Source organism: Paenibacillus sp. 1182 (assembly GCF_017833915.1).
Lineage (GTDB): Bacteria > Bacillota > Bacilli > Paenibacillales > Paenibacillaceae > Paenibacillus > Paenibacillus polymyxa_D.
In genome coordinates, this window is the sequence record NZ_JAFICR010000011.1 from 1 (window position 1) to 57,671 (window position 57,671).

The window sequence follows — 57,671 nt, forward strand, 5'->3', positions numbered from 1 at the left end:
CAATAGTTACCTATATTATACAACATTAACGCGGTGTCGTCTTAAACAAAATTAACATAAAATAGGCTGTCGAGACTTTCTCGACAGCCTGAAGATCCCGATGATATATCGGGATCTTTTTAGCTTAGGAGGGCAATTATGTCTACAATAGGCCAACGAATTCGAACTATTAGAAAAACAACAACTTAAATCAAATAAAGTTTGCAAATATAATTGGCATTTCTCAAAGAACGTTGAGTGAGCTGGAGCAAGATAAATACAGACCCTCTCTTGATATAATTATAGCAATTAAAGAAAACTTCAATTCCCATATAGAGTGGTTAATCTTTGGAGATACGCCTGTATCAAAAAACGCTATTTTTAATTTAGCCATTGAAGCTCAGGAATTAGAACTTATTTCTTTGTTTCGAGAACTTACTAAGGAAGATAGAGATAAAATTATTGATTTTATAAAACTGAAGATTGTTCGGTACTAATCTTTCACGAGAGCTCCTTAATGATATGTCTTAGAAATACTCATTTTAATTTTGGTACATACAAGTCACAAACGAGCTCTCTTACTTTGGAGTACAAATCCCTATTGTAATAACGGTCAATTGACAAAAAGCACGACGCGCAAGATCAGGCGTTACAAATGGAATTATTTTGAAGTAACCATTATAGGATACAGATAGAAGTACTATTCAAACGTTGATCTATACCTTATTGAGTTAACTGGTGAAATCCACTAATGGAGTAGTTTCCAACTTTCTTTGTATGGCGATTTTTGGTGGTTCCAGACTTTTTTTCTCGTGTTTATCAAGTGTCGGAGCTAATTCAATAAAATGAACAAAAGAGACGTCATTCTCAAACGTCTGTCTCCAAAGGGGGATTCCTAGTGCGGCTAGCTGGAGACTCGAAGTTATTCAGTGACAGGGAAAGGGAAGCCTGTCACTACACCCGCAGAATCTGTTTCTTTGCCTCTTGGAAGAGGTTTGACTCCCGTTGCTCTACCTGCTCATCCTGCTCTCTGAGCAGGTTTTTGCTTTTTATTGAGTAGAGTATAGAAATGAGATTATTAAGTCTTAAAGGTTCACTATGATTTGTAAACATCATATGAAACGAGGAAAGATGGGGGGAATTAATTATATTTACTCACTCTCCTAAGATATACGATTTGATAGATTAGTTGTATAGCAAGTCTTTATTGTTTACATTGAAAATAACACTTATTATGGTTCTTTCTGTAAACAAAATCACTAATCTGTCCGATACATACATAAGGATGTTTTATTGTTAAATATACCCTTGAAAATTATGATTTCACATATCATTTATATTAGATTTCGGTTTAAGATAACCAGCTATTTTAATATGTACGGTAGTATATAAATGCAGCAACCAGAAAGGAGATGGAACGTGAATCGTGAGGAAATTCTTCAACATTTTGCAAATGAGGTCCACGAACCGTTAAAGCATCAAATGTTATTTACGTTGGAAGCCTCTTTTCAAAATCGTAAGCATGCTTTGGTGAAGACATTTCGTAATTCACTGGAGCAACTACTCGGGAAAGTCAAGCAGATGCAGCGAGAAGGTACCAAGCAGGCGTTGGGATATATATCTTACTCCATGCTTCGTACCGAATTAGCAAACGGAAGGGCGACCTATTTGGTGGAGGCCATGGACAAGACGTGGTTTATGGATCGCCATCCTTGCCGAAATACTTATGATGCAGAATGGGCCTTTCGCTATTTGGACGAGTGGGAGACGGAATTAAGTAAGCATGCTAAGAAATATGGTGGAAGAATCGGCTTGGATGATATTCAAAGGATGAAATTGCGCGCGGCAATACATATTCACCAATATATCATTGCTTTGGCGCGTTTTAGTATCACAGAAGAATGGTTGGATGAAATACAGTTTGCTCATGAAATACAGTTGGAAGATGTGTTCGAGCTGAGAGTCGGAGAATATTGGGACCAAAGTGAAGTCGTTTATAAACGGGATGTGCGTGTCAAAGATTCGACGGTGACGAAAGATTGGCTTGAGGAAAAGAAGCCATATGACTACATACATGAAGTTTTTCGGGGAATTGACGGATCTCGAGGAGATTATGAGGGAATACGTCTGCAATATGCCGATTTGAGTGAAAGTTCTTTTAACAATAGTGTTTTTACAGGAGGAAATCTGATCGGTTCCCGTTGGAATAAAGCCTGTTTACAAGAAGCGGATTTTAGCGGTTGTTTGATTCAGGAAGCCCGTTTTGAACAAGCCAACTTAAAGGGAGCATCTTTCCGGGATGCAATAGCTGTACCTGGAATTTACCAGTCTAAACGATGGGAAAGACCCGGTTTTCAACCCGTAAGTTTTGCAGGAGCGGATCTTACAGGAGCTCAATTTCAGGGAGCCTACTTGAAGGATGCAGATTTCACCGGGGCCATATTGCAGGGGGCTGACTTTATGGGTGCAGCGTTTGAGGGAGCCTGCTTCAAAGGAGCGGTGCTGGATGGAAGCCGGTTTAGTTTAGGTATGCATCCAGCCGTTCAGAGTCTAACTTAATTTGGATAACACAATGTGGGACAAACGGAAAGGGAATGGAGGGAGCGTGGCATAGTGGAGTATTTCCTTTGTCAGCAGGATGATCGGATGTTGAATGCTGCTGTACCCGTGTGGGATGAAGAGGCAAATGCAGAGATGATGGACCTAAATGGCTGGACGAATTGGCCTCTATCTTATGCTGCACAGTTTAAGGTTAATGGTCACGATTATACAATTTACCCTGATATTCTAATGGGTTCCAGGATGATGGTATCTGATGCTGTGCATAAATTGTTACAGGTCTTTGTGCCGGGCTTGTTTAGCCGCATGGCTTTGCTTCGGGATATGGAACGTTCGCAGCAAAAGTTGTATTGGATGACTCAACCCCCGTTAGTGGATTGTTTGGGTGAGCAAAGTCAATTTCATCCTGGAGGAACATTGATGAAGCTAGTCGTAGATCGAAAACGTACCGAGGGGAAATCCCTATTGCAAGTTCAAGGGTTGCGTGAAACCTGCACGTTGGTCAATCTGACCTTGGCGGAAAGTCTGCTGCGGAGGGGGACAAGTGGCATCACCTTTCAGGAAGTCGTCATGCAGTAATAAAGATGGGAGTGGATAATGTATGGAACATCTGGATCAGAAAATAGTCTCGATGCTACACACAGTAGCTGTAGAAAATATCGAAAATGATCAATCTTTAATTGAGCATGAAGGGTTGAATCACGCTCACGGGAAGGAGCCGTTTGGACAGCCGCTACAAACACTTATGCAAATTGGCGGAGAAAGACTGGTCTTTGCTCAGCGACATTTGTTGGATGAACGCATTTGTATTACGATGCCAAATAGCTTTCGGGATATGCCCATGCACGAGCAACGATTAAAATATCCTTCTCATCATCGTCCGGATTTTATTTTTACCAATAACACAGGCACGATTAACTTAACCTTCAAGCATACCGAGAGTCCATTACAAACCGAAGAGTTGGAGTACTTTACGGATGAGATGGCTCAGGTGGTAAAGCAAACCCAGAAGTTGACTGAATGGTTTGGCCATGAAGTGCTGGAGAACGAAGAGTGTCGGATTGGATACTGCGAATTTATGACACCAGTATGGAACGCACGTGTATATAATTTATCCTTCTTTACGGTGCTGGAAGGACGTGCGCTAATGTGTACTTTTAACTGTACGGATGAAGAGATGGCAACCTGGCAGCCAATAGCCCGCAGTATGCTGCTAACGTTGAAAATAGAGTCTGAGCGAAAGGAAAATCAACTCTTATGACATTAACCCACATTACATATGATCGGTTGCAAATTACACCATTTGAATTGGTTAGCATTCAGGAACTCCATATGACCAAGCGGCTGAATGAGCACACCCGGCTCTCTTTTACCGCTATTTTACCTGAAGAATTACAGGACAGCTATGTCCAGTTGATCGAAGCCGATTCCCCGGTTTGTGTGTCGCAACTAGATGAAGCAGGCACTCCAACACCGCTATTTAACGGAACGGTGCTCCATATGGAAGTCAAAGTGGTCAGAGATGTGTATTACCTGGAGGTTGAGGCGATATCACACACGTATAAACTGGATATTCATAAAAAGAACAGGTCGTTTCAGGACAAAAATATGAAGGTTGAGGAATTGCTGCGGGCTGTAGGAGCAGATTATCCCGGTTTTGATATCATTGATTCCGCTACAGGGGGAGCGGCTTTAGGCCGTATAGCAGTCCAATATCGTGAAACCGATTGGGAGTTCCTCAAGCGGATCGCTTCGCGTTACCATACTTCACTCACACCTGCGTCGGTATTTGATGTGCCAAAGTGCTATTTTGGAGTCGAGGAAACCCAGTCTGGACTGGACTTAACCAATTATCATTATACCGTCAGCAAGCGAGTTGGAGATTATCGTTATTTTAACGGCAATGATACAGCACATGTAAACGAGCATGATTTTATTGATTACCGGGTTGAGGCGGAGCAGGTATTAGAGCTCGGCAGCACCGTTACCTTTAAGGGTAAAAATCTGTATGTGTACAAGGTAGACACTCATATGCAAAAAGGAATGATGCAGCACGTGTATACCCTGACTTCCCACAAGGGATTGAGACACCAAGAGGTGTTAAACGAGCAGCTTATCGGTCTGTCTTTACCTGGTAAAGTCATTCAGGTAGAGCGAGATCGTATCAAACTACATTTACATATCGATGCTGCGCAGGACCCTACAAAGGCCCACTGGTTTACCTATGTTTCTCCTTATACTGCAGAAGGACATAGCGGATGGTACGTAATGCCTGAGCTCGGGGATACCGTTCTGCTCTATTTCCCTACCCATCGAGAAGAAGAGGGCATGGCAAGTACATCTTTGCGCGAAAAGAATCGGAGTGCGGGGCAACACGCTCTTGCACATCCTGACATCAAATTGTTTCGTACCGCGCACGGCAAGGAAATCAAATTAACCCCTGATGAAATTATCATCACCAGTAAAGAGGGGACGATGTATATCCAGTTAAATGAGAAAAATGGAATTCACATTGTAAGCGATAAACAGATTCAATTTTCAGCAGGAGGGAATATCTCCCTTCATTCCGGCAGTAAAGTGAAAATCACGGCCGGGGATGAAATTCAAATGACGAGCAAAGGCAGTACCGTATCGTTGGGTGGAATAACCAATGTTCTGGGTAGCGAAGTGAAAACAAACTAAGAAAGGACATGGGGAAGGGGAAGAGAAGAATGGCAAAAAAATCTCATTCGGAAGAGGGAACTATTCAGGCTGGACGGGGAAGCAAGCAGGGCTACGTAGTTGCCGGGGCCATCTTGAGCTGCAGCTTTGGTACGCAGCCGACACGGCTCAAACGACCGTTCAGTCACGGCGTATATGTGAAGGAGAAAGCCCAAATGAATGTTGGAGATTACTTGCCCGGCACCAATATCAGCAATTTTGGCCGTTGCTCCTGCCCAGCCAATCCAGCGGTCAAAAGCAGTGACATGGTCGATATTTATGGGGTCAAAAAAGCGAACTGTGTTCCGGTGATCACCGGACCCTGGATCGGGGGCAAAAGCGATGTGCTTGTGGAAGGAGAACCGGCCTTGCTGGACCAATGTTCGAATGCGTGCCTATACGGGGGAATGATTCGGATTACAGACGATGGCCAGACGCTGGAGTAAGGAGGTACAAGTTGGATCACATACAAACGATGTTAACGTATAAGGAACTGGAATGTACAGGTCCATATCCTCTTCAAACGATAAACGAACTGCGTATCGAACGAAAACTAAATGACCACGTCCGGTTAAAGATCAGTGGATGGATAGATGAGGAACAGAGAGATCATTACATAGAACAGGATCAGGATAACGAACCGGTCATTATCCGTACCAAAACAGAAAATGATCAGCCTGAACGCATTTTGTTCCATGGTTTACTGGTCCATGCAGAAACACGGATGGTGCGTGGCATCTATTATGTGGAGCTTGAAGCCGTATCTCATACAATTCAGTTGGATATCACACCTGTAACTCGTTCTTATCAGGATACTTTAATGCCCTACGGAAATTTGATCAAGCAAATCATACAGAAGTACAGCCAGGCCGATGTTATTGATAACGTAACAAATGGTGCTACCCTGCATGCATTTACTTTACAGTATCAGGAGACGGATTGGGCCTTTCTCAAACGGGTCGCTTCCCGATTTGGAGCTATGCTGGTCCCGGAAATTTCACTAAACGGGCCCAAATTCTGGTTGGGTATGCCGGAGGGACAATACGTTGAAATGAAGCATCCCGTTTACCGTACTCGGCGCAGTTTTGATCCCAACAGCAAAACAAAATTTAGCTACTTGCTGCAGAGTGAAAAGCTTGCCCGGCCCGGGGATCTGACGGATTGGAATGGCGAGCAATGGATGGTAGCGGAAGTCACTTCTGAATTGCAAAAAGGAGTACTGCTACACGAGTATGAACTGGTTCACGAACAGGGGATTCAGCAAACAGAGATTTTGTACTCGAACCTCACCGGAGCCTCACTGGAAGGGCATGTATTAGAGGTCCAGTCAGGCCGAATACGTGTTCATCTTACAGTGGATGAAAAGCAGGATCGGGAAACGGCATGGTGGTTTCCATATGCTAGCAGTTATACAGCCGAAGGGAATAGCGGTTTGTACGTCATGCCGGAACGAGGAGATAGGGTATCCGTCCGGTTCCCTACAGAGCAGGAGGCGGATGGATATGCGGCAAGCTCCATACGACAAGGGAGAAACTCGCCAAAGCTCGCTGACCCAGCCACCAAGTATTGGGGGACACCTCATGACAAGGATATCAAGCTAAGTGCCAGTGAGTTGAAGATGACGGCCAAGTCGGAGCAGGTTTACATTCAATTGAATGCATCGGGTGTTCAGGTCGTCAGTGAGCATGAATTGTCATTGTCGGCGGGCAATACACTTTCATTGCATGCAGATGGGGAACTAAATATTCAAGCTGCCGAGGCCATCTATTTCAAAGCAGGCAGCAGCAGTTTGATGCTGGACGGTGAAACGGATATCCGATCCGCTAAAGTTCAACTGGAAGGGACGGTTAAAAAACCGGTTTTTGTAGCCGAACTGGCTCCGGTCTGGGAACCGCCATTAATGTCTGTAAAAGCCTATGCAGAGGCGCAGGCGGCGAAAAGTACAGCAAGCAGCAGTACAGGAGGAAGCTCCAATTCAGGCGCTACATCGAAAGATGAGGGAGCCGTTAAGTCAGCCGTAAACACTCCCAGCTCACCGAAGGCCAGTCTACTGGATGGTGTATTGGGACTAGCCCAGAAAGTATGTGATGTGGCTGGGTCTATTCCTGTCTTGGGAGCCATTCCAAAAGCAGCAAGTCAAAAAATAGCTTCGATTCGTTCCGAGGTCGCTTCCTCCGGACCGTCATCCATAGTTAAATATGCGGCAGCAGGCTTGTCCATGATCGCCAGTGTACCTTCCCATGGTTGGGGAGTGGTGTTGGGGAAGACCGCCAAGGTTGCTGCCCAAACCTTACAGGCGCATGCGGAGGAACAGAGGGCGCGTGAACAACATGCGATGATGGATTTCCTGGGCAAGGTGTGGACGAGTGCCAGAGGATATGGAGGAGTACAATCCATATCGGATTTCATCAACTATGTAAAAGGAGTCAATCAGGCTTCCGTCCAAGCCTATAGTGATATTCCTTCTGATATACGGGAACGCTGGTATCAAAGAAATGTGGATCAACAGTTTGAGGATGCGCTGGATGCTTATTATAATAATCAGGATCTCTCCACAGATATAATTGCATTAATGGAGCATCAGCGGCAGACAGACAACCATTTTCGATATAGTGACAGAGCTTTGATGAGTTCCAAGTATCGGGACGATATGAAAGGATACACGACGGAACAGAAAAAATATTTGATTGATTTTCTGAATTCAATTGACGATTATAGAAAAGAGTATGGGCCGTTTAGGGAAAGTCCTTTTATGAAAGATCTGGATAAGACTGAGCGGATTGTGTTGAGTGAAATCAAAAACTCCTCTCATGAATATCTAGAGGCAACATGGGAGCGAATACGTAACTTTCCTAATCTAGATATTAGCCAAATGGTAGTCGATAACTTTAAAGGAAAACAAGACGTAGCAGATAAAATTGTTAAAGTCATAACGCAACCAGAGGCTGTTTATGAAAAAGCAAAAAATAGCTCCAAACAAGAAAATGCCCATCTGTTAGTAGAAGCAGCATTTGCGTTTGTAGTTGGAAGGAAAGGAAAGAAAGGAAAGGAAGGAAAGAAACATTCCAAAGATGACGGTGCTTCACCAGGAGGATCGCATAAGAAGGATGATCATCTCTCTGAGGGGCCAGAATCTATACCACCTGAGAAATTATTAGGAATTGAACATGCAAATATACTAAATCCAAGAGATTCCTTAAATCAAAAAATTCCAGTAAGAGGCGGTATATCAGGAAAAACAGAAAGTCGTCATTTAACTAAACATGAGAGAAATTTAGCTAATCAAATTCTTGATGATATTTCAGCGCAAGCTCGGGGTGACAAAAGCGCTAAAGCGCGTTTAGAGGCATTAAACGATCATGTTCTTGATAATAGGCGTAATGGGCAGAATTACGCAGGGTGGAATTCTGTATATATACGAGATGAACATGGAAACAATGGTGTAATGCGAATTATTTATAAGCAAACTCCTAAAGGGATTGAGTGGCATGTAGTACAATGGCACTAGGCTTTCTATGGTAGAATTGCTTTTATTGCCATTAATCTGATATAAAGTCGTGTAAAAAGTTAAATTAAGTAACACTAACAATAGAAAGGGAGAAAGTCTAGTGGACGAGAAAGTTAAATATATTAATGAGCTATTCAAATATCTAACACAAAATAATGATACAAAAGAATATCAAACGTTTTTTGCTCTACTAGAAAAAGTAAAATATAATCCTAGCTTGCTAGAATATTACGGAGAAGAATTTGTTGAACATTTGATAGACCTTCTCCCGCGTATAGAAGATAAGTATGATCAAGCTTCAGTAATAGAAACAATCATTGAATGTTTAGACATTTACACATTTAGTGAAAACTACCTTAAGGAAATCTTTGATAAATATATGTTATGTGTAGCTGAAAAAGCTGTTAATGTGAAAGGAATGTCAGCTTGTTTAATAGGGTTTATACAAGCGGGAATTAGTGAAAAAGAAATAATTAAGAAGTTGGAAGAGAATTTAGAGAAAGAACACTTAATAAACGTACTCTCAAAAATGTACATCAATTTTCTTGCTAATTCTGTAGAAGCCAAATCTTACTTGATGAAGGAAGTACAAGAGGCTTATTATTTAATCCAGCGTTCTGGAATTATCGCTCAATTTTTATTATTAGTGCATCCACACGTTCGGAAATATGCGGGAATAAGTCAGATCACATTCTTATACGATTCATACAGAGGTGTGTATGAGGATTGCTGGCCAAGAGGGTTACTTCCCAATATGAAAGACACGCTTATTAAGTCAAAGGTGCTGTCATCAAAGGAAGTAAGTATTTTAGAAGAGTTGGATAGGTTAATCAATAAGCAGGAAAAAGAATTAGATTCGATGGAAGTTAGAAAATTGTATGAAGATTTTTTCGAAGGTAAAGATCCACTTGAGGTAATTTTTACTTTGCCAGTGTAGAAAATTACGTAAAGAGTTCTACCTAACCACTTGATGATATGTTCCTTGGATTAAGCAGGCGTTAGATAACGAAGCCAAGCAAATTCGATTATTCTTACTCCTGCTAAGATTGAATTGATATATTATTCCGATGGACATATTCAAAATTAAATAATCGCCCTATGCTTCTGTGTGTGATTCCTACCTATAGAGTGTCTACCATATAAGGGGAAATATCTCGAAAGGAGAAATCGTTTATATCATCCTGTAAAAGACTGCATTCAAAAGTTTGGGCTAACACATCGGGCGTTTGTCGTTCTGTATGATATCTCTTGAGAGGTTTCGTAGTTGCTTGTTTATTGCTACACTAATTCCCTCACCCGCTTCGGCTACGATGAACAGGAAGCATATATCTTATGATGGAAGTGAAGAGCAGCAAGAACCTACCGCCGCAGCGGTAGGCAGGGTGAATCAATGAAGCATCTCCTTTAGATACGACATAGTCCTTATACGGCGGGAGGATGTGCTTGAATATGATTCTGAAAATATGGACGAGCTTGCTAATTTCGTCAAGCATATCAAAAACCAGTCGGCAATCTTCTACAACAAATTTATGAAGAAGATTTAATAATGCCAATTACACGATATCAAAATAATCAAAAAAACTTGTTTTGATGCAGAAACGACACTCCTTTTCTTTATCACGATATAAAATATTCTTCTCCTCACAACTTAATAAGGGAGAGCATTACTTAAATTGGGTAAGACAGTTTGTGGGTTTAAACTTTATAATGATGTAAGCGAACCAGCGGATTATGGAATAAACTAAGCGGAAGACCGCATTTGGGAGTCGGTTTCCAACTTTCTTTTCATGGTAATTTGTGGTGGTTCCAGACTTTTTATTTCTCGTGTTTATCACGTGCCGCGGCAAACCCAATAAAACCAACAAAATTGGTTCCGTACTTTTTTATCACCCGACATTAATTGTCTGGTGATAAAAAAGTGTGGAACCAGTAAAAAAAGTCTGGAACTGGTCATTTTACAAACATCAAGAAAGATCCCGATGATATATCGGGATCTTTTTAGCTTAGGAGGGCAATTATGTCTACAATAGGCCAACGAATTCGAACTATTAGAAAAACAAACAACTTAAATTAAATAAAGTTTGCAAGTATAATTGGAATTTCTCAAGGAACGTTGAGTGAGCTGGAGCAAGATAAATATAGACCCTCTCTTGATTTAATTATAGCAATTAAGGAAAGCTTCAATTCCCATATAGAATGGTTAATCTTTGGAGATACACCTGTATCAATTGAGCCCACACAGTAGGGAACGTCATTCGATTAGCAATACAAAGTAAATAATCAGTTGTAACGTCAAAAACCTTTGCTAAAGATATTAAATGATTAATTTTAGGCCGTGCTACGTTTCGCTCCCAATTAGAAACAACCTGTTTAGTTACCCCGATTTTATTAGAAATTTCCTTTTGTATCCATTCATGGAGTAGTCTCGAATTTTTACATCGCTGTTCCAAAGTATTCATGAATTCATCTCTATTGAGAAAATCAAATAGCTTTTACCCGACCCATCTGCTTACTAATTATACTTACTTATAGCCCATATTATAGCTTATTCATACCCTACTGTACCCTACGAGTAGCCTATGAATAGGCTACGAAGTAAAATATAGCTAAAAAATATTACTTTGCTATTGTATAAAGCTGTGAGTTGTTATATTCTACATTTGTATTTTGAAGTAAAACTAAAATATATCTTAGGAGTAGAAAAAGATAACTGAACTTTACTCTGATTTAGTAGTTCTAAAAAGAAGGTGAATAATGAGCAAAATTCGATCAAGTAACTCTATAGCATCTATTCAACGGAAAATCAAAGAAGGAAGAGGTCAAGGCCACTTTTCGGAATATAAACCTTGGTTGACGGTACATGATGTACCTTCAATAGGGATAGTTACTCGAATTCTTGGTTGGAAAAGTGGTCGACTTCACCATTATCTGTCTGAACACTTTGAATTGGCACATCATTGCCAAATGGAAGTGGTCAGAGCAAGTGATTGATATTCGCGAACAATTTCCTTTATTACCCCTAGATAAAACCCTCTATATTGCATAAAAGTTAAACATCCAACTGACCCCAAGAATAAGCTTCCCATCATTATGACTACAGATATGTTACTTACAGTAAAACAAGAAAAAAGTATAAAATTTATTGCACATTCTATCAAACCTTCTAACAAGTTGACAAAACGAGTTGTAGAGAAATTACAGATTGAAAAAGAGTTCTTTAAAGACCAAAAGATAGAGTGGGCACTTATTACGGAAAGGCAGATAAACTACAATTTATTCAGGAATGTCGAATGGCTTCATAATGCTAAAAACAACGATAAGTTGTCAAATCACCATATAAATAGTCTCGAAGATAATCTCTATTATGCTATTCAACAAAGTGAAAAACCATTTGCGAAAGTTACAAGAGAACAAGATGAATTATTTGGTTTACCAAGTGGGTACTGGATATGACTCATCTAATACAGCCTACTCTACAATCCATGATTATTTTAGAAAATAGACGCAAGCGCAAGGATTCGGAGCACCAGCAGAGAATGTATACAGGGAAGATCTCCCAAATTGGCCGGCACCCCGCCTCAGTGTCGACACGCGTCGAATTCCCCGATTGATGGCAAGCCATTCCCAGTGTTTCTTCTCCATTCGCTCTTTTTAGGCAAAATATTAACACTTTATGTTGGGAAGACCCAATTTAACTAAAGTTTTACTATACATTATTGGAAATTTTGATATAATTCTACCTAGGTCAACCTTCCAATTATGATAGAAAATAGAATTGGATGGTTTTTATACCTGTCCAAGCTGTGCCGCGAGAGACCAGTCCACTGGCAACCCAGCAAGCTGGCATGCGGAGACCGACAATTGTGGAAAATGACAGTCGAGAATATGTTGCTCCATGACGTCAGAAGGTCCAGAAAGGATGAAGCCAACCTTATCCCAATTCCGATGGAAGATGAAGCGCGTGAGCATTTTTGAAAAGCTGGAATTCACCGCCAATCCAAGGGCTGTCCCGTTCATGCCATACGGAGCATTCTTTGAGCCTCATGCAGCACCATCGTCACATCTAATCGTCAGGAAAGGCTCACTACCCCGCAGCCGGATCTTTACTTATCCACACCAGGCGGGGGAATACACAAATCGTACATAGAGTGTATCAATATCCTTAAACATAAGCTTCGACAAAGGCAGCTCCGGTGCCGAATCCGGAGGTACGGCCGACTTTGTGCTGGCCGGCCGGAACCCTACAGCAAGTCTTACATCGATGGGAGGAACATCCCTTGTCCACCCCCAAATCCAATTCCGAACCCAATGTTAAACCAAAGCCCGTCTTCGGGCGGCTCGTCCGCAGCAAGCATATTGAAGCAGAGGAGCCGGTAGCAGCCGCATCTCTTGCATAGAACGATGCTCTTTGTTGTCTTTCACGCATGGGAGCCGAGCGGGACAGCTGCTAGGCAGAGGATTGCCGCATGCGATCAACCGGGCAAGCGAAGCGGTGACTTGGCGAGAGCCATTGACATTGTTGTCACATGTTTGAAAAGGCGGGGAGCGAGGCTGGAGCGTTGCTGCGGCATATGCTCCGCCGGATTGCTTTTGCCGATGAAGAAAGGGGAACGATCCAGATGGCTTTTGAAAAAGAAACGTTGTTTTGGAACGAAAAATTCGGTAGCGACGATTATACCTTGACGCGTCTGCCTTACAGCAAGGCTCCAAGCTCCCTGGCGCCCATTATGACAACCGTCGGCGGTTCGCTTTCAGAGGAAGTGGCGCAGCGCGTCCTTCAAATGAGCAAGGGCGCTCCGCTGGCCACTTTTATGATTTTGCTCGCCGGTGTTCAGTCGCTCTTGCATAAATATACAGGCGCTTCTGACATTCTGGTCGGCATGCCGGTTGTACGGAAACCGACGGAGACGCGCCGATCCGTTAATCATACGGTCATTTTGAAAAACTCGCTTTCGGTGGGTGCGACTTTTAAAACGCTTCTGAGCGAGCTGAGGACTTCCTTGCCTGAAGCGATTCAGCACCAACATATTCCGTTCTTGAAAATGGCGGAGAAGCTGGACCTGCAATATGCAGACGGGATACCCGTCATCCATACGCTAGTATCTCTTAAGGAGCTGCATCTGGACGAAATCGGGCAAAACGTGGTCACGGATTGTTCCTTTGAATTCAGCTTAACCGGCGGGACGATACAGCTAGCGCTGTCATATAACGAGCACTTATATGACTCCGAGTTCATGACTCGGGTCGTCGGCCATCTGAATCGCCTGCTGGCCGTGGGGCTTCACGAGTTGGAGCTGGACATCGTGCGGGCGGACATGCTGTCGGAGGACGAGAAATTTCAATTGCTGCAAAGCTTTAACGATACCGAGAAGGACTATCCCCGTGATCGGACGATTCATCAGCTCGTGGAGGAGCAGGCGAAGCGGGTGCCCGAAGCGACGGCGGTTGTCTTTGAGGGGCGGCGGCTTTCGTACGCGGAGCTGAATGAACGGGCGAACCGGCTGGCGCGGACGCTGCGATCGGTCGGGGTGCTGCCCAATCAGCTGGTAGGCTTGATGGCCAGGAGATCGCTGGAGACGGTCGTTGGCATTCTGGCGGTTCTGAAAGCTGGCGGTGCCTACGTGCCGATCGACCCGGAATACCCGGAAGAACGCATCCGCTACATTCTGGAGAACTCGAACGCGCAGTTGCTGCTGACTCAAAGGGAGCTGCTGCTGCAGGTGCCGTTCGAAGGGACCGTGGTGGCGCTGGATGACGAGCAGGCCTACAGCGACGATGGCTCGAACCTGGAGCCGGCCAGCGGTCCGAACGATCTGGCTTATGTCATCTATACATCAGGTACGACGGGCAAACCCAAAGGGGTCATGCTGGAGCATCGCGGGCTGGTCAGCTTGAAACTGACGTTTGCCCATACGCTTCACACGACCGAACAGGATCGAGTGCTGCAATTCGCCAGCCTATCGTTCGATGCGTCGTGCTGGGAGATGTTCAACGCCCTGTATTTCGGGGCGACCTTATATATACCGTCAACCGAGACGGTTTTGGATGATCAGCTGTTCGAACGTTTCATGAACGAGCATGCAATTACGATCGCCACTTTGCCGCCAACTTATGCGGCTTATTTGAATTCAGACCGCCTGCCGAGTCTGAGCAGGCTCATCACGGCGGGCTCCGCCGTTTCAGCCGAATTCGTGCAGCAGTGGAAAGACAAGGTACAGTACTATAACGCGTACGGTCCGACGGAAGCCTCGATCGCCACATCCGTGTGGGCGGCGTCTACGTATGACACCGAACGCAGAGCGATACCGATCGGACGTCCGATCTGGAACCATCGCTTGTATATACTGGGCGCACAGAATCAGCTAGCGCCTATCGGAGTGGAGGGAGAATTATGCATCGCAGGCGTCGGCCTCGCCCGGGGATATTGGAACCGGCCGGATCTGACGGCGGAGAAATTCATCGAACACCCGTTTGAGCCCGGAGAGAGACTGTACCGGACGGGCGACTTGGCCCGCTGGCTGCCGGACGGAAATATTGAGTACTTGGGCCGGATTGACCATCAGGTGAAAATCCGTGGATTCCGGATCGAGATCGGCGAGATTGAAGAGCAGCTTCTGAAGATCGACTCCGTGCAGGAGACGATCGTAATCGCACGGGAAGGCAAAAGCGGGCAAGAACTGTGCGCTTACCTGGTCGCGGGCCGCCCGCTTACGCTCGGCGAGCTGAGAAGCGAGCTGGCGCAAAAATTGCCGAATTACATGATTCCGGCGCATTTTGTTCAGCTTCCGCGGATGCCGCTCACGCCGAACGACAAAATCGACCGCAAGGCTTTGCCCGCCCCGGAAGGAAACGCACTGACCGGCGGCGCGTACGTAGCTCCCCGCAATGAAGCGGAGCGGACGCTTGCCGATGTGTGGCAGGCGGTATTGAACGCCGATCGCGTTGGGGTAACGGATCATTTCTTCGAGCTGGGCGGAGACTCGATCAAGTCCATTCAAGTATCTTCGCGGCTTCATCAAGCCGGGTACAAGCTGGAAATCCGGGATTTGTTCAAATATCCGACTATCTCACAGCTCAGCCTGCATGTGAAACCGATCGGACGTACCATCGATCAAGGCGAAATAACGGGTGAAATGGCGCTGACGCCGATTCAGCATTGGTTTTTCGAGAGCTCCTTTGCGGACCCGCATCATTTCAACCAGTCGGTGATGCTGTACCGGAAGGAACGCTTCGACGAAGAGACGGTGCGTCAGGTGCTGCAAAAGCTGGCCGAGCATCATGACGCCTTGCGGATGGTGTTCCGCAAGACGGAACAAGGGTTTAGCGCGCGGACCCGCGCGATTCAGGAAGGCGGGCTGTTCACGCTGGACGTGTTCGACTTCAAGGATGCGGAGAATACCGCGCAGGCTGTGGAAGCGAAGGCAACGGACATTCAAGCGGGCATCGATCTGGAGAACGGGCCCCTCGTGAAGGCGGGACTGTTCCGGTGCGCGGACGACGATCATTTGCTGCTTGCGGTTCATCATGCCGTGGTGGACGGCGTGTCTTGGCGCATTTTGATGGAGGATTTCGCTCTGGGTTACGAGCAGGCCGGCAAAAGCGAGGAAATTCGTTTCCCGGCCAAAACGGATGCGTACCGCACTTGGTCCGAGCAGCTGGCCGCTTACGCGCAAAGCGCGGAGATGGCGAAGGAACGGGCCTATTGGCAGGCCGTGGAACAAATTGCGGTTCCGGCCGTGCCGAAGGATCTGGAGGCGGACGTTACGACGCAGCAGGACAGCGAATCGCTGTTCGTGCGTTTGACTCCCGAAGAAACGGAGCTGCTGCTGAAGCGGGTTCACCGGGCCTACAACACCGAAATGAACGATATTTTGGTAACGGCGCTCGGCATAGCCGTTCGCAAGTGGACGGGACACGAACGGGTGCGGATCAATCTCGAAGGACACGGACGCGAATCGATCGGAACGGATATCGACATCACGCGCACAGTCGGCTGGTTTACGACCAAGTTTCCGGTCGTCCTAGAGCCGGAAACCGACCGGGATTTGGCCTATCAGATTAAACAGGTCAAGGAAAGTTTGCGCCGCATTCCGAACAAAGGACTTGGGTACGGCATATGCCGCTATCTCTCCAAATCGGAGGATGGCTTTGTTTGGGGCGCAGAGCCGGAAATTAATTTTAATTACCTCGGCCAGTTCGACGATGATGTCAACCAGGACGAGATCGGTATATCTTCTTATTCCAGCGGCAGCCCGGCCAGCGACCGGCAGGCCCGCAGCTTTGTGCTGGATATCAACGGCATGGTGCTGGACGGCACTTTATCGCTTGATCTTAGCTACAGCCGGAAGCAGTATCACAAGGTAACGATGGAAGCCTTCGCTCAGCGGCTTGAGCAAAGTCTACGAGAGCTCATTATCCACTGCGCAGGCAAAGAAAATACCGAATTGACGCCTAGCGACGTGCAATTTAAAGGCTTGACCATCGCCGAACTAAAGCAAATCGCCCAGCGCTCGGGCCATCTCGGGGAAATCGAAAATATTTACTCGCTTACGCCGATGCAGAAGGGCATGTGGTTCCACAGCGCGCTTGACCGGCAAACGGCCGCTTACTTCGAGCAGACGCGATTTACGATGAGGGGAGTACTCGACGTCCAGCTTTTCGAGAGGAGCTGGACGGAACTTGCGAAACGTCATTTGGTGCTGCGGGCGAATTTTGTGCAAGGACCGGCGGGCGAGCCGCTGCAAATCATATACCGCGACAAGCCGGTCGGCTTTGAATATGAAGAGCTGCTTCATTTGCAGGCGGACGAGAAACAAGCGTATTTGGATAAAAAGGCCGAGGATGACAAACTTCGCGGCTTCGACATGGAACATGACGCGCTCGTTCGGGTTACGATCCTGCGCACCGAAGAGCAAAGCTATCATGTGCTGTGGAGTTTCCAGCATATTTTGATGGACGGCTGGTGCCTGCCGCAGCTGACGCAGGAGCTGTTTGAGACGTACTCGGCCTTGGCATCCGGCAAGCAGCCAGCGGGAGATAAGGGATCGGATTATGGCGCTTACATCGAATGGTTGGAGAAACAGGACGATCAGGCGGCATCCGGCTATTGGACGGCATTCCTGGCAGGTTATGAAGGGCAAACCGTACTCCCGGGACAAAAGGAACCGGCGCCGAACGGCAGATTTACGGCTGATCACGTCACCGCCGAGCTGGGCAAGGACTTGAGCGAGCGGATGGACCGGGTGGCGAAACAGCGCCTGGTTACGGTCAATACGCTGCTGCAAGCCGCTTGGGGCGTTATGCTGCAAAAATATAACGGAACAAACGATGCCGTATTCGGCAGCGTCGTGGCCGGAAGACCGGCGGAAATCCCGGGTATCGAGTCCATGATCGGGCTATTCATCAATACGGTGCCGGTCCGCGTCACGAGCGAAGCGGACACCGTGTTCGCCAACCTGATGGCGAAGCTCCAAGAGTGGGCGCTGGAGTCCGGGCGTTATGATTACTATCCGTTGTATGAAATTCAAGCCCGCAGCGTGCAAAAGCAGAACCTGATCAACCATATCATCGCTTTCGAGAACTATCCGGTGGACGAGCAGATGGAGCAGGCGGGCGACCAGCAGCACGGCGACCTGACGATCGCTGACGTTCAGATGGAGGAGCAGACGAACTATAACTTCAACGTGACCGTGGTGCCGGGAGTCGAGATCGAAATTCGGTTCGACTTTAACGCCGAAGTGTTCGATAAAGACAGCATCGAGCGGCTCAAGGGGCATCTCGTCCATCTGCTGGAGCAGGTGACGGATAACCCGGAAATTACAGTGGGCGAGCTGGAACTTGTGACGGAGGCGGAAAAGGCCGACCTTCTCGGACGTTTTAACGACACCACCACGGAATTTCCGCGCGAGAAGACGCTCGTTCAATTGTTCGAAGAACAGGCGGAGCTTTACCCGGACAACGTGGCCGCCGTCATGAACGAGCGACAGCTGGCTTACCGCGAGCTGAACGAGCGATCCAACCGCCTTGCGCGGAAGCTGCGGGAGACGGGAGTAGAAGCGGACCAACTGGTAGCGATTCTGGCCGAACGCTCGCTCGATATGGTCGTCGGCATTCTGGCGATTCTCAAAGCGGGCGGAGCCTACGTGCCTGTCGATCCGGACTACCCGGAGGAGCGCATCCGCTTCATGATCGAGGATTCGGGCGCGCCGTTATTGCTGATTCAAAAGCATCTGCACGAGAAAACCGACTTCGCAGGAACGCGCCTCGAATTGGACGATTTCGTTTGGGGCGACAGAGGGGCGGACTCCGAAGGTGCGTTGGACGCTTCGAACCTGGAGCCAATTTCCGGGCCGGGCAACCTGGCATATGTCATCTACACGTCAGGAACGACCGGCAGACCGAAAGGAACGCTGATCGAGCATAAGAACGTCGTGCGGCTCCTGTTCAACGACAAGAACCTGTTCGACTTCGGGCCGTCCGACACGTGGACGCTGTTCCACTCGTTCTGCTTCGATTTCTCCGTCTGGGAAATGTACGGAGCGCTGCTGTACGGAGGCAAGCTGGTCATCGTACCGCCGCTGACGGCGAAAAGTCCAGCCGATTTCCTGGCGCTGCTGGGCCGCGAACAGGTCACGATTTTGAACCAGACGCCAACGTACTTCTACCAGCTACTGCGTGAGGTCTTGGCGGACCATCCGTACGATCTGCGGATTCGCAACGTCATCTTCGGGGGCGAAGCGCTGAGTCCGCTGCAGCTCAAGGGCTTCAAGACGAAGTACCCGGAGACGAAGCTGATCAATATGTACGGCATTACCGAGACGACTGTTCACGTTACATATAAGGAAATAACGTGGGTCGAAATGGAGGCGGCGAAGAGTAATATCGGCAAGCCGATCCCGACGCTGAAGGTGTACGTCCTGGATGAAAACCGCCGCCCTGTGCCGATCGGCGTAGCGGGCGAAATGTACGTGGCCGGGGAAGGCCTTGCGAGAGGATACCTGAACCGTCCGGATCTGACGGCGGAGAAGTTCGTCGATTCCCCGTTTGCGGAGGGGGAGAAACTGTACCGCTCGGGTGACTTGGCGGCTTGGCTACCGGACGGCAACATCGAATACCTGGGCCGGATCGATCATCAGGTGAAGATCCGCGGGTACCGGATCGAGCTGGACGAAATCGAGACGCAGCTGCTGAACGTCGAGGGCGTGGAAGAAGCGGTGGTGCTCGCCCGTCAGGACGGCGAGGGCGAGAAGGCGCTTGTCGCCTACTTTGTGGCGGACCGAACGCTGACGGTCAGCGAAATGAGAACCTCGCTGGCCCAGGTAATGCCGGGGTACATGATCCCGTCGTACTTCGTGCAGCTGGAGCGCATGCCGCTGACGACCAACGGCAAAGTGGACCGCAAAGCGCTACCGGAGCCGCAAGGCGGCATACAAACGGGCGTCGAATACGTAGCGCCGCGTAACCGGACGGAGTCCCAGCTTGTGAAGATCTGGGAGGAAGTACTGGGCTACTCCGGCATTGGAGTCCTGGACAATTTCTTCGAGCTTGGAGGCCACTCCTTGCGGGTGACGAACCTTGTCAGCAAGATTCAGAAGGAAATGAACGTCGAACTTCCGTTGCGCGACGTATTCCGCTACTCGACAATCGAAGAGATGACTCTTGCCATCTCCCGGATCGGAAAGCAATTGTTCTCGTCGATTCCGCGGGCAGGCGCAAGAGCATATTATCCGCTTTCCTCGGCTCAGAAGCGGCTGTTTATCCTGAATCAGCTGGAAGGGGCCGATCAGAGCTACAACATGCCGGGCGTGCTGCTGCTGGAAGGATCGATTGACCGGAGCCTGCTGGAGAAGGCTTTCCGGGGACTGATCGCACGGCACGAAACGCTGCGAACCGGCTTTGAGATCGTACAAGGCGAAGCAATACAGCGCATTTACGAGAGCGTCGACTTTGCTGTCGAGTACCGTCATGCGAGCGAGGAAGAAGCGCCTGAAGTCGTGCAGGCCTTCATCCGGCCTTTCGACTTGGCGAAGCCTCCGTTGCTGCGGGCGGAGCTTGTAGAGCTGGCAGCCGAACGTTATTTGCTGATGTTCGACATGCACCATATCGTCTCCGACGGGGTTTCGATGGACGTGTTAGTCGAGGAACTCGTTCGTCTGTACGGTGGCGAGTCATTAGAGCCTTTGCGCATTCAATACAAGGACTATGCGGTATGGCAGCAGTCGGACGAGCAAAAAGTGCAGTTGAAACGCGAGGAAGCTTACTGGCTGGACCGTTACCGGGGCGAGCTGCCGGTTCTGGAAATGCCGACGGACTATCCGCGTCCTGCCGTGCAGAGCTTTGAGGGACAAACGCTGACGTCCTTCGTGGACGAGGCAACGAACGAAGGCTTAAAGCAACTGGCGGCTCAAAGAGGAACGACGCTGTATATGGTGCTGCTTGCGGCATATACCGTGCTTTTGCATAAATACACAGGTCAGGACGATTTGATCGTCGGAACGTCGATTGCGGGCAGAACGCACGGAGACACGCAACCTTTGATCGGAATGTTCGTTAATACGCTGGCGCTCCGCAATTATCCGGCTTCGGAGAAGACCTTCCTGTCGTATCTGGAAGAAGTGAAAGAAACGACCTTAGGCGCTTACGAGCATCAGAATTATCCGTTCGAAGAGCTCGTCGATAAAGTGCAGGTCAGCCGGGATTTGAGCCGCAACCCGCTGTTTGACACGATGTTCTCCCTGCAAAACTTGGAGGACAAAGAGTTTGGGCTGGAAGGGCTGAAATTGTCCCCGTACCCTAGCGAATACGGCACGGCCAAGTTCGACCTGAGTGTGGATGTTACGGAAGAAAACGGCGGCCTGGAGTGCAGCTTTGAATTCGCAACGGCTCTTTATAAAGAAAGCACGATCCGGCGGCTGTCGACTCATTTCGGACATTTGCTTGCGGCGATCGTAAGCCGTCCGGATGCGAAGATTGCCGAGCTGAACTTGTTGACGGCAGAGGAAAAAGAGCAAATTCTCGGCGCGTTCAACCCGGCGCAGCCGGAAGCGGCTCCTGTGGCGGCGTTCCATCGGCTGTTCGAGGAACAGGCGGAGCGCACACCGGAAGCGGCGGCCGTCGTGTACGAGAACGACCGGCTGACGTATGCGGAGCTGAACGAGCGGGCGAATCGCTTGGCGGCTACGCTGCGCGCAAACGGCATCGGCCGGGAGACGATCGTCGGCATTCTGGCCGAGCGTTCGGTGGACTTGCTGGTGGCCGTGCTGGCCGTCTGGAAAGCGGGCGGGGCGTATGTGCCACTCGACCCGGATTATCCGGCGGAGCGCGTGCGGTTCATGCTTGAAGACAGCGGAGCGAAGGTGCTGCTGACGCAAACGCCGCTGCGAGAGCGTGCTGAAGCTTGGCTCGGCGAAGAGGAGCTGGCGCTGGCGGCGGTGCTGTACCTGGACGACGAAGCGTCGTACAGCGAGGAGCGGACGAATGCCGACAGCTTCCATGAAGCCCGTCCGGAGGATCTGGCGTACGTGATCTATACGTCGGGAACGACGGGCAAGCCGAAGGGCGTGATGATCGAGCACCGCAGCCTGGTGAACACGGCGGCGGGCTACCAGCGGGAATACCGGTTGGATCAGTTCCCGGTGCGGCTGCTGCAGTTCGCAAGCTTCTCGTTCGACGTGTTCGTGGGAGATATCGCGCGGACGCTGTACAACGGAGGCACGATGGTGATTGTGCCGAAGGACGACCGGATCGATCCGTCTCGTCTGCACCACTGGATGGAGCGGGAACGGGTCACCATCTTCGAATCGACGCCGGCGCTGATCGTGCCGTTCCTGGAGTACGTGCACGAGCAGCGGCTGGATATGAGCTGGATGGAGCTGTTGATCACGAGCTCGGACAGCTGCAGCGTGGCGGATTACCGGACCTTGCAGGAACGCTTCGGCTCGTTGTTCCGGATCATCAACGCATACGGCGTGACGGAAGCGGCGATCGACTCAAGTTTCTACGACGAGCCGCTGACGAAGCTGCCGCAGACAGGCCATGTGCCGATCGGCAGAGCGTGGCTGAATGCGAAATTCTACATCGTGGATGCGCACCTGAATCCGGTGCCGGTCGGGGTGCTGGGCGAGCTGGTTATCGGCGGAGTCGGAGTGGCGCGCGGGTACTTGAACCGTCCGGGGCTGACAGAAGAGAAGTTCGTAGACAGCCCGTTCGCCGCGGGCGAGCGGTTGTACCGCACGGGAGACTTGGCGCGGTGGATGGAGGACGGCAACGTGGACTTCATCGGCCGGATCGACAACCAGGCGAAAATTCGGGGGTACCGGATCGAGACGGGCGAGATCGAGTCGCAGCTGCTGCGGGTGGAAGGCGTGCGCGAAGCGGTGGTGCTGGTTCGAAGTGACGCGAACGGGCAGAAGGCGCTATGCGCGTATTACACACCGGATACCGGAGCGGAGCTGGCAGTGAACGATCTGCGCGGCGCGCTGGCGCAGGAGCTGCCGGGCTACATGATCCCGTCGTACTTCGTGGAGATGGAGCGCCTGCCTCTGACGCCGAACGGAAAAATTGACCGGAAGGCGCTGCCGGCGCCGGAAGGGGAAGCGGGAAGCGGAACGGAGTACGTCGCACCGCGCAATGAGCTGGAAACAAAGCTGGCGGCGATTTGGCAGGAGGTGCTGGGGCTTGCGAAGGAGATTGGCGTTCACGACAACTTCTTCGACATCGGTGGTCACTCCCTGCGGGCGACGACGTTGGTCAGCAAGATTCATAAAGAATTGAGCGTGGATCTGCCGCTGCGCGACGTGTTCCGCCATTCCACCATTGAGAGCATGGCCGCCGCCATTTCCCGGCTGGATGAGCAGACATTCGTTGCCATTCCGGTGGCGGATGACCGAGAGGTGTACCCGCAATCTTTTGCTCAAAAACGTCTCTTTATCCTGAATCAACTGGAAGGCGCGGAGCTTAGCTACAACATGCCGGAAGCGATGCTGCTGGAGGGGGCTTTGGACCGGGCAAGGTTCGAAGAAGCGTTCCGTAAGCTCGTGGCGCGGCATGAAACGCTGCGCACCGGGTTCGAAATGGTGGATGGCGAAGCATCGCAGCGGATTTACCAGGACGTGAATTTTGCCGTGGAGTTCTATCGAGTGGATGAGCAAGAGGCCGAAGAGATGGTTCGCCGTTTCGTCCGTCCGTTTGACTTGGCGAAGCCTCCGCTGCTGAGGGTAGGCCTTGTCGAGCTGGCTCCGGAACGTCATATTCTAATGTACGACATGCATCATATTATTTCCGATGGCGTCTCGATGGAAATCTTTGTTGAAGAATTCGTCCGCTTGTACGGCGGCGAGCAATTGGAGCCTCTGCGCATTCAGTACAAAGACTACACCGTTTGGCAGCATTCGCAGGAGCAGAAAGAACGGCTTCAGCGTCAGGAGGCGTACTGGCTGGACATGTTCCAAGGCGAGCTGCCGGTGCTGGAAATGCCGGCCGACTATCCGCGTCCGGCCGTGCAGAGCTACGAAGGCCAAACGCTGGAGTTTTCCTTCGACGCTTCGAAAACCGACGGCCTGAAGCAGCTGGCCTCGGAAACGGGCACGACGCTGTTTATGGTGCTGCTTGCGGCGTATAACGTCCTTCTGCATAAATATTCAGGTCAGGAAGACGTGATCGTCGGTACGCCGATTGCCGGAAGGAATCATGGAGATGTGCAGCCGTTGATCGGGATTTTCTTAAACACGCTGGCTATCCGCAGTTATCCGGCTTCGGAAAAGACATTCCTGTCATACCTGAACGAAGTCAAAGAAACGACCCTCCATGCCTTCGAGCATCAAAACTATCCGTTCGAAGAATTGGTGGACAAGGTGCAAGTCACCCGTGATTTAAGCCGCAATCCGCTCTTCGACACGCTGTTTACGATGCAGAATACGGAAAACGAGGAATTTGAGCTGGAAGGGCTTCGCCTGATTCCTTATCCGAGCGTATTAGATACCGCGAAGTTTGATATCAGCTTGGATGTGGGCGAGGAGAACGGCGGCTTGGATTACAGCTTCGAATATGCGACGGCTCTCTACAAAAGGGAGACGATCGAACGGCTGGCGAAACATTACGAGCAGCTGCTCGAAACGATCGTAAGCCGTCCAGATGCGAAGATTGCCGAGCTGGACTTGCTGACGGCAGAGGAAAAAGAACAAATTATCGGCGCGTTCAACCCGGCGCAGCCGGAAGCGGCTCCTGCGGCCGCGTTCCACCGGCTGTTTGAGGAACAGGCGGAGCGCACGCCGGAAGAGGCGGCCGTCGTGTACGAGAACGACCGGCTGACGTATGCGGAGCTGAACGAGCGGGCGAACCGCTTGGCGGCTACGCTGCGCGCAAGCGGCATCGGCCGGGAGACGATCGTCGGCATTCTCGCCGAGCGTTCGGTGGACTTGCTGGTGGCCGTGCTGGCCGTCTGGAAAGCGGGCGGGGCGTATGTGCCGCTCGACCCGGATTATCCGGCGGAGCGCGTACGGTTCATGCTCGAAGACAGCGGAGCGAAGGTGCTGCTGACGCAAACGGCGCTGCGAGAGCGTGCTGAAGCCTGGCTTGACGAAGAGGAGCTGGCGCTGGCGGCGGTGCTGTACCTGGACGACGAAGCGTCGTACAGCGAGGAGCGGGCGAATGCGCCGATTGGCTCGGGCATAGTCTCCGGCAAGCTGACGGATACTGTGGACGACGGCGATGAGAGCCATCAGAATGTTGGCACCGACAGCTTCCATGAAGCCCGTCCGGAGGATCTGGCGTACGTGATCTATACGTCGGGAACGACGGGCAAGCCGAAGGGCGTGATGATCGAGCACCGCAGCCTGGTGAACACGGCGGCGGGCTACCGGCGGGAATACCGGTTGGATCAGTTCCCGGTGCGGCTGCTGCAGCTCGCAAGCTTCTCGTTCGACGTGTTCGTGGGAGATATCGCGCGGACGCTGTACAACGGAGGCACGATGGTGATTGTGCCGAAGGACGACCGGATCGATCCGTCTCGTCTGCACCACTGGATGGAGCGGGAACGGGTCACCATCTTCGAATCGACGCCGGCGCTGATCGTGCCGTTCCTGGAGTACGTGCACGAGCAGCAACTGGATATGAGCTGGATGGAGCTGTTGATCACGAGCTCGGACAGCTGCAGTGTGGCGGATTACCGGATCTTGCAGGAACGCTTCGGCTCGTTGTTCCGGATCATCAATGCTTACGGAGTGACGGAAGCGGCGATCGACTCCAGCTTCTACGACGAGGAATTGGCGAAGCTGCCGCAGACAGGCCATGTGCCGATCGGCAGAGCGTGGCTGAATGCGAAATTCTACATCGTGGATGCGCACCTGAATCCGGTGCCGGTCGGGGTGCTGGGCGAGCTGGTCATCGGCGGAGTCGGAGTGGCGCGCGGGTACTTGAACCGTTCGGAGCTGACAGAAGAGAAGTTCGTAGACAGCCCGTTCGCCGCGGGCGAGCGGCTGTACCGAACGGGAGACTTGGCGCGGTGGATGGAAGACGGCAACGTGGACTTCATCGGCCGGATCGACAACCAGGCGAAAATTCGGGGGTACCGGATCGAGACGGGCGAGATCGAGTCGCAGCTGCTGCGGGTGGAAGGCGTGCGCGAAGCGGTGGTGCTGGTTCGAAGTGACGCGAACGGGCAGAAGGCGCTATGCGCGTATTACACACCGGATACCGGAGCGGAGCTGGCAGTGAACGATCTGCGCGGCGCGCTGGCGCAGGAGCTGCCGGGGTACATGATCCCGTCGTACTTCGTGGAGATGGAGCGCCTGCCTCTGACGCCGAACGGAAAGATTGACCGGAAGGCGCTACCGGCGCCGGAAGGGGAAGCGGGAAGCGGAACGGAGTACATCGCACCGCGCAATGAGCTGGAAACGAAGCTGGCGGCGATTTGGCAGGAGGTGCTGGGGCTTGCGAAGGAGATTGGCGTTCACGACAACTTCTTCGACATCGGCGGCCACTCCCTGCGGGCGACGACGCTGGCGGGCAAGGTATTTAAGGAATTAAACGTCAACCTGCCGCTGCGCGACGTATTCCGTCACTCGACGATTGCGGCGATGGCCGAGGCGATCGCCCGGATGGAACGGCGGGAGCATGAGGCCATTCCTCAAGCGGAGGAGAGAGAGTACTACCCTCTGTCCTCCGCGCAGAAACGGCTGTTCATTCAGCACACGCTGGATGGAGCGGATCAGCTTTACAACATGCCGGAGCTGGTGCAGGTGGAAGGCGAGTTTGATTTAGACCAGTTGGAAGCCGCCTTGCGGAAATTGATAACACGGCATGAATCGCTGCGCACCGGTTTTGAAATCGTGAAGGCCGAAGCGGTTCAGCGGATTTACCCGCAGGTCGAGTTTGCTATCGAGCATCATCAAGCGGATAAAGAGGATGCGGCTCAAATCGAGCAGATCGTCCGCAGCTTCGTTCGTCCGTTTGATCTCGGCAAGCCGCCGCTACTGCGCGCCGGGGTCATCGAGCTGGAGCCGAACCTGCATATTCTCCTTTTCGACATGCACCATATGGTGTCCGACGGCGTATCGATGGCGATTGTGATCGATGAGTTCTCGAGTTTCTACGCCGGGGAAGAACTGCCGCCACTGCGCATCCAATACAAGGATTATGCCGTTTGGCAGCAGTCGAAGGCCCACCGAGAGCGGATCGGGCGGCAGGAAGCGTACTGGCTGCAAACCTTCGAAGGCGAGCTGCCGACGGCGGACCTGCCGATGGACTACGAACGGTCTGCGGCTCGCAGCTACGAAGGCGCGCATCTGGAGTTCGACGTCGAAGCTTCTCTCTCTGCGCGGTTGCGCGAATTGGCGGCCGAGCGTGAAAGCACGCTGTTCATGGTGCTGCTTGCGGCTTATACCGTGCTGCTGTCCAAGTACAGCGGGCAGGAGGACTTGGTCGTGGGCACACCGGTGGCGGGAAGAACGAACGCCGATTTGGAACCGGTCATCGGGATGTTTGTCAATACGCTGGCGATCCGCAATCGTCCGTCGGGCGACAAAACGTTCTTGTCTTACCTGGAAGAAGTGAAGGAAACGGCTTTGGGTGCTTTCGAGAACCAGGATTATCCATTCGAGGAGCTCGTGGAGCGTTTGAATGTGAAGCGGGAGCCGGGCCGCTTTCCGCTGTTCGATGCCGTTTTCGACTTGCAAAATATCGAAGAACGAGACGCCGAGCTGGAAGGGGTCAGCCTGAAGACTTACGAGCTTGACCATTTGGAAGAAGCGAAGTTCGATCTGACGCTGTTTATGTATGAAAACAACGGGGCGCTGAGCGGGGGCTTCTTCTACGCCACCAAGCTGTTCAAAGAAGCGATGATCCGCACCTTGACCGAGGATTACCTGCGGGTACTGTCTCAAATTGCGGAAAATCCACAACTCGAGCTAAGCCGGATTGAATGTCATAAACCGGCGGCAGGCGCAAAGAGTGCCGTCGATACGATCGAATTCGCGTTCTAATCCTACAAGCGCGCCTCCGCCGTCAAGCGAAAGCGGCGCGCATCCCAAGGAAGACGGCGAACAACGTCCAAGCCCGTAAACGCGCAGGCCGAAAGCATGCTTTTTCGGACCTGCGCCGGGGCATGCGGTCACTTCATTTTTAGGGGAGGTACAAATGAAATCTTTGTTTGAAAAGGAAGAACGGTACTGGAGCGGCAAGTTTGACGCCGATGACAGCCTGAGCTTCCTTCCCTACAGTCAATCCTCCAAATTATACGCCGACGGGGAAGCTGTGGCCGAGCCGGGTTTGCTTCACCGTACTCTGCCGAGCGAACTCTCGGAGAGAATCATTTGCCTCGCCAACGGTTCGGATTTGGCTTTGTACATGATTGTTTTGGCAGGAGTAAAAAGTCTGCTGTTCAAATATACCGGGCGGGACCAAGTGCTGGTCGGCATGCCTTCTTATAGCGCAGACCCCGACGGGACTCCGCCGCCGCATGACATCTTGGTGATCAAGACGTCCGTAAGCCGCCAGACTACGCTGAAAACGCTGCTCGGGGGCATCAAAGCTTCCATCGGCGAGGCGCTGGAGCATCAGCACCTGCCTTTTCGGAAAATGGTGGAGCCGCTCCATCTGGACTATACGGGGGACGGCCTCCCGGTCGTCAACACCGTCGCATCCTTCGCCCCGATTCATCCGGAACCGCTGGGTAACCGGGTGGCGGCCGATACAGTTTTTCGCTTCGACCGTCAAAACCACTCCATTGAGCTGGAAATAAGCTTTGACGGGCAGCGGTACGAGCGGGCATTTGTGGACCAGGCGGCCGACCATCTTGTTCGGCTGCTGTCCGTGCTTTTATTTCAGCCGGATCTGGAGCTCGGACAAGCCGATGTGCTGTCCCCAGACGAGAGGGAGACGCTGCTGAAGCGATTTAATGACACCGAAACCGGGTTCGAGCGGGGGAAAACGATTTACGGCTTGTTCGAAGAACAGGCGGAGCTTTACCCGGACAACGTGGCCGCCGTCATGAACGAGCGGCAGCTGACCTACCGCGAGCTGAACGAGCGATCCAACCGCCTTGCGCGGAAGCTGCGAAAGACGGGAGTAGAAGCGGATCAGCTGGTAGCGATTCTGGCCGAACGCTCGCTCGATATGGTCGTCGGCATTCTGGCGATTCTCAAAGCGGGCGGAGCCTACGTGCCTGTCGATCCCGACTACCCGGAGGAGCGCATCCGCTTCATGATTGAGGATTCGGGCGCGCCGTTATTGCTGATTCAGAAGCATCTGCATGAGAAGACCGACTTCGCAGGAACGCGCCTCGAATTGGACGATTTCGTTTGGGGCGACAGAGGGGCGGACTCCGCCGATGCGCTGGACGCTTCGAACCTGGAGCCGATTTCCGGGCCGGGCAACCTGGCATATGTCATCTACACGTCGGGAACGACCGGCAGACCGAAAGGAACGCTGATCGAGCATAAGAACGTCGTGCGCCTCCTGTTCAACGACAAGAACCTGTTCGACTTTGGGCCGTCCGACACGTGGACGCTGTTCCACTCGTTCTGCTTCGATTTCTCTGTCTGGGAAATGTACGGAGCGCTGCTGAACGGAGGCAAGCTGGTCATCGTACCGCCGCTGACGGCGAAAAATCCGGCCGATTTCCTGGCGCTGCTGGGCCGCGAACAGGTCACGATTTTGAACCAGACGCCAACGTACTTCTACCAGCTGCTGCGTAAGGTCTTGGCGGACCATCCGTACGATCTGCGGATTCGCAACGTCATCTTTGGGGGCGAAGCGCTGAGTCCGCTGCTGCTCAAGGGCTTCAAGACGAAGTACCCGGAGACGAAGCTGATCAATATGTACGGCATTACCGAGACGACGGTTCACGTGACATATAAGGAAATCACGTGGGTCGAAATGGAGGCGGCGAAGAGTAATATCGGCAAGCCGATCCCGACGCTGAGGGTGTACATCCTTGATGAAAACCGCCGCCCTGTGCCGATTGGCGTAGCGGGCGAAATGTACGTGGCCGGGGAAGGCCTTGCGAGAGGATACCTGAACCGTCCGGATCTGACGGCGGAGAAGTTCGTCGATTCCCCGTTTGCGGAGGGGGAGAAACTGTACCGCTCGGGTGACTTGGCGGCTTGGCTGCCGGACGGCAACATCGAATACCTGGGCCGGATCGACCACCAGGTGAAAATCCGCGGGTACCGGATCGAGCTGGACGAAATCGAGACGCAGCTGCTGAAGATCGCCGCCGTGCAAGAAGCCAAGGTGCTCGACTGCGACGACGCGAACGGCCATAAGCAACTTGTCGCTTATTACGTCGCAGAAACGAGGCTGGCGGCGAATGAACTCAAAGAGGAGCTCGCCAAGCAGCTTCCGGGTTATATGATTCCTTCGTACCTCGTGCAGCTTTCGCGGATGCCGCTGACCCCGAACGGGAAAATCGACCGCAAAGCGCTGCCCACGCCGGAGGAAGCCGCGGACGGAGGAACGGAATATGTCGCGCCGAGAACGCTGCTCGAAATGAAGATCGCCCGCGTCTGGCAGGATACGCTTGGCGTTCCGCAGGTCGGCGTAAAGGATAACTTTTTTGAGTTGGGTGGCAATTCGTTAAGTCTGATGAGGCTCGTTCAAGCCGTTTACGATGAAACGGGCATTGAGATACCGCTGAACCGCCAATTCCATCATGTAACCGTTGAGGCCATGGCTTTCGGAGAGGGGGATCAGGGCCTGGATAAAGGGGGAGACTCCTTCATTAAGTTGAATAAAGCAGGAGATCTGAACGTGTTCTGCTTCCCTCCGGGCAGCGGCTTTGGCATCGGTTATCGAGAGCTTGCAAGCAGGCTCGACGGCGGGTTCGTGCTCTACGGCATTGATTTTATCGACGATGCCGTCGATTACGAGGCCATGCTGAACCGTTATGTGGACGAGATCGTCCGCATCCAGCCGGAAGGACCTTACGTGCTGCTCGGCTACTGCTTTGGAGGCAACCTGACGTTCGAGGTAGCCAAAACGATGGAGAAAAGAGGCTATTCCGTAACGGACGTGCTCATGGTGGACTCGTGGATTAAGGACACGCTGACGTCTTCCGAAACGTCGGAGAAAGAGCTTGAAGAAATGCTTGCCGATTTCGACGAAGAAGAGAAGGAATTAATGAGCAACCCGCTCGTGCGGGAGCGGGTTCATCGGAAGGTCAAAGCGACCTTGGCGTACGAAGCGCAGCTTATTAATTCCGGCACGATCCCGGCCCGGATTTACGAACTGATTGCGAAGGACAGCGAAGCGTTCCGCCTGGAGCACCAATTGCCTTCCTGGCGGGGGGCAACGACGCAAGCTTACGCCGATTACCGGCTGGAGGGTGCGCACGAGGAATTGCTGGAACTCGCGCGCGTGGAAGAAACGGCCGTCGTCATCCGGGACATCTTAGAGCAAGTCAAGCGGCAGATCGAAGCGGAGGCCGGGGTACTGCATGGAAGCTGACCGCCAGCCGTCTGTTCTAGAACAAGGCACAGCGGCGCCTTCCAAGCGTCAAACCGCTTACGCCGCCTGGAAAGCGTTCCGCTGGTTGATGTCCTATGTAAGCCGTCACAAAGGCTGGATGATCGTCGGTGTCTTGTCCGCGATTGCCGCCGCCGTTATTGAGATATGGACGGGAAGTTTGATCGAGCAGCTGACCACCCAGGCCGAGAAGGGGGCGGGGCCAATCGTTCTGCAAATCGTGTACACGGTCTTTGTGGTCATCTTGATCGGTGTGCCGGCGAAGTTTTTCATGAGCTTCGGCGTGGAGCGAAGCAGCGCCTCTGCGGTGCAGGATATCCGCAACCATGTCATGCGTCATATCGGCAAACTCCCGGTCTCCTATTTGGAAAAGCAGCACTCCGGCGACGTATTGTCGCGGATCAACAACGACCTGCAGCTCATCCAGCAGTTTATGATTCGGGACCTCGCCCAGTGGTTTTATCATCCGCTGTTGTTCATCGGCTGTTTCACTTATTTGATCTACCTCCAATGGGAGCTGATGCTGTACAGCCTGCTGTTATTTCCCGTAGCGCTGCTGGTTTCCCAATGGATCGGCAAGCAGTTGGAGCGGTTGACGGAGGAAGCCCAGGCGAACATGGGCCGAATGAACGTCAACCTCCAGGATACACTTGGAGGTATGCCTATTGTAAAAAGCTACCTGCTATCCGGCATGTTATCTCGCTCCTACCAAGTGCTGCTGCAATTGACGGCTCAAAAAAAGCTGGCCGTGAAAAAGCGGGAAGCCTGGGTCAACCCGCTGCTTTCCACGCTGATGATCAGCCCGATCATTTTCGCCGTCAGTTACGGAAGCTATTTGATCTACAAAGGGCAGCTAGGCGCGGGGGAGCTGATCGCCTTCCTGTACTTGCTGAATCTGTGTCTGGAGCCGCTGGAGCATATTCCCGAGCTCATCACGCGGACGTTCGAAATGGCCGGTGCCCTGAGAAGGGTCTCCGAAATCGTCGAGCAGCCGACCGAAACGGAAAATGGCCGTTCGCTTCCGAAAGCGAGCGCCTCCCCCATCGAGTTTCAGAACGTAACCTTCGGGTATGAGGAGAGATCCCCGATCCTGCGGAATGTTAGCTTCTCTGTGCCGGAAGGGAAGACGATCGCGCTTGTCGGAGCGAGCGGCGGAGGGAAGAGCACGGTGTTTAAGCTTGTATACGGCTTTTATCCGCTTCCGGAGGACCAGGGCGAGATCCGCGTGTTCGGCAGCCTGATCCACGGCGCCGATCCGGAGCAGCTTCGGTCGCATTTTTCCGTGGTAACCCAGGATTCATATTTGTTTAGCGGCACGATCGCTGAAAATATCGGCTACGGGCGGGAAGTAGCGTCGATGGACGAGATTATCGAAGCCGCCAAAGCCGCTCAGGCGCATTCCTTCATTATGCAGCTGCCCGACGGCTACCAGACGTATGTCGGAGAGCGCGGAGGCTTTTTGTCCGGCGGGCAGCGCCAGCGCATTGCAATGGCCCGGGCTTTTCTGAAGGATGCTCCCGTTCTGCTGCTGGACGAGCCAACGTCGGCTCTTGATCCGGAGTCGGAAAGCGCGGTTCAGGAAGCACTGGGCGTATTGATGAAGCAGAGAACGACGATGGTTATTGCCCACCGGCTTTCTACAGTACAAAACGCCGACGAAATTTGGGTCATGGAACAGGGGAGTATTGTTGAAAAGGGCACTCATGAACAATTGTTGAAGATGAAGGGACTGTACGCCCAGTCGTACTATCAGGAATTTACTGAGTCTGCCGAACGCAGGGAGGTGGCGTACACATGAAAAAGGGCGGATGGCTCTCGCAAGTGAAAGAACTCGGCTACTTGCTGATGTTTATGAACCGCAAGCGCAAAACCCAGTACGCCATTGGCTTGGCCGTGACGGCGCTCACCCAGACATTGTTCCTGATCGCCTTCAGCTTGGTCGTACATAACTTGGTTGATTTCGCCGTGTCCCGAGATACGTCCCTGATGGTGGAAGCCTTTATTATTTTGGGCGCGGCCTTGTTCCTGGAAAATGTGATTTCTCCCTGGTTCATTTACTTAAACCAGCGCAGTGTCGAGCTGACTGTGCTGAATATCCGCGAACGTCTTTATGACAAGCTGTGCCGGGTGCGGCCGAGATTCCTGGAGCAGACGCACCATGGGGACTTGCTGTCGCGGGTGAACAACGACGTAACGACCGTTGAGTTTACATTCTCGCAGGTTTACTTCGTTTTGCTGCTTCAAGTTGTCTTTTGCATCGGCTCCATTGTCTCCATGGTGTTGATCGATTGGCGGTTTGCCGGCGTATCCTTCGTCATTCTGCTGCTGTCCTCCGTGGTCAGTCTGAAATTTGCGCGGGATATTCGCGCCTTGTCCGAACAAGGCTTGCAAACGCTCGGTAAAATGACCGAAAAATTCAAAGATTTTATGGGCGGCATTCAAATTGTGAAGCTGTTCCGCATCCGCACGATTTACGGCCAGTACGAGGCGTTGAACGAACAAATGACGCAGACGCTTCGGCAAACCGCGCAGAAGAACGGCATGCAGGCTGCGGTGAATCATTTTATCAGCTACGTCACGTTCTGCGGCATCATCGTCATCGGCAGTCTTCTTTATGCCTACGGACTGATGGGAATGGGAAGCGTCGCCGCCCTGGCGGTTCTGCAAGTGAATCTGACGCACGCCTTGTTGAACTTGGGGATGGTTCTGTCGATGACCCAAAATTCGCTCGCGGGCGCTCATCGGATTCAAGAGGTACTAAGAGAGGAAGAGGAACCGGAGCGTTTGGGATCTCCTCACAGCGAGCTCGTGTCGGAGGCTGCGGTGGAGTTTCGCGATGTGGAATTTTCCTATCAGGCGGACAAAAAGGTGCTTGTCGACATCTCCATGCAGGTGTTTCCCGGCCAGGTCGCCGCTATCGTGGGGGCCAGCGGCAGCGGCAAAAGTACGCTGATCAAGCTGCTGCTCGGCTTTTATCCTGTGGACAGCGGAGAAATCCTGCTCCAAGGCAAACCGTTCGGCCATTACACGCTGGACGAAATCCGCAGGCAGATTGCATACGTTCCGCAGGAGCCGTTCTTGTTTACCGGCACGATTGAGGAAAACATCCGCTACGGCAACCCGGATGCAACGGATGAAGAAGTGATCGAAGCGGCCAAAGCGGCGTACGCTCACCATTTCGTTCAGGAACTTCCTGAACAGTATAAAACGCCGGTGGGAGAGAGAGGAGCGTCGTTGTCGGGCGGACAAAGGCAGCGAATTGCGATCGCCCGGGCGATTCTCAAAAACGCCCCGATTCTGCTGCTGGACGAAGCGACTTCCGCGCTGGATAACGAATCCCAGCATTGGGTACAGCAGGCCCTGAACGTATTGATGAAAGGGCGCACCACCATTCTGATCGCCCACCGTCTCAGCACCGTGGAACATGCGGATTTGATTACCGTCATGAACCAAGGGACGGTCGTCGAGCGGGGCCGCCATCAGGACCTGCTGGCGCTCGGAGGTTTTTACGCCCGGCTGTACGGCTAGATCCGCTTTACGGCGGGCGGCTTCTTGCTCGCGAATGCGACAGAGTCTTTTAGTAATCCAAGGTATGACTTTATAACCGGTAGTTACCAGAAAACGTAGACACGAAAAATGAGGAATGGAGCCGTTCCGGGAATGGCCTGCGCGGTTCTTCTAAGAGTGACTAAGTGACATCTAGGTACAAAGCCTATCTATAAAGAATCTCTAAACCGGGAGTGTGTCGATGTGACAGAGAATACCAACGAGCAATATGGATTAACGCAAGCCCAGCGCCGAATATGGTTCATGGAAATTATGAATCCGGGAACGTCCATCACGATGCTTTCCGCGACCTACCAGATTACGGGCGAGATCAACACACAGCTTCTGAAGCAAGCGGCGGCAGAGATCGTCAAAACCTATGACGTTTTCCGAATCCGCATTAGCGGGGATTTGCAAAATCCAACGCAGTGGTTCGAAGAGCTGGAGAATGTCCAAGCTAGGATAAGCCGCCTCGAAATAGGCACAATCGAACAATTCTATGCTTGGGTGAAGGAAGTAAGCGAAAAACCGGCCAGCGTGTTCGACGAACACCTCTACGAATTTACGATTATTCATTTTGCGAACGGCCAAGTATGGCTCAATTTGACGGTAAACCATATTATCGCCGACGGCTTGTCCGTCAATGCTTTGCTGCATGCGGTGATGGAAAAATACCTGGAACTGCGCAAAGGCATCTCCAGCAGTTACCAGCCCCCTTCCTATCTAGATTATATTTCCGCGGAGCGTGAATATGAGCAATCGCAGCGTTATCAGAAAGGCAAGGAATACTGGCTGACGAAGTACAACACTTTGCCTGAAACGACCGGCATTAAATCGTATCCGCCATTCTCGATCGGCAGCGAATCCAATAAACTGTCCATCACTTTGGACGGTTCCCGGTATGAACGCATTCTGGCCTTCAGCGAACAATATCAGGTCAGCTTATATACATTATTTCTGTCCGCCATGTACGCCTTATTGTACAAGCTGACCGACAGCACCGATGTTCCGGTCGGCACGGTTTTTGCCAATCGCACCAGCAAGAAGGAAAAAGAAACGATTGGCATGTTCGTCAGCACCGTGGCTACGCGGATTCGTCTGAATCCAGACAGGAACGTGCTTTCCTTGATCCAAACGGTTTCCAAGGAAAATACGGCGGATCTGCGGTATCAGAAATACCCTTATAACCAATTGATCCAGGATTTACGCGAACAACACGGCCGCAACGATCTTTCGGGGCTGTTCCGCACGTCTCTGGAATATCTGCCTTTGAAAATCGTGGAGTACGAAGAAATCAAGGTACGCCTGGAGGCTCACTTCGCTAGGCACGAGATGGACGATTTGCTGCTGCGCTTCGACCATATGCTGAATGAAGGACATGTCATTCTCCATGCTTCCTATCGTACCGGCTTGTTCGAGACGGCCGAGATTGATCGGATTATGGAACAGTATGTAACCGTTCTGGACCAGTTTCTTCAGACTCCCGAACTGCCGGTACGCGAGATTTCTCTGCTGAGCGATGAGGAGAGACACCGCATTCTCAACGTTTTTAACCCGCCGGTGGCAGGGCTGAGCGAGGGAGAAGCGTTTCATCGGTATGTTGAAAAGTTTGCTCGAGAAATTCCAGATCATCCGGCAGTCGTCTACATGGACAAACAGCTGACCTACGGCGAATTGAACGAACGCGCCGAGCGGCTGGCTTCTCTCCTTCGCGAACAGGGCGTGGGAAGGGAGACGATTACGGGGATCTGGGCGGAGCGTTCGGTGGAACTGCTGGTCGGGGTGCTCGCCGTTTGGAAAGCCGGCGGAGCCTATGTACCGCTGGACCCCGATTATCCGGCGGAGCGGATTGAGTACATGCTCAGCGATAGCGATGCATCGGTGCTGCTTACGCAGCGTCATCTGTTGGAGCGGGCCGGAGGTTGGTTGGCCGATGACCGGCTGAAGCTTCAAGCTGTCTATGCCATGGACGATGAACAGATTTATAACGGGGATGCCTTAGCCGTGGAATTTGAATCTGCCGACAGCGCCCCGCAAGACTTGGCTTATGTGATTTACACCTCGGGTACGACGGGACGCCCGAAAGGCGTCATGATCGAGCACGGCAGTCTCGTGAATACGGCGGATGCGTACCGTCGCGAGTACCGGTTGGATCAGTTTCCGGTGCGGCTGCTGCAGCTGGCCAGCTTCTCGTTTGACGTGTTTGTCGGAGACATCGCGCGGACGCTATATAACGGAGGCACGATGGTGATTGTGCCGAAGGATGACCGGATTGATCCGAACCTCTTATACGGCTGGATTCGGGACCAAAGCATTACGGTATTCGAATCGACGCCTGCGCTCATCCTGCCGTTCATGCAGCATATTTATGAAGAAGGGCTGGACGTTAGCTCCATGCAGTTGCTGATTACCAGCTCGGATGCTTGCAGTGTCACCGATTACCGATTGCTGCAGGAAAGATTCGGCGGACAATTTCGCATCATCAACAGCTATGGAGTTACCGAAGCGGCCATTGACAGCAGCTTTTACGGTGAGCCGCTGGATAAGCTGCCGCCGTCGGGTCATGTGCCGATCGGCAAAGCATGGCTGAACGCCCGGTTTTACATTGTCGATGCCGCGTTAAAGCCGGTTCCTGTAGGGGTTCCGGGCGAGCTTGTCATCGGCGGCGCCGGGGTGGCGCGCGGGTACTGGAACCGTCCGGACCTAACCGCCGAGAAGTTTGCGGACAGCCCGTTTGTGCCAGGCGAACGTCTGTACCGGACAGGCGATTTGGCCCGCTGGCTGGAAGACGGCAACGTCGACTTCATCGGCCGAATCGACTATCAGGTGAAAATTCGCGGGTTCCGGATCGAACTCGGCGAAATTGAAACGGCCCTGCTGCGTTTCCCGGGCGTCAAGCAGGCTGTGGTGACCGACCGTACGGATGAGCAGGGGCAAAAGTATTTGTGCGGCTACGTGGCGGCGGATGCTTCCGTGCAGCTGAGCGATCTGCTGTCCCAATTGAAGCAAGAGCTGCCGGCCCATATGGTCCCGGCCCGGCTGGTGTCTCTTGATAAGCTTCCGCTCACGCCGAACGGCAAAATTGACCGTAAGGCGCTGCCTGAACCGACCGGAGAGGTAGAAGCAGGCCGTGAGTATGTGGCTCCTCGCACAACGCTGGAAACAAGACTTGCTCTCATTTGGCAGCAGGTGCTGGGTATTGCGCGAGTTGGAGTCCAAGACGATTTCTTTGACTTGGGTGGTCATTCCTTGCGGGCCTCCACGCTGGTTTCCAAGATTCGGAAAGAGCTGCAAGTCGAGGTTCCGCTGCGGGAAGTTTTCCGCTACACCACGATCGAACAGTTGGCCCAAAGAATCGGCGGTTTAAGGCAGCAGGAGACGTATGAGATTACAAAGGCGGCTGAGGCCGAGTACTATCCGGTTTCATCCGAACAAAAGCGTCTGTACGTCCTGCGCCAGCTTGACGGGGCCGAGCGCAGCTACAATATGTCGGCGGCGCTTCTTCTCGAAGGCAAGCTGGACCGCACGCGCGTCGAGCACGCGTTCCGGGCGCTGATTCAGCGCCATGAGACGCTGCGTACCGGAATCGAGCAGGTTCAAGGCGAGCTTGTCCAGCGCATCTATGACGAGGTGGAGTTTGCTGTGGATTATTTCCAGGCGAGCGAGCGGGAAGTGGAGCAAGTGGTGGAAGCTTACTATCACCCGTTTGATCTGACCAAGCCGCCACTTCTCCGCATCGGCCTGATCGAAGTCGCCGAGGATCGCCACATTCTGCTGTTCGATATGCACCATATCGTCTCGGACGGCATTTCGACAGCGCTGCTCTTCGATGAGTTCAGCCGCCTGTATCGGGGCGAGGAGCTGACCCCGCTGCGCATTCAATACAAAGATTATTCCGTTTGGCAGCATTCCGAAGCTTACGGGCAGATGCTCCAGCCGCAGAAGGAGTATTGGCTGGAACAGCTGTCGGGCGAGCTGCCGGTCTTGGAGCTACCGACGGACTTCCCGCGGCCTGCGGTGCAAAGCTTTGACGGCCGAACCGTGAAGTTTTATATCGAGAAAGATCGGACGGAGAAGCTGAAAGAGCTGGCGGCACGGACAGGGACGACCCTGTACATGGTGCTGCTGTCGGCTTACACCATCCTTATGCATAAATATTCGGGTCAGGAAGATCTGATCGTAGGAACGCCGATTGCCGGAAGAACGCAGGAAGAAGTGCAGCCGATCGTAGGGATGTTTATCAACACGCTGGCCATTCGCAGCCGTCCGGAGCGTTCCAAGCCGTACCTTTCGTACCTGGAAGAAATCAAGGACATCACGCTCGGGGCTTTCGAACACCAAAATTATTTGTTCGAAGACTTGGTGGAAAGTCTTCACATTCCGCGCGCGACCGGCCGGAATCCGCTCTTTGACACGTTCTTCTCCCTGCAAAATACGGAGAACGAGCAAATTGTCATCGAGGGGCTGGAGCAATCATTTTATCCACTGGAAAACCAAACATCCAAGTTCGAGCTACTCCTGGACATTTCGGAGCTGGACGGTCAGCTCGAATGTCGGTTGGAGTACGCTACGGCTTTGTATAAACAGGAGACCGCGGAGCGGTTCGCCAGACATTATGACAAGCTGCTTGAAACCATCGCAGCAGCGCCGGACGGGGATATTGCCTCGCTGGAAATGCTCACGGAGGAGGAAATCCACGAGCTGGTGCGCGGTTTCAACGATTCGGAGGCGGACTACCCGCGGCAGCAGACGATTCACGGCCTGTTCGAAGAGCAGGTGGAGCATTACCCGGATAACGTGGCCGCCGTCATGAACGAGCACCAGCTGACCTACCGCGAGCTGAACGAGCGATCCAACCGCCTTGCGCGGAAGCTGCGGGAGACGGGAGTAGAGGCGGACCAGCTGGTAGCGATTCTGGCCGAACGCTCGCTCGATATGGTCGTTGGCATTCTGGCGATTCTCAAAGCGGGCGGAGCATACGTGCCTGTCGATCCCGACTACCCGGAGGAGCGTATCCGCTTCATGATCGAGGATTCGGGCGCGCCGTTATTGCTGATTCAAAAGCATCTGCACGAGAAGACCGATTTCGCAGGAACGCGCCTCGAATTGGACGATTTCGTTTGGGGCGACAGAGGGGCGGACTCCGAAGGTGCGCTGGACGCTTCGAACCTGGAGCCGATTTCCGGGCCGAGCAACCTGGCATATGTCATCTACACGTCGGGAACGACCGGCAGACCGAAAGGAACGCTGATCGAGCATAAGAACGTCGTGCGGCTCCTGTTCAACGACAAGAACCTGTTCGACTTCGGGCCGTCCGACACGTGGACGCTGTTCCACTCGTTCTGCTTCGATTTCTCCGTCTGGGAAATGTACGGAGCGCTGCTGTACGGAGGCAAGCTGGTCATCGTACCGCCGATCACGGCGAAAAATCCGGCCGATTTCCTGGCGCTGCTGGGCCGCGAACAGGTCACGATTTTGAACCAGACGCCAACGTACTTCTACCAGCTGCTGCGTGAGGTCTTGGCGGACCATCCGCACGATTTGCGGATTCGCAACGTCATCTTCGGGGGCGAAGCGCTGAGTCCGCTGCTGCTCAAGGGCTACAAGACGAAGTACCCGGAGACGAAGCTGATCAATATGTACGGCATTACCGAGACGACAGTTCACGTGACGTATAAGGAAATCACGTGGGTCGAAATGGAGGCGGCGAAGAGCAATATCGGCAAGCCGATCCCGACGCTGAGGGTGTATGTCCTGGATGAAAACCGCCGCCCTGTGCCGATTGGCGTAGCGGGCGAAATGTACGTGGCCGGGGAAGGCCTTGCGAGAGGATATCTGAACCGCCCGGATCTGACGGCGGAGAAGTTCGTCGATTCCCCGTTTGCGGAGGGGGAGAAACTGTACCGCTCGGGCGACTTGGCGGCATGGCTGCCGGACGGCAACATCGAATACCTGGGCCGGATCGACCACCAGGTGAAAATCCGCGGGTACCGGATCGAGCTGGACGAAATCGAGACGCAGCTGCTGAACGTCGAGGGCGTGGAAGAAGCGGTGGTGCTCGCCCGTCAGGACGGCGGGGGCGAGAAGGCGCTTGTCGCCTACTTTGTGGCGGACCGGATGCTGACGGTCAGCGAAATGAGAACCTCGCTGGCCCAGGAAATGCCGGGATACATGATCCCGTCGTACTTCGTGCAGTTGGAGCGTATGCCGCTGACGACCAACGGCAAAGTGGACCGCAAAGCGCTGCCGGAGCCGCAAGGCGGCATACAAACGGGCGTCGAATACGTAGCGCCGCGTAACCGGACGGAGTCCCAGCTTGTGAAGATCTGGGAGGAAGTACTGGGCTACTCCGGCATTGGAGTCCTGGACAATTTCTTCGAGCTTGGAGGCCACTCCTTGCGGGCGACGAACCTTGTCAGCAAGATTCAGAAGGAAATGAACGTCGAACTTCCGCTGCGCGATGTGTTCCGCTATACGACGGTAGAGTCGATGGCCGGGGCTATTGCCAGCTTGGAAGAAACGCGGCACTGCTCGATTCCGAAAGCGGAAGAGAAAGCGTACTATCCGGTTTCCTCCGCGCAAAAAAGGCTGTACGTCCTGCACCAGCTGGATAGCTCGGAGCTGAATTACAACCTCCCAAGCGCCTTGCAATTGGAAGGGGCTTTGAACGAGGTCAAAGTGGAAAAGGCGCTGACTACTTTGGTGGCCCGGCACGATATGCTGCGCACCGGTTTTGAAATCGTGAATGGGGAGCCGGTTCAGCGTATTCATCCGCTCGTAGCTTTCAAGGTCGAGAAGCTTCAAGCAAGCGAAGATCAGGTTGCGGCCATTCTTGAAGGCTTCATTCAGCCTTTTGACTTGACCCAGCCGCCTTTGCTGCGCGCCCTGCTGATCGAACTGGAGAAAGAGAAATTCCTGCTCGCACTGGATATTCATCATATTGGTTCCGACGGCCTTTCCATGGACGTGCTGCTGCGCGAATTCGTGCGGCTTTACAATGGGGAAGAATTGCCGGAGCTGCGGATTCAATACAAGGATTACGCCGTTTGGCAGCAATCCGAGGAGCAGCGCCAGCGCATCAAACGGCAGGAGGAATACTGGCGCGGGGTATTCAGCTCCGAGCTTCCGGTTCTTGAGCTGCCTCTCGACTTCTCCCGCCCGGCCGTTCAGCAGTTTGACGGTCAAACGCTCACGTTTACGCTGGATGCGGAGAAAAGCGAAGCTCTCAAACGGCTTGCCGGCGATTCGGGGGCAACGCTGTACATGCTTCTGCTGGCTGCGTACTCCGTATTGCTTCATAAATACGCGGGACAGGAAGATATAGTGGTCGGCACTCCGATTGCCGCCCGTTCTCACGCCGACCTGCAGCCGATTATCGGTATGTTCGTCAATACGCTGGCCCTTCGCTTGGGTCCGGCGGCGGAGCGGACGTTCCTGGATTACTTGCAGGAAGTGAAGGAAACGACGCTTGGAGCCTACGAGCACCAGGACTATCCGTTCGAGGAGCTGGTGGAAGCTCTTCAGGTGAGCCGGGATTTAAGCCGGAATCCTCTGTTTGACACCATGTTTTCTTTGCAAAAGCACGAAAGCTTGGATTTAACCCTGGAAGGCTTGCAATGGTCGCTGTTCGACATCGAGGAAAAGACGGCAAAGTTTGATCTTAGCCTTGATATCGTGGAATCCGATAACGAGCTGGTTTGCAAGATTGAGTACGCTACTTCGTTGTTTAGACAGGAAACGATGGAACGGCTGGCGGGTCATTACGAGCAGCTTTTGGCGTCGATCCTGGCTCAGCCGGGTGCGCGGATTTCGGATTTGGATATCTTGACGGACAGCGAAAAGCATGATTTGCTGGTCGGGTTTGACGTGTCGTCTTCGGCTCTTGCGAAGCAACCCGCCGCAGAGGGTACAGGTTTGGAAGCGAATGAGTCGTGGAGAGAGAGAACGTTCCACGAGCTGTTCGAGGAGCAGGCGGAGCGCACTCCGGGAGCGCTGGCGGTTGTCTACGAAGACAGCAAGCTGACGTATGCGGAGCTGAACGCCAAAGCGAATCGTCTAGCGTATGCACTGCGGGCGTGCGGGGTGAAGCCGGAGCAGGTGGTCGGCATTCTGGCCGGCCGTTCGGCGGAGCTGTTGATCGGGGTGCTCGCCGTATGGAAAGCGGGCGGCGCTTATGTGCCACTCGACCCGGACTATCCGGCGGAGCGGATCGAGTACATGCTCGCGGACAGCGGGGCGTCGGTACTGCTCACGCAGACCTGCCTGCTGGAGCAGGCGGAAGCTTGGCGCAGCGAAGGAGCTCTAGTGCTGCAAACGGTGCTTGCGCTTGACGACGCCGAGACGTACAGCCTCGGAGCGGCTGTGGGCGTACAAGCTTTGGGCGAAGCAGGCGCAGAGGCGGAGGCTTTGGCGCAAGCGGAAACGGCTGCTGCCGAAACGTCTGCCACGGCAGAAGCCGAGAAGAACGTACTAACGGCGGATCTCGCATCGAATCCGGCGAATGTGAACAAGCCGCGCGATTTGGCTTACGTCATCTACACCTCCGGTACGACGGGCAAGCCGAAGGGCGTGATGATCGAGCACCGCAGCCTGGTGAACACGGCGGCGGGCTACCGACGGGAATACCGGTTGGATCAGTTCCCGGTGCGGTTGCTGCAGCTCGCAAGCTTTTCATTCGACGTGTTCGTCGGCGACATTGCGCGGACGCTGTACAACGGCGGCACCATGGTCATCGTGCCGAAGGACGACCGGATTGATCCAACCCGCCTCTACGGCTGGATTCGCGACTACGCCGTGACGGTGTTCGAATCGACTCCGGCGCTGATCGTGCCGTTCATGGAGCATGTGCATGCCGAGGGCCTGGACCTCAGCTCGATGCATCTGCTGATCACAAGCTCAGATTCGTGCAGCGTAGCGGATTACCGTACCTTGCAGGAGCGCTTCGGCTCGCAGTTCCGTATTATTAACAGCTACGGCGTAACAGAAGCAGCGATTGACTCCAGCTTCTATGACGAGCCGCTGGAGAAGTTGCCGAAGAAGGGCAGCGTGCCGATCGGGAAAGCGTGGCTGAACGCCAAGTTCTACATCGTGGATGCGAATCTGAAGCCGGTGCCGATCGGAGTGTTGGGCGAGCTGGTTATCGGCGGAGCGGGTGTGGCCCGCGGTTACTTGAACCGCTCGGATTTGACGGCGGAGAAATTCGTAGACAGCCCGTTCGCCGCTGGGGAGCGGCTGTACCGGACGGGCGACCTGGCGCGCTGGATGCCGGACGGCAACGTGGACTTCATCGGCCGGATCGACAACCAGGTGAAAATTCGCGGCTATCGGATCGAGCTTGGTGAAATTGAAGCGGCCATGAAAAATTTTGCCGGCGTGCGTCAAGCGCTTGTCATCGACCGGACGGATGAGCGGGGGCAGAAATATTTGTGCGGGTATGTCGTAGCGGATTCCAGCTTCGATCTGGAAGGGCTTGTAGCCCATCTGGACGCCGCGCTGCCTTCCCATATGGTGCCTTCGCGCATCATGCGCCTGGATCAAATGCCGCTTACGCCGAACGGGAAGATCGACCGTAAAGCGCTGCCTGTGCCGGAAGGAAGCATTCGTGCCGAGGTTGCATACACCGCGCCTCGTACTCCTGCCGAGCAGGCACTTGCGTCGGTCTGGCAGTCAGTGCTGGGCGTGGATCAGGTCGGCACGATGGACAATTTCTTTGCGCTCGGCGGCGATTCGATCAAGGCCTTGCAGGTATCGTCCCGTCTTTTGCAAACGGGGTACAAGCTGGTCATGAAAGATTTGTTCCATTACCCGACGATTACCGCCCTTAGTTTGCACCTGCAAACGGCGGAGAGAACGGCAAACCAGGCCGAAGTGACGGGAGAGGTCATCTTGACCCCGATTCAGCGCTGGTTCTTTGAACAAAATCCGGCTGACGTGCATCACAGCAACCAGGCGTTCATGCAGTTCTCCAAGCAAGGCTTTGACGAAGAAGCTTTACGCCAAGCGGTGCGTCAGCTTGTTGTGCATCACGATGCTCTCCGTACGGTTTACCGCCAAACCGAGAACGGCTATACCGCCTGGAACCGCGGCGCCGGGGAGAACGAAGCGCTGTTCGATCTGGAAGTTGTCGATTTCAAAGGAGTCGGCGACGTGAAAGAAGCGGTAGAGGCTAAGGCGAATGACATTCAAGCGAGCATCGATCTGGAAAACGGTCCGCTGGTGAAGCTCGGCTTGTTCCGCTGCGACGACGGCGACCACCTGCTCATCGCGATCCATCACTTGGTCGTAGACGGCGTATCCTGGCGGGTTCTGCTTGAGGATTTTGCTGCCGGCTATGAGCAGGCGCTGCAAGGGCAGCCGATCCGTCTGCCGCTCAAAACGGATTCATTCCAAACGTGGGCGAAACAGCTCGCTGATTATGCGAACGGTCCGGCGATGGAAAGCGAGAGAGAGTATTGGCAGCATATCGAGCAATTGACCTATGAGCCGCTTCCGAAAGATTTTGAACAAGGCAGATCCAAGCTGAAGGACAGTGGGCTCGTGACCGTTTGCTGGTCGATGGAGGAAACCGAACAGCTGCTGAAGCAGGCACACCGTGCTTACCATACGGAAATGAACGATTTGCTGCTTGCCGCGCTTGGCCTCGCGGTACAAGCTTGGAGCGGCCGTGAACGCGTGCTGGTGAATCTCGAAGGCCACGGCCGGGAAGATATTTTGCCGGATGTGGACATTACACGCACGGTTGGCTGGTTTACAAGTCAATTCCCTGTTGTTCTGGAGCCGGGTCACGCCCAGGCGCTCGGTCATCAGGTGAAACAGGTTAAAGAAAGCTTGCGCCGCATTCCGAACAAAGGAATCGGCTACGGCATCCTGCGTCATTTGTCGGTGCCGCGTGACGGCGAGCGCTTTGCTTTGGAGCCGGAGATCAGCTTTAACTATTTGGGTCAGTTCGACCAGGATTACGAAAGCAGCGGCTCGCAGCCGTCTTTGTTCAGCCCGGGCTCCGATTCAAGCCCGAATGCAGTGATGGATTTTGTCCTCGATATCAACGGTATGGTGTCGGAAGGAGTGCTGGAACTCACGATCCGTTATGGGGAAACCCAGTATAAACGGGAAACGGTAGAGCGCCTAGGCACCCTGCTTCAATCGAGCTTGCGTGAAGTCATCAGTCATTGCGTATCGAAAGAGCGGCCGGAGCTTACACCTAGCGACGTACTGCTTCAAGATGTGACGTTGGAGGAACTGGAGCGGCTGGCCGAACATACGGCGGCGCTCGGCGAACTGGAGAATGTATACACCCTGACTCCGCTGCAAAAAGGGATGTTGTTCCACAGCCTGCTGGATGCCGATTCGGAAGCTTACTTCGAACAGGTGACCTTCGATCTATACGGAAGCCTGAATGTCGAAGCCTTCACCCAAGGATTGGATACACTGGTGCAGCGGAATGAGGCGTTGCGGACCAACTTTATTACCGGCTGGAGAGACGAGCCGATTCAAGTGGTATTCCGCGAGCGGAAGTGTGAAGTGTACTTCGAAGATATTCGCTCGGTAAGCGATGAAGACCCGGAGAAGACGATAGCCGATTTCGTCAGCGCGGATAAAGCGAACAAGTTCGATTTGGCCCGAGGCTCTCTTATGCGCGTGACAGTTTTGCGCACGGGCGACGAGTCCTACCATGTGGTCTGGAGTCACCATCACATTTTGATGGACGGCTGGTGCATGTCCTTCATGATCAAGGAAGTGTTCGACACCTACTTCGCGTTCCAGGAGAAGCGGACGCTGGAGCTTCCTCCGGCTACCTCGTACTCCCGGTATATCGAATGGCTGGAAGCTCAAGATGCCGCGAAAGCTTCGCGTTACTGGTCCGAGTATTTGGCGGGTTACGATCAGCAGACCAAGCTGCCCCAGGAGAAAACGCAGCTGAAGCAGGGCGCTTTTGAAGCGGCTGAAATCAATGTGGAACTCAGCAAGGAACTGACCGGGCAAATCGAGCGGGTGGCGCGCCAGCAGCAGGTGACGCTCAATACGTTCATGCAGACCGTTTGGGGGCTGGTTCTGCAGGTATACAACAACAGCGAGGATGTCGTATTCGGCTCCGTCGTATCCGGGCGTCCGGCGGAAATTCCGGGCATCGAAAGCATGATCGGCCTGTTTATTAATACGATCCCGGTCCGTATTCAAGGCAAAGCCGAGGAGACGGTAGCCGATATCTTGAGAAAAACCCAGGATCAAGCGCTGGCATCGGGAGCTTACGAAACGTTCCCGCTGTTCGAAATTCAGTCGCTGAGCGAGCAAAAGCGCGACTTGATCAACCATATCATGGTCTTTGAAAATTATCCGATGGAAGAACAGATTGAGCAGGTCGTCGGCGGAGACAAAGAAGCGCTGAAAATCGCTAATATCCAGTCGCCGGAGCAAACGAACTACGACCTGGACATTACCGTCATTCCAGAAGAGCATATTTTGCTGCGGTTTACGTACAATGCGCTGACGTTCAGAGAGGAAGACATCAGGCTGATCCACGGTCATTTTGCCCGGGTACTGGAGAAGGTTGCGGCTAACCCGAACATCCGCGTGAATCAGTTGGAGCTTTTGACGGCGGCGGAAAAAGAGCAAATTCTCGGCGCGTTTAACCCGGCGCAGCCGGAAGCGGCTCCGGCGGCCGCGTTCCACCGGCTGTTTGAGGAACAGGCGGAGCGCACGCCGGAAGCGGCGGCCGTCGTGTACGAGAACGACCGACTGACGTATGCGGAGCTGAACGAGCGGGCGAACCGCTTGGCGGCCACGCTGCGCGCAAGTGGCATCGGCCGGGAGACGATCGTCGGCATTCTCGCCGAGCGTTCGGTGGACTTGCTGGTGGCCGTGCTGGCCGTCTGGAAAGCGGGCGGGGCGTATGTGCCGCTCGACCCGGATTATCCGGCGGAGCGCGTGCGGTTCATGCTCGAAGACAGCGGAGCGAAGGTGCTGCTGACGCAAACGGCGCTGCGAGAGCGCGCCGAAGCCTGGCTCGGCGAAGAGGAGCTGGCGCTGGCGGCGGTGCTGTACCTCGACGACGAAACCTCGTACAGCGAGGAGCGGACGAATGCCGACAGCTTCCATGAAGCCCGTCCAGAGGACCTGGCGTACGTGATCTACACGTCGGGAACGACGGGCAAGCCGAAGGGCGTGATGATCGAGCACCGCAGCCTGGTGAACACGGCGGCGGGCTACCGGCGGGAATACCGGTTAGATCAGTTCCCGGTGCGGCTGCTGCAGCTCGCAAGCTTCTCGTTCGACGTGTTCGTGGGAGATATCGCGCGGACGCTGTATAACGGAGGCACGATGGTGATTGTGCCGAAGGACGACCGGATCGATCCGTCTCGTCTGCACCACTGGATGGAGCGGGAACGGGTCACCATCTTCGAATCGACGCCGGCGCTGATCGTGCCGTTCCTGGAGTACGTGCACGAGCAGCAACTGGATATGAGCTGGATGGAGCTGTTGATCACGAGCTCGGACAGTTGCAGTGTGGCGGATTACCGGACCTTGCAGGAACGCTTCGGCTCGTTGTTCCGGATCATCAATGCTTACGGCGTGACGGAAGCGGCGATCGACTCCAGCTTCTACGACGAGGAGCTGGCGAAGCTGCCGCAGACAGGCCATGTGCCGATCGGCAAGGCGTGGCTGAATGCGAAATTCTACATCGTGGATGCGCATCTGAATCCGGTGCCGGTCGGGGTGCTGGGCGAGCTGGTCATCGGCGGAGTCGGAGTGGCTCGCGGGTACTTGAACCGTCCGGAGCTGACGGAAGAGAAGTTCGTAGACAGCCCGTTCGCCGCGGGCGAGCGGCTGTACCGCACGGGAGACTTGGCGCGGTGGATGGAGGACGGGAACGTGGACTTCATCGGCCGGATCGACAACCAGGCGAAAATCCGGGGGTACCGGATTGAGACGGGTGAAGTCGAAGCGAAGCTGCTGAGTGTAGGTGGCGTGAAGGAAGCGGTCGTCGTCGTCAGGGAAGGTCAAGAAGGTCAGAAAGCTTTGTGCGCTTATTATACAGCGGAAGAAGGCTTGACGGCGGCGGACCTGAAACGGGCGATCTCCAGCGAGTTGCCGGGTTACATGATCCCGTCGTACTTCGTCGAGCTGGAGCGCCTGCCTCTGACGCCGAACGGGAAAATCGACCGGAAGGCGTTGCCGGCACCGGAAGGGGGAGCAGGCGGAGGCCGCGAATACGTGGCGCCGCGCACCGAACTGGAGGCGAAGCTGGCCGCCATTTGGCAGGATGTGCTTGTTCGGGAGAAGGCGGTAGGCGTAACGGACAACTTCTTCGACATCGGCGGCCACTCCCTGCGGGCGACGACGCTTGTCAGCAAAATGCATAAGGAGCTAGGCGTTGAATTCCCGCTTCGCGACGTATTCCGCTACTCAACGGTTGAGGAAATGGCCGCGGCTATGGAGCGGCTGGAGATCGGCTCGTTCACAGCTATTCCGGCTGCGGAACCTAGCGAGTATTATTCGCTCTCTTCCGCTCAGAAACGTCTCTATATCTTGAACCAGCTGGAAGGAGCCGAGTTGAGCTACAACATACCGGGAGCTATGCTGCTTGAAGGGGAGCTCGACCGGCAGCGGTTTGAAGAAGCGTTCCGCGGGCTCGTAGCTCGTCATGAGACGCTGCGTACCGGCTTTGAGATGGTAAAAGGCGAAGCGGTTCAGCGGATTTACGAAGAAGCCGCCTTCCAGGTGGAATATGTGCAGATCAGCGGGGAGCAGGCGGAAGAAACGGTGCGCCAATTCGTTCGTCCGTTTGATCTAGCGAAGCCGCCACTTCTGCGGGTAGGCCTTGCCGAACTGGCGCCGGACCGGCACATTCTAATGTTCGATACGCATCATATCGTATCCGACGGCGTTTCGATTGACGTACTGATCGAAGAGTTCGTCCGCTTGTACAGCGGGGAGCAGTTGGAGCCGCTCCGCATTCAGTACAAAGATTATGCGGTATGGCAGCAATCGGACGAGCAGAAAGCTCAGCTTGCCAAGCAGGAAGCCTACTGGCTCGACATGTTCCGCGGAGAGCTGCCGGTTTTGGAATTGCCGACGGACTATCCGCGCCCGGCTATGCAGAGCTACGAGGGCCGCACGCTGCAATTGTTTATGGATAGCGAGAAAAGCGAGGGTCTGAAACGGCTTGCAGCCGAGAACGGCGCAACGCTTTACATGGTTCTGCTTGCTGGTTATACAATATTATTGCATAAGTATACAGGGCAAGAAGACGTGGTGGTCGGTACGCCGATTGCGGGAAGAAATCACAGCGACGTTCAGCCGCTGATTGGGATGTTCGTCAATACCCTGGCCATCCGCAGTTATCCGGCTGCCGGTAAAACGTTCCTTGACTACTTGAAGGAAATCAAGGAGACGACGCTGGGCGCTTTTGAACATCAGAATTATCCGTTTGAGGAACTGGTGGATAAGGTGAACGTAGCTCGCGATTTAAGCCGCAATCCGCTGTTCGATACGATGTTTGCTTTGCAGAATACAGAGAATTTGGAAATGCAGCTTCCCGGACTCCATTTGTCGACGTATGCCAGCGAAGAAATTGTTTCTAAATTTGATCTCAGCTTGGACGTCACGGAGATCGAGGAAGGCTTGGAATATCTGTTTGAATATGCCACTGCTCTTTATAAAACCGAAACGGTGGAGAAATTGGCTGCTCACTACTTGCAGCTGCTTGAATCCATTCTCCGCAACCCGTCGGCGACTATTGCCGAGCTAGGCATTTTGACGGCGGCAGAAAAAGAGCAAATTCTCGGCGCGTTTAACCCGGCGCAGCCGGAAGCGACTCCCGCGGTCGCATTCCACCGGCTGTTTGAGGAACAGGCGGAACGCACGCCGGAAGCGGCAGCTGTCGTGTACGAGAACGACCGGCTGACGTATGCGGAGCTGAACGAGCGGGCGAATCGCTTGGCGGCTACGCTGCGCGCAAGCGGCATCGGCCGGGAGACGATCGTCGGCATTCTCGCCGAGCGTTCGGTGGACTTGCTGGTGGCCGTGCTGGCCGTCTGGAAAGCGAGCGGGGCGTATGTGCCGCTCGACCCGGATTATCCGGCGGAGCGCGTGCGGTTCATGCTTGAAGACAGCGGAGCGAAGGTGCTGCTGACGCAAATGGCGCTGCGAGAGCGTGCCGAAGCCTGGCTCGGCGAAGAGGAGCTAGCGCTGGCGGCGGTGCTGTACCTCGACGACGAAGCGTCGTACAGCGACGAGCGGACGAATGCCGACAGCTTCCATGAAGCCCGTCCGGAGGATCTGGCGTATGTGATCTACACGTCGGGAACGACGGGCAAGCCGAAGGGCGTGATGATCGAGCACCGCAGCCTGGTGAACACGGCGGCGGGCTACCGGCGGGAATACCGGTTGGATCAGTTCCCGGTGCGGCTGCTGCAGCTGGCCAGCTTCTCGTTCGACGTGTTCGTGGGAGATATCGCGCGGACGCTGTACAACGGAGGCACGATGGTGATTGTGCCGAAGGACGACCGGATCGATCCGTCTCGTCTGCACTACTGGATTGAGCGAGAGCGGGTCACCATCTTCGAATCGACGCCAGCGCTGATCGTGCCGTTCCTGGAGTACGTGCACGAGCAGCAACTGGATATAAGCTGGATGGAGCTGTTGATCACGAGCTCGGACAGCTGTAGCGTGGCGGATTACCGAACCTTGCAGGAACGCTTCGGCTCGTTGTTCCGGATCATCAATGCTTACGGCGTGACGGAAGCGGCGATCGACTCCAGCTTCTACGACGAGGAATTGGCGAAGCTGCCGCAGACAGGCCATGTGCCGATCGGCAAAGCGTGGCTGAATGCGAAATTCTACATCGTGGACGCGCATCTGAACCCGGTGCCGGTCGGGGTGCTGGGCGAGCTGGTCATCGGCGGAGTCGGAGTGGCGCGCGGGTACTTGAACCGTCCGGAGCTGACAGAAGAGAAGTTCGTAGACAGCCCGTTCGCCGCGGACGAGCGGCTGTACCGCACGGGCGACTTGGCGCGGTGGATGGAGGACGGGAACGTGGACTTCATCGGCCGGATCGACAACCAGGCGAAAATCCGGGGGTACCGGATTGAGACGGGTGAAGTCGAAGCGAAGCTGCTGAGTGTAGGTGGCGTGAAGGAAGCGGTCGTCGTCGTCAGGGAAGGTCAAGAAGGTCAGAAAGCTTTGTGCGCTTATTATACAGCGGAAGAAGGCTTGACGGCGGCGGACCTGAAACGGGCGATCTCCAGCGAGTTGCCGGGTTACATGATCCCGTCGTACTTCGTCGAGCTGGAGCGCCTGCCTCTGACGCCGAACGGGAAAATCGACCGGAAGGCGCTGCCGGCGCCGGAAGGGGGAGCAAGCGCAGGCCGCGAATACGTGGCGCCGCGCACCGAACTGGAGGCGAAACTGGTCGCCATCTGGCAGGACGTGCTCGGGCCGGTCACGATTGGCGTGACGGACAACTTCTTCGACCTCGGCGGGCACTCCCTGCGGGCGACGACGCTGGTCAGCAAGGTGCACAAGGAGCTGAGCGTGGACCTGCCGCTGCGCGATGTGTTCCGGCACTCGACCATCGAAGCGATGGCCGAAGCGATCAGCCAATTGGAGCGGCAGGAACACCTCTCCATTCCGGTTCTGGAAGAGAGGGATTACTATCCGCTTTCCTCCGTGCAAAAACGGCTGTACATCCAGCAGCAGATGGAAGGCGCCGAGCTTAGCTACAACATGTCCGGCATGACGGTTCTCGTCGGGCACTTGGAACGGAATCAATTCGAGGCGGCGCTCAAAGGATTGATAGCTCGTCACGAAATTTTGCGAACCGGTTTCGAAATGGTCGACGGCGAACCGGTACAACGGATTTATCCGGACTTGAAGTTTGCCGTCGAGTATACGAAAGCGACGGAAAGTGAAACGAAGAGCATCGTAGACGGCTTTGTACGCGTCTTTGATTTGGAGCGGCCGCCGCTGCTGCGTGTGGGCTTAGTCGAATGGGAAGCGGAACGGCAACTGCTCATGCTGGACATTCATCATATCGTCACGGATGGCATGTCGATGGGCATCTTTGTCGAAGAGCTGCTGCGCCTGTATAACGGCGAGACTCTGGAACCGCTTCGGATTCAATACAAGGAATTCGCCGCTTGGCAGCAGTCCGAACCTGTAAAAGAGCGACTGAAACGTCAGGAAGCCTACTGGCTGGACGTGCTGGAAGGCGAACTGCCGACGCTTGAACTGCCTACGGACTTTGTCAGACCTACCGCTCGCAGCTTTGAGGGAGATGTGCTGCCTTTCAGCATCGACAAGCAGATGACCGACAGCTTGCAGCGCATCGCCGATGAGAACGGCGCCACCCTTTATATGGTGTTATTGGCGGCCTATTCAATCCTGCTCAGCAAGTACTCGGGACAAGAAGACTTCATTGTAGGCATGCCGGTTTCGGGCCGCACACATGCCGACCTAGAGCCGCTCATCGGAATGTTTGTCAACACTTTGGCGATTCGCCATTATCCGTCCGGGGAGAAGACGTTCCTCGCTTACTTGAATGAAGTCAAAGAAACGATGCTGGGGGCCTACGACCACCAGGATTATCCGTTCGAGGAGCTTGTGAAAAAGCTGCAGGCGCCGCGAGATCAAAGCCGCAATCCTGTATTCGATGTCATGTTTGTTCTGGAAACCAAGGAAGATAACGTTCAAAGCTTCGGGGATATCAAGATCGAATCTTATCCGGAAACTCATACGGTTTCCCAATTTGATCTTACCTTGGTCATTTCGTTGCTGGATGAGGGAATGAACGGGCAGTTTGAATATGCTACCAAGTTGTTTACTCGCAATCTGATCGACAATTTCGCTCAGGACCTGCTCGTGATCATCACCCAAATTTGCGAACAGCCTTCGGTGCTGTTGAAGGATATTTCCCTGAACGGGCAATCCGAACAGGAGCAAGATGTGCTAGAGGCCATTGATATTATTTTCTAATCCCTTACCCGGCTTGGGTGTATGCCGTATTTTTCTCGGTACGCATCCTGCCGGGTGTTTTTTTCCAAATGAAAGGGGAAAATCCACCACAGGAATCTGACGTCAAGTGCCGCTGAGTAACGATTTCAATTTACTGGAAAGTCGACAAAACACAACAGAAATCCGAAAAACGAAAAGAAGTAATTGCCGATCGTTGCAGACGAGTTTAATCTTTTGACTATGACACCAGAAGAACAACAAAAGGCACACGAAGACTACAGGATAAAAAGGAAACGTGAAGCTCTTGGAGAAGACTTTTGGTATTATGCCGAAACGTTTTTTTCAGTATTACAATCAGGAGGCTGGAATAGTAATCTACCTTCCATAAGTTCACTATTTAAAGAATTAAGTAAAATCAAGCTATCATTCGAACAAAAAAAGAGAATTAATAAACTAGCTAGAGATATAATGGCTTCATTGAAAGAAGTGAATAATGAATTAGTAAGAGATTTGATAGAAGAATTTAATAAAATAAAAATGGATAATAACCTAACTTTAGTTCAAAAAGAGCATCTGAAGACAGCACTTCTTGAACTCTCACGAACTACAGGGCGGTTAGTTCAAATATATGGACAATGGACTAAAGATGGACAGATTATTAGAGATAATTCTTTGAAAAAGAAAATGGATCATTTAAGCACGTTATATGCGACATCCAGTATATTGAGGAAATGGTTATGAAAATTATATTATCGTAATAGTACAAGTTTCCAACTTTCTTTTTATGGTAATTTGTGGTAGTTTCAGACTTTTTATTTTTCGTGTTTATCACGTGCTCTGGCAAACGCAGTAAAATCAACAAATTTGGTTCACGACTTTTTTATCACCTGACACTTCCTGTTCAGAAACATTAATGTAGGTAACTACGATTTAGTGTTGGGTAACTCAAGATTATTAAAAACACGGCTGCTTTGGTTTAAATAAATATTATGGTAAAGAAATATTAGAAAAGTTAAAGACAGGAGAACATATTGATAAGGATTAATTTGGAGAGACCATATATTATTTGTCTGTCACATGCTAACATCACTAAATGGCAAAATCGTTGGATATTTCTTAGAAGAGAATCGAACGGCATATTTTACTAAAAAATACAAGGGAATTCATGATCGTTACGAATGACAAGCATGGATTTGCGGCAGGATTACCATGGAGAAACATTTCACTTTTGGAAAAAAATAAATTTAGATCAAGACAACACTCCGACGATCCCTAGAACAGATTACGTAGCGAATCCCAATGCTAAAACCTATGCAGTTGCAGTAGATCCTTTTAGGAAATTAGATGGACAAAAAACATCATTTCTAATGATGATGATCGATTCGGTCATCATATTATAGAAGTACTTTCCGAACAAGCATCGGATGCTCATTTAGCTCATTTGAAAAAGCTAGGTAACTCTTATGTTTTTGGAGGAAAAGAAAGTTTGAATTTCACTGTTGAAGGTTTAATTGATGAGATTAGTTTAGTTTAGTTTAGTTTTAGTCCCGATAGTAGATGGTGCTTCTAACTCTTTGACGCTATTTGAAACGAGTGCTCATCTTCAAAAAACTAAGCCAGTAAATTTCTTTTTAAAGAGCGTAGAAAAACTGGACGATGGTGGGCTATGGATGAAGTAGGTGATAAATCCTTAAATAGGACTTGAGGCCATCAACTGTCCTCTTATTTGCTATGTTCAAGTTGGAGTGGCAGCCCTGATAGGCTGCCATTATTTTTCGTCCTTGGCTGTCGCTGTTATAACCCCTTGTTTTTCAAAAATGCCGACTTCACGGTAACCCATTTTCGATACAGCATCTGACCGTCTTCAAACTAAAAGGCATGAGCCCGGTACAATACCGAACTCATGCCCAACTGGTTGCATAAAAATATTTGTCTAACTTTAAGGGGGCACTTCATACAGGGCTGCTTTTATACTACGGCCTAATTGCTCGTGTATTTTACCCAATCATATTCAGCGTATAGCGGATTCGCTCCATTATACGAACCTAGCCAGTCGTCAACACCAGTGCCATTCCATAAATTCATCATAATCTTGCCTGGCGTGCTTGGTATGTTCGTAGTTGCCGTATGCTTTAGAACCCCGTCAACATACCACTTAATGTATCCTGGTTGCCAATCGAATGCATAGGTGTGAAAGCCTCTTGATGCATCAAAGCCCAGATCAACAACCTTCTCGTGACCACCGACACCGTTTGTATAATAGTTGAATTGTACTTTTGTCGTGTCTTTGCCTAAAAATTCAATATCTATTTCATCCCATTGCGTGCCATCAGTAGGCCCCGTATACGTAAAAAAGGAAGATACGATCCCTGTATTTTTAGCAGGCTTCATACTGACCTCGTATAAGCCGTATCTGTAAGTGTTCGTCGATCGATACTCTCCGCAGTCAAACTTATTGTACGCAGAACTCGTTAAGCCAAGCTTCATTTTGCCATCGTTCGTAAAATTAACATTATTGGCACGCCAAGTGCAATTAAACATGTTCCCATTGGAATATCCGTCTGCCTTTTGCCATGCCCCCGAATTGAAACCATTAAGTGGTTCCCAAAAAACATTCCCCGCATAAACGCTTACCGAAAAAAACAGAGAGACAATGCCCGTGACCATTAAAGTGAACCAAGATTTCTTCTTCATTTTACACCTCCATAAAAGATTGACCAAACATGAAAGAAATGGATGACGATGATACATTATTTCAAGTATTGACCATCTTACCGAAAAAATAAAGCGCTTTCAAATTTGGTATCTTCATTGTAGTTTGAAATGGAGTCGTCCACAATAGCAAACTTAACACTTGAGGCATAATTTAAAAAAAACTAAATTTTATCAAGTTGTGGTTTAAAAATGTAAGTACTACAATTATATACAAGAAATGAAAATCAGGATTAAAATATTCTATTAAGGGGGGAAATGACGATTTTGAAATGGGATAGACTCAGGAAGCGGAGCCACTACATGTTTATACCATTTTATTCTCTTGGTATAATAGTCAATTAATTTTTGAAGAGGAGGCCTTTCTTTGAAAAAATTAGGTATGGTATGTAAAATAGCTCTGATACTTGTATTCTTATTGCCTTTAACACCGGTCTTTGGCCAACATATAGATGCATGGTCAGGTATGCCTATGGGAAAGCTCCATGTCAGGGGCAATCAATTGGTGAACAGCAGCGGAAAACCTGTTGTTTTAAGTGGCTGGCATCAGCCGTCGGGGGCATACTGGACCTATCAAAATAGTAATTATTATCTCAATTTAAATGGTAACAATCGTCATGCAGCAATTTTGGCTTATTTGAAGGATATCACTGACACCTTTGCAGACACCAGACCGAAGTATGGAAGCAACCACGGCTGGTATATGAATCAGGTCCGATTGTTTATTGACCGCCAGGATATGGGAGATGTGGCCGCA

Annotated in this window: 20 protein-coding genes (1 of these 20 running past the window's edge); 17 read left to right on the top strand and 3 right to left on the bottom strand. The window is 52.5% G+C overall.

Annotation, left to right across the window (positions count from 1 at the left end; translation table 11 throughout):
* Positions 1-233 precede the first annotated feature (233 nt).
* The 9 genes from JOD82_RS20670 (at position 234) to JOD82_RS29800 (ending at position 10,991) form a co-directional block, all read left to right on the top strand.
* Positions 234-476 (top strand): hypothetical protein, encoded by a 243-nt coding sequence (locus JOD82_RS20670; RefSeq protein WP_176715757.1) that lies wholly within the window; start codon positions 234-236, stop codon positions 474-476.
* Between the two features lie 922 nt (positions 477-1,398).
* Positions 1,399-2,538 carry a pentapeptide repeat-containing protein gene (locus JOD82_RS20675; protein WP_069012445.1) on the top strand — a complete coding sequence of 380 codons (1,140 nt, stop codon included), beginning with the start codon at positions 1,399-1,401 and terminating at the stop codon, positions 2,536-2,538.
* Between the two features lie 54 nt (positions 2,539-2,592).
* Entirely contained in the window at positions 2,593-3,117 is a 525-nt protein-coding gene (locus tag JOD82_RS20680; protein WP_256026119.1) for a hypothetical protein, read from the top strand.
* A 22-nt stretch (positions 3,118-3,139) separates the two neighbouring features.
* Entirely contained in the window at positions 3,140-3,799 is a 660-nt protein-coding gene (locus JOD82_RS20685; RefSeq protein WP_069012443.1) for a hypothetical protein, read from the top strand.
* Positions 3,796-5,220, top strand: coding sequence for a phage baseplate assembly protein V (locus JOD82_RS20690; RefSeq protein ID WP_069012442.1), 1,425 nt, complete (start codon positions 3,796-3,798; stop codon positions 5,218-5,220). Before JOD82_RS20685 ends, JOD82_RS20690 begins: the two co-directional genes overlap by 4 nt.
* A gap of 29 nt (positions 5,221-5,249) precedes the next feature.
* A complete protein-coding gene (locus tag JOD82_RS20695; protein WP_069012441.1) occupies positions 5,250-5,684 on the top strand; it encodes a DUF4280 domain-containing protein in 435 nt (144 codons plus the stop codon).
* An 11-nt stretch (positions 5,685-5,695) separates the two neighbouring features.
* Positions 5,696-8,746, top strand: a complete 3,051-nt coding sequence (locus tag JOD82_RS20700) for a phage baseplate assembly protein V (protein WP_069012440.1) — start codon at positions 5,696-5,698, stop codon at positions 8,744-8,746.
* A gap of 100 nt (positions 8,747-8,846) precedes the next feature.
* Entirely contained in the window at positions 8,847-9,683 is an 837-nt protein-coding gene (locus JOD82_RS20705) for a hypothetical protein (RefSeq protein ID WP_069012439.1), read from the top strand.
* Between the two features lie 1,155 nt (positions 9,684-10,838).
* Positions 10,839-10,991 carry a helix-turn-helix transcriptional regulator gene (locus JOD82_RS29800; RefSeq protein WP_397376030.1) on the top strand — a complete coding sequence of 51 codons (153 nt, stop codon included), beginning with the start codon at positions 10,839-10,841 and terminating at the stop codon, positions 10,989-10,991.
* Here JOD82_RS29800 and JOD82_RS20715 read toward each other — a convergent pair.
* A complete protein-coding gene (locus JOD82_RS20715; protein WP_069012438.1) occupies positions 10,927-11,205 on the bottom strand; it encodes a helix-turn-helix domain-containing protein in 279 nt (92 codons plus the stop codon). The genes JOD82_RS29800 and JOD82_RS20715 overlap by 65 nt on opposite strands.
* 631 nt (positions 11,206-11,836) lie before the next feature.
* On the opposite strand from JOD82_RS20715, the gene JOD82_RS29335 reads away from it, so the two are divergent.
* Positions 11,837-12,199 (top strand): TnsA endonuclease N-terminal domain-containing protein, encoded by a 363-nt coding sequence (locus tag JOD82_RS29335; protein ID WP_230585215.1) that lies wholly within the window; start codon positions 11,837-11,839, stop codon positions 12,197-12,199.
* Positions 12,200-12,532: 333 nt separating this feature from the next.
* Here JOD82_RS29335 and JOD82_RS20725 read toward each other — a convergent pair whose 3' ends face one another.
* Entirely contained in the window at positions 12,533-12,763 is a 231-nt protein-coding gene (locus JOD82_RS20725) for a hypothetical protein (protein ID WP_161626990.1), read from the bottom strand.
* A 509-nt stretch (positions 12,764-13,272) separates the two neighbouring features.
* Here JOD82_RS20725 and JOD82_RS20730 point away from each other — a divergent pair.
* The 6 genes from JOD82_RS20730 (at position 13,273) to JOD82_RS20755 (ending at position 54,943) form a co-directional block, all read left to right on the top strand.
* A complete protein-coding gene (locus JOD82_RS20730) occupies positions 13,273-28,224 on the top strand; it encodes a non-ribosomal peptide synthetase (protein WP_209949864.1) in 14,952 nt (4,983 codons plus the stop codon).
* 154 nt (positions 28,225-28,378) lie between these two features.
* Positions 28,379-31,687: a non-ribosomal peptide synthetase gene (locus JOD82_RS20735; RefSeq protein WP_209949865.1), complete on the top strand. Its 3,309-nt coding sequence runs from the start codon at positions 28,379-28,381 to the stop codon at positions 31,685-31,687.
* Positions 31,677-33,503: an ABC transporter ATP-binding protein gene (locus JOD82_RS20740; protein ID WP_029517530.1), complete on the top strand. Its 1,827-nt coding sequence runs from the start codon at positions 31,677-31,679 to the stop codon at positions 33,501-33,503. The genes JOD82_RS20735 and JOD82_RS20740 overlap by 11 nt, the downstream gene beginning before the upstream one ends.
* Entirely contained in the window at positions 33,500-35,233 is a 1,734-nt protein-coding gene (locus JOD82_RS20745; protein WP_069012670.1) for an ABC transporter ATP-binding protein, read from the top strand. Before JOD82_RS20740 ends, JOD82_RS20745 begins: the two co-directional genes overlap by 4 nt.
* A 222-nt stretch (positions 35,234-35,455) precedes the next feature.
* Entirely contained in the window at positions 35,456-54,223 is an 18,768-nt protein-coding gene (locus JOD82_RS20750) for a non-ribosomal peptide synthetase (protein WP_209949866.1), read from the top strand.
* A gap of 213 nt (positions 54,224-54,436) precedes the next feature.
* Positions 54,437-54,943 carry a hypothetical protein gene (locus tag JOD82_RS20755; RefSeq protein WP_209949867.1) on the top strand — a complete coding sequence of 169 codons (507 nt, stop codon included), beginning with the start codon at positions 54,437-54,439 and terminating at the stop codon, positions 54,941-54,943.
* Between the two features lie 1,239 nt (positions 54,944-56,182).
* Here the strand turns inward: JOD82_RS20755 and bglS are convergent.
* The gene (bglS, locus tag JOD82_RS20760; protein WP_029519363.1) at positions 56,183-56,896 is read right to left on the bottom strand and encodes a beta-glucanase; all 714 of its coding nucleotides are present in this window, start codon (positions 56,894-56,896) and stop codon (positions 56,183-56,185) included.
* A 385-nt stretch (positions 56,897-57,281) separates the two neighbouring features.
* On the opposite strand from bglS, the gene JOD82_RS20765 reads away from it, so the two are divergent.
* Positions 57,282-57,671 carry the 5' end (the start) of a cellulase family glycosylhydrolase gene (locus JOD82_RS20765; RefSeq protein WP_069011603.1) on the top strand. Its footprint extends 957 nt past the window's final position, so 390 of the gene's 1,347 nt are visible here — the first part of the coding sequence; it begins with the start codon at positions 57,282-57,284; its stop codon lies beyond the right edge, outside the window.

Bases quoted from the DNA above. Each gene is read 5' to 3' on its own strand.
- JOD82_RS20685 (WP_069012443.1), top strand. From the start codon at position 3,140: ATGGAACATCTGGATCAGAAAATAGTCTCGATGCTACACACAGTAGCT.
- JOD82_RS20690 (WP_069012442.1), top strand. From the start codon at position 3,796: ATGACATTAACCCACATTACATATGATCGGTTGCAAATTACACCATTT.
- JOD82_RS20695 (WP_069012441.1), top strand. From the start codon at position 5,250: ATGGCAAAAAAATCTCATTCGGAAGAGGGAACTATTCAGGCTGGACGG.
- JOD82_RS20715 (WP_069012438.1), bottom strand. From the start codon at position 11,205: ATGAATACTTTGGAACAGCGATGTAAAAATTCGAGACTACTCCATGAA.
- JOD82_RS29335 (WP_230585215.1), top strand. From the start codon at position 11,837: ATGACTACAGATATGTTACTTACAGTAAAACAAGAAAAAAGTATAAAA.
- JOD82_RS20725 (WP_161626990.1), bottom strand. From the start codon at position 12,763: ATGAACGGGACAGCCCTTGGATTGGCGGTGAATTCCAGCTTTTCAAAA.
- JOD82_RS20730 (WP_209949864.1), top strand. From the start codon at position 13,273: ATGTTTGAAAAGGCGGGGAGCGAGGCTGGAGCGTTGCTGCGGCATATG.
- JOD82_RS20735 (WP_209949865.1), top strand. From the start codon at position 28,379: ATGAAATCTTTGTTTGAAAAGGAAGAACGGTACTGGAGCGGCAAGTTT.
- JOD82_RS20740 (WP_029517530.1), top strand. From the start codon at position 31,677: ATGGAAGCTGACCGCCAGCCGTCTGTTCTAGAACAAGGCACAGCGGCG.
- JOD82_RS20745 (WP_069012670.1), top strand. From the start codon at position 33,500: ATGAAAAAGGGCGGATGGCTCTCGCAAGTGAAAGAACTCGGCTACTTG.
- bglS (WP_029519363.1), bottom strand. From the start codon at position 56,896: ATGAAGAAGAAATCTTGGTTCACTTTAATGGTCACGGGCATTGTCTCT.